We start from the raw sequence: 57,671 nt of genomic DNA, 5'->3' as shown, positions 1-57,671 counted from the left end.
CGCCATAAAGTAATTAAAATGTTGCGTGACATTTTAGATGACGAAGAATTTTTAGAAATTGAAACTCCAATTTTAAGTGCAGGAACAGATGAAGGAGCGCGAGAATTTATTGTTCCAACTCGTAAACAAGCAGGTTTCTTTTATACGCTACCACAAGCACCTCAGCAGTTTAAACAAATGCTAATGGTTAGTGGTTACGAAAAATACTTTCAAATTGCTCGTTGTTTTAGAGATGAAGATTCTCGTGGAGATCGTCAGCCAGAATTTACACAGTTAGATATTGAAATGGCATATGCAAGTATGCAACAGATTATAGATTTAAACACAAAAATGTTTAATGAAATAGTTAAAAAGATATATGGTAAAAAATGGGTTTTACATCCGTTTGAAATTATTACCTACAAAGAAGCTATGGATAAATATGGTTGCGACAGACCAGATTTACGTTATGGTTTACAAATGCAAGACATTACTGATATTGTAAAAGACACTACTTTCCAAGTTTTTAGCAAACCTATTGAAAATGGTGGAATTGTAAAATGTATCAAAGTTTCTGCTAAAGAACAAGGCAAAGACAGAATGTCCAAAGGTCAAATTGAAAACTTAACTGCAATTGCACAAGCAAATGGATTAGGTGGTTTGGCTTATATTATTGTGAATGAAAATGATTTACAATCGCCAATTATTAAGTTTTTAGGTGAAGAGATTGCCGCAGGAATTATTGCTGCAACAAATGCACAAGTTGGTGATATTGTCTTTTTCTCGGCTGCTGATTATGCTACTGCAAATAAAGCATTGGATGCTGTTCGTCAGGAAATGGGTAAAATTTTACGCTTAATTAATCCAAAAGAATTACGTCCGGCTTGGGTAATAGATTTCCCAATGTTTGAAAAAACAGATAACGGTAGATGGACATTTACCCACAACCCATTCTCAATGCCTGCTATTTACGATTTACAAAAGCATATGAATGGAAATGATGATGAAATTGGAACTATTATAGCGCAACAATACGATTTAATCTTAAACGGTTACGAAATTGGTGGTGGATCGGTTCGTGCACATAAAGCAGAAATTTTAGAGGCTACTTATAGAAATATGGGTTACAACAAAGAGGAAATGATGCGAAGTGTTGGAACTATGTACAAAGCCTTTCATTATGGGGCACCTCCACACGGTGGTATTGCCTGGGGAATTGATCGTTTAATGATGATTTTAGAGAAAAAAGCTTCTATTAGAGAGGTAATGGCATTCCCTAAAACAGGAACTAGTGAAGATTTATTATTTGGAGCGCCATCTCTTTTATCTGATAAAAAGGTAGAAGAAATGAATGTAAAGATTATTAGGAAATAGAAAATTAAAACGTTTTCGTCAACCTGAATTTATTTCAGGTTCTCATCATATTTAATTACAAGTTGTATGCGAACCTGAAATAAATTCAGGTTGACGTATTCTTGTCGAAATATAAACTTCGACAAATTCACTTTGACAAAAACAAATGTCATTTTGAATGACTGAAAGGAAATGAAGAATCTCATAGTTCTAAAATGATAACTCACTTTCGTTCAGTATTACAAAAAATATTGGGCCTGTCGAAATAGACTAAACTTCGACAAGCTCAGTTTGACAAGCTTTTCAACTACAAATTATACCCAATAGAAAACATTATAATTCTAGGTAAAATATAAGTTTTAGTATCTGAAATTATATAAGAAGAAAAACTATTTTGTTGTTTGTAATTTACATTGAATAAATTTTGAGCGTCAATTTTAAAACTCCAAGCACTATCTTCATTTTTATATGAAAGTGTTGAATTTGCTATTTGATATGTGTTTTTTTGGCTAGCTGTTTTATTCTCATAATTATAATTCTCATACTCAAAAGAATAAATAAATCCTTTTAAAAAATCGTAATCGATGGTAACATAAGGTTGGTTTGTAACAAATTTTGAAGTTTGATTGCTTGATGTATAATTACCAATACTTTGTTCAAAACCTACTTCAATTGTTGGAAAATTATCAAACAAGGTTTTCGCAGAAAGTGTATAATTATAACTATTACTTTTATTAGTTACAAAAGCACCATTTATATTTTGAAGGTATTTTGAAGTTAAAACTCGTGTATCCAAGCCATATTTAAACTGTTTTATTTTCTTGTTTACATTTAAATTATAGTTCCAACGTTCTTCCGGATTGTTCACAATAATTGGCGATACATAATAGTTTGTATTTTCAAATTGAACAGCATTTTGAATCCCTTTTACTTTTTTAGAGTAGTTAATACTTGCAAAAAACATTAAACCTTTATATAAACTTAACCTGCTATAATAAGCTCTTGCAGTATGAAATAATTCGTTTTCCAAATTTTCATTTCCTTTAAAAACTGAATTATACGATTGTAAATAAAACTGATTTGCTAATTTTGAAGCATTTGAAAAAGAACTCTTTAATTGATAATTTAATTTAATTTTTTTTGAATTGCTAAACTTTATTGTTCCTGAAAAATCTGGTAAAACCACAAGTTTATTTTTATCTATAGTAGTTTGTTGATTTAAACTCCAATTATAATTATGTAAAAAAGCACCTTGTTTAAATTCAAAAATCCCTGTTTTAAATTTATAATGTATGCCAACAAATAAATCGTTTAGTTTATAATCTAAATCATTACCAAATCCCCCAGAAGAGAAATTATGTGTAGTTCCGTTTTCTAATTGTTGACTTTCTTCTGTAAAAAAAGATTCATTGCTATATTTATTTCCAAGTGTTGTATAAATATGATTAAAATTATTTAACACCCAATAATGTTTAAAAATTGAATTAATTGTAGTGTTTTTAGTTTCTTTTAATTGATTTATAACATAAGTATCTTCTTCTTTAACAGGAATTAACCCTTGTAAAATTTGTTGATTCGTTTCCCAAAGTGTTGTTGGGTTGTTTTTATCAAAAGTAATATCCGTAGCAAAAGAAAACGTATGTTTATTAGTGACTTTTTTATGCCATTCTATGTTTTGGTTAAAATAAGTTGCATCCGCATTATTTTTTGATAATATGGATCTGTTTTCATTCTCAATATTAGAAATAATACTGTTATTTTTTAAGTTATCGGTTTTTTTAAATTGCGTTTTAAAATACCATTGGCTGTTTATAGTTGGAGCGTATTCAATATTAAATTTGGCAATTCCTAAAATATTTTTGCTATTTGTGTTATTTTCTTTTTTTTCTGTAAAAGCCTCATATTGATTTATACTTTCTAATAAAGTTTCATTTTTTGAATGTGAAAAAATAGCATATCCAGAAATATCTAATTTACTATTCACAACTTTAGTTATGTTTAAAGCACCAAATTTATTGGTGCTTTTTACCAAATCTTGCGTTTCTAAAAATTGAGAAAAATCGCTTGCAGCAACATTGTAAATAGAACCATTACCCTTTAAAATAGCACTCATACCTCCTTGAAAACTCATATAATCTTTAAACGTAAAAGTTTTTTCGCCTGTGTTGTTTAAATTTCCTATAAAATTTACATTGGTTTTTGGACTGTAATAAAATAAGTTACTATGTGTTCTGTAAAAATCTTTATTGCCTTTACCAACTTCAAGATCTCCAAAGGTAAATTGTTTTTTGTCTTCTTTTAAGAGAATGTTCATTGCCAATTCCTCGGAATCTGACACGTTTTTTAAAAAAGCAATTTCACTGTAATTATCTATTACCTGCACTTTGTCTATTGCATTTGCTGGGATATTTTCAACAGCCAATTTTGTTCCACCTCCAAAAAACTTTTTACCTTCTACCAATAATGTAGTTACTTTTTTTCCTTGTACTGTTACACCTCCATTTTTATCGACTTCAACACCTGGTAGTTTTTTAAGTACATTTTTCAATTTCCGCTCTTCCCCAGTAACAAATTTATTCGTGTTGTAGGTTATGGTATCTTCTTTAACGGTAACAGGCATTTCAATAATTACTTCTTGCAATTGATTTGGGGCATCTTTTAAAAAAATATTCTTTTGTGAATTTTCCAAAGCAACAAACTCAAAACTGGCCGTTAGATAGCCCATATAACTTACTGAAATAATGAATGTTTCATTTTTCTCAAGTTCTAATTTATAATAGCCATCATCATCTGTTATCGAAAATTGTAAATTTTTATTTACATCTAATGGTTTAGCAATAACATTGGCATAGGCTAATATGTTTTGTAATCTGTCTTTTACAGAGCCTTTTAAAATGGTTGTTTGGGCGTTTATAACAATGCATGAAAACAGTAAAATTAGGGTAGCAATTTTTTTCCTAAATATCATTATATTTAATTTATTCTGAAAAATAATAGTAATTTTTTTACTTTTTATAATTAAAATTTCCCCTTTTTCATTCTTTCAAAAAGACTTTTCCCAATTTCATTATATTCTTTTTCAGTTACCCTTTTTCCCTTGGCTGGCTTCATAATTTCCACCTTTCCCTTTGGGTTTAGCTCGAGTTTATTCATTGAATATATTGCTTCATTTTCAATACTTAACTCTATTATTAATCCTGGTAATCCTCCATAGCCAATCGGTCCAAAAGAAGCAGGGATTTCTGGACAATACCATGCCTCAACTTGCTTTTTAAAAATTTTATCGTTTTCAACAATTTTAACTGTTATAGCTTTATAACATAAAAAGTTTCCTATTAATTTTGTTTCATTTAATAGTTTCCACTTTATTTCATTAAAGCTTCGGGCTTTTAAAAATAACTGACCAAAAGATTCTACCTGATGTATACTTTCATTATTATCTAAATCTGAATAATAAACTCCCCTACCGCCAAACATTTTAGCCAGCCTCATCTCATAATCACTAAGATTTAGCTTATCTTCTAATTTAAAAATTGACTCATTTGTTATAAATTCCAATATAAATTGGAAATTATTATCCAAGGAATTTAACGTCGATTTAATCTCAGATTCATTTTGAGTTTGTCGATTCTTATCAAATTGAAAATTATTTTGCTTCAAATAATAAGCTCTTCCTTCTATTCCTTCTTGACAAAAACTAATGGAATAAACACTTAAAATTAAAAAAAATGTAATAATTATTTTCATGTTTTAAAATTTAAACAGCCATTATTATAATAATGGCTGTTTCATTAATAATTTAGTTTTGTCTACAATTAGCCATTACAATATCATATATTTCAAACACATCTTCTATAGATACCCCTGCATCATATGCTATATTTGCAATGTCTGAAGCAACCTGTTCACAAGTAGGTGGCATTTCATTTTCATTTATTTCAACATTCGAATTCGCATTCACCATTGTAATACTTGCAAAAACAAATACTACACCTAAAATTATTTTTTTCATTTTAATAAAATTTAAATTAGTTTATAGCGCATAATTGCGCTTTATATTTTTTTAATTCTACGAGGTGTATTACTTTTGCAACACTTTCCTCTGTTTGTATGTAGTAGCTATGTCATAATAGTTAGTGGTTTTAGGTTAAACATTTTATTAGCGTATTGTGTTCTTAAAATTTTACAAACAGAGGATTTTTTTGTTTTTAGATTATTAGTGTGGGATTCCTCCTGGAGTTTATCTTGAGCGAAGTCGAAAGACAGGAATGACAGGATAAAAGAGTATAATAGTTGATTACTACCTAAACAGGCATTACAGTAATTATAAGATAAATTAATGGAATTTACAGCAATTAATTGTCTCATATATAGGGTAAAAATCTTTTTCAGTATAAATGTATAAAAAAAAAAAAAAGGAATGTGCAATAAATAAGGTTATTTTATTTAATTAAACAGCTATACATCAATATATTATGGCTAATCATCATTAAAGTAAGGAAAAACCCTACTGTAACAAAGTTTGTGTCTATTTGTTAAATGCCTACTTTAGCAACACTTAAATATTAGAACATTATGTCACAATTCACATTACTTTTTGCAAGTATTTTAGGAGCTCTAGCTGTAATATTTGGAGCTTTTGGAGCGCACGCATTTAAAAAAATACTAAACGAAGAACAATTAAAAAGTTTTGAAACTGGTGTAAAGTACCAAATGTATCATGCTTTAGTTTTATTATTAATTGGGTTTAATTTTAACCTAGAAACAACTGTAGAAAAATATATGGTGTATAGTTTTATAATTGGCGTTATATTATTTTCATTTAGTATTTATGGTTTGGTAATTTCTTCTGCAAAAAATAAAAAACTAACATTTTTAGGTCCAATTACGCCTCTTGGTGGTTTGTTGTTAGTTTGTGGCTGGTGCCTGTTGTTTTATAATGTATTATATATCTAAATAATAAGAAACTCTATTTCACCTAAACTTTTCAAACTGATTAAAAGATTACCACAGTGTTACCTTTTTCGCTATGACTTATAGATAAATTTTTTATTAGATTTTTTTGTAGTTTTACAATTATTGTAATTAAAACTTAAATGAAAAAACACACTTTTAAAGTAATAATTTTATTATTACTAATAATAACTGTATTCAGTTGTAAAAAAAATAATTCCTCTGAAAATAAAACAACTAATTTCGTTCAAGAAAATTACGATAAAATAGAAACGTCTATTTCTATGCGTGATGGTGTTAAATTATTTACCTCAATTTACACTCCAAAAGATAAAAGTAAAACCTATCCAATTTTAATGCAACGTACTCCTTACAGCGCTAGACCGTATGGAGTAGATAAATATAAATCTAAAATTGCTCCAAACGAGCACTTAATGAATGAAGGTAATATTGTTGTTTATCAAGATGTTCGTGGACGTTGGATGAGTGAAGGAACCTATGACAATATGCGTGCTTACATTCCAAATAAAATAGATAGTACGTTTGTAGATGAAAGTTCTGATACTTATGACACAATAGATTGGTTGGTTAAAAATGTTGAAAATAACAATGGTAATGTGGGTACTTGGGGAATTTCGTATCCAGGTTTTTACAGCACATATTCAGCCATAGATGCACATCCTGCCTTAAAAGCTGCTTCACCACAAGCTTGTATTGGTGATTTCTTTTTTGATGATTTTCACCATAATGGGGCTTATTTATTAAGCTATTTTAGAGCTACTCCGCTTTTTGGCACTCCAAAAGACACGCCAACAGATTCATCTTGGTATAAAATTCCTGATATTAAAACCAAGGATCAATATCAGTTTTTTTTAGATGCTGGTCCGCTTAGTAATTTAGATCATTATTTTGAATATGAAAAATTAGACAATCCTGCATTGAAAAACAGCAATAATGCTAGTGATTTCTTTTGGGAAGAATTAAAAGAACATCCTAATTATGACGAGGTTTGGCAAAGCAAAGGAATTATTCAACATTTAAAAAATATAAAACCACATGTTGCAACTATGATTGTTGGTGGTGAATTTGATGCTGAAGATTTGTACGGACCGTTAGAAACTTATAAAACTATAGAGAAGTATAATCCAGAAAATTATAATACCATTGTTTTTGGACCTTGGAGTCACGGACAATGGGCTAGTACAAAACCAACAAATAGTGTTGGAAATTATTATTTTGGAGATTCTATTTCTATAAAATTTCAAGAACAAATTGAAACTAAATTTTTTAATCACTTCTTAAAAGGTACTGGTGATAAAAATACTGGATTACCAGAAGCTTATGTGTACGATTCTGGTAAAAAAGAATGGAATAGTTATAATTCCTGGCCTCCTAAAAATACTAAAAAAACAACGCTATTTTTATCAGACAACCAAAAATTAACGACTGATAAAGAAAAAGAAACTGGCTTAAAATTTATTAGTGATATTAAAAAACCTGTTCCATATTCTGAAGATATTAAATCGGTTTTTACTCCACGAAAATATATGACCGATGATCAGCGTTTTGCTGCAAGAAGAGGTGATGTTTTGGTTTTTGAAACCGATGTTTTAGAAAATGAATTCACTTTGGCCGGTGATATTTTTGCTAAATTACAAGTTGCAACTACAGGAACTGATGCCGATTGGATTGTAAAAGTAATTGATGTGCATCCTTCTGACGTAGAAGAAACCAATAAGAATATGCAAAAACATTTAAAATTAAGTAACTTTCATTTAATGGTTAGAAGCGAAGTAATGCGTGGAAAATTTAGAAATAGCTTTTCAAATCCTGAGCCATTTAAACCTAACAAAAAAACGGAAGTAACTATTAAATTACAAGATGTACACCATACATTTAAAAAAGGTCATAAACTTCAAATTCAAGTGCAAAGTACCTGGTTCCCTTTAATCGATTTGAATCCACAAACTTATGTGGATAACATATTTAAAGCAACAAAGGAAGATTTTAAAACACAAACACACACTGTTTTTACTTCTTCTAGAATTGAATTTACAACGTTAGAATAAAAATATTTTATTATGAAACATCTATATCTTTTACTTAGTTTTTTATCAATTCTAGTAGTTTCATGCAAAGAAAAACCAACAGAAAAAACAGCTTTACAAACTGAACAAGAAAAACCGTTCTCCTTTGAAGTTGAAACCATAGTTGAAGGATTAGAAGTTCCTTGGAGTATGACTTTTTTACCTAATGGTTCTATGTTAATTACAGAACAAAAGGGAGATTTAATACATTTTAAAAATGGAATAAAAACTACTATAAAAGATGTTCCAGAAGTTTATTTTCACGGACAGGGCGGATTGTTAGATATTGAACTAGACCCTAATTACGATAAAAATGGTTGGATATATATTTCTTATGCATCTAACATAGAAAATGATGGAAAAGGTGGAAACACCACAATTATGAGAGCTAAATTAAATGATTTCACTTTGGTTGAAAAAGAAGTCTTATACAAAGCCACACCCAATACAAAAAGAGGGGCACATTTTGGTTCACGCATTGAGTTTGACCGTGAAGGTTATTTATATTTTTCAATTGGAGATCGTTTCGATAGAGATGTAAATCCACAAGATATTACGAAAGATGCAGGAAAAATCTATCGAATAAATAGTGATGGAAGTATTCCAAAAGACAATCCTTTTATAAATTCTAAAAATGCAAAAAAAGCCATTTTTTCTTACGGACATAGAAATCCACAAGGTATGGCAATACATCCTACAACTGGTGAAATTTGGACGCATGAGCACGGTCCGCAAGGAGGCGATGAAATTAGCATTATTAAAGCAGGGAAAAATTATGGTTGGCCCAAAGCATCTTTTGGAATAAACTATAACGACACAAAATTTACCGATGATACCTCTTTGCCAGGAATGGAAGATTCAATTCATTATTGGGTTCCATCTATTGCGCCAAGCGGAATGGCTTTTATAACGAGTGATAAATATCCTGATTGGAATGGAAATGTTTTAGTTGGGTCTTTAAAATTTCAATATTTAAATAGATGTGTTTTAGAAAACAACAAAGTAATTAAAGAAGAAAAATTATTAGAAAATATTGGTCGTGTTCGTTGTGTTCGTCAAGCTCCGGACGGATTTATTTATGTTGCTGTTCAAAATAAAGGAATTGTTAGGTTAAAACCTACCAATTAGAAAAGTCTAATTTTAGACTAAATTATTACATAAACAAGCACTATAAACAACAAGGCATACATAAAAACTGATATTTTCCAAAAAATATGAGCTTTCCTCAACTCCATAAAATAGAAGGAAACTCCTAAAAATTTTACTACTGAAAGAATTAAAATTAGCAAAACCGTACTTGAATATAGTAACGTTGAATTAGCAATTAATGCAGTACAAATTGTCAATACAATTAATACAATCCAAACTTTTAAGAAGGATAAAATCCCCTCTTGAGAGGGGTAAGGGGTGTGTTTTTTTTTCATTCTAAAAAATTAAATAGATTATTGGAAATAACAACAACCAAATTAAATCGCACATGTGCCAAAAGGCTGCACTAGCTTCAAAATCCTCTAAATTTGTTTCCCCTTTTTTCTTTTTCAACCCAATAAAATTTACTGCTAGAACTACCAAACCAACAATCACATGAATTACGTGAAATAGTGTTAACATCCAATAAAAAGAGAAAAATGTATTATAACTTAACGTAAGTCCTCCCTGAATTTTACCATAATATTCAATGCTTTTTAAAACTAAAAATAACAACCCTCCTAACATTGTTAATTTTAAAAACAACGATGATTTTTCTACCTCTTTAAGTTTTAGATATTTTACAGATTGTGCCATAAAAAAACCACTGGTTAATAAAAACACAGTGTTTATAGCTCCATAAGTAGAGTTTAATAATAACCTTGAATTATGAAAAACTTCTGGTTCATCTTTGCTATTAATAACCATTGCTATTAAAGCCATTCCAAAAGTGAACAATTCTAAAAATATGATAATCCACATTAATATTCCTCCTGGCGGATAATAAATACTTTTAGAATTAAGTTGTTCTGTTTGCATAATATATTGTTAATCCCAGTCTAATAAACGTTTTTGTCCTTCTAATTTTTGAATATCTGTAATGTCCTGAGACATTTCAATTACTCCTTTATATTGCTTGTCGTTATCACGAATAGCAAAATATCTAATATGTATAATTCTTCCTTTAAAATTGAACCAGAATTCGGCAACATCTTTTGTTCCCGCTTTAAATTCAGCAACAATTCGTAATACCATATCCACACTTTTTGGCGGATGACAAAATTTCACTTCTCTTCCTATAATTCCTTTACTTCTTAGGAAAACTCTATCGTCTCCTCTATTGTAAAAAATCACTTTGTCATTTTCATCCACAAAAGTGATATCCACAGGTAAAAAGCGAAGTAACAGATTTACTTGTTCGGGTGTCATATACCCTTCGTCATAATGAAATGTATTATCTAATGAAAAGGATAAATCTCTTTTAGAAAAATCATCACTTGGATGCACATATGCAACTTCTTCAGCTCCTGGATAAGGAATTGGTTTTTCAATTAACATCCACCCTATTTCTTCATCTCCAATATAAAATTCTTTCCAATCATCTTCAGATAATAAACCCATAGATTTTGGAAACAACTTCATATCTTCAATACTTAACAAGCGTTTAATTCCTTCAATTAAATATGGAATATTATCTGTAATTTTTGATATGTTTTTTTCAGTATTGTATCCCTTTAACAATCTGATTTGATCTCTTAAATTATCATGAAACGACCACATTCCCTGACTTGGACCTTCCCAACCATATTTTTCTAAGTATGGAAACAACTGATTTTCTTTTCTTGAAAATCGTTTTTCAATAGTGGTTAATTGATTAAATATATTAAAATATTTTTGAAAATCTTCAAAGGGATTTACCTCATATAATTCTAATAATATATCTTGTATTAAAGCACTTTCCTGATAATAAACTTTTACTGGATGCCCAATTGGCAATTCTTCAGCAGTGGGTAAAAATAAATTCATTTTTTTAATTTTTGTTAGTTTAAATGCTTTTACTCTATTTCTTTAAGCACTTTTGGTATTAATACATTTTTTTCTAAATGCATATATTTTTGTACTTCATGATGAAACCCGTGTAGTTTTTCATATAAAAATCTATATGAATTACAAGCTTCTGCAGGAACGGAATAGTGGGACGATAACGCTGCAATTTCTTTTAAAGAATCTCCAATTAATTGTTGTGCTATTTCATTTCTTTTAATTGTTTTCTGTAAATTTTTCAACAATTCCAATGAAACCCCTTCTTTTTTGGCATTCAATGCTGCTATTTCATTAATTATGGGGTATAAACTCATAATTGAATTTTGAAACATTTCAGTTATCACAATGTCAACACCTTTAACTAATTTATTAATTTCAACTACCTCTGTATGTTCAAAACCATGAACTTCTGCAACTTTAGCTGCAAATGGTAAAATTTCAAAAATAGCATCGCTAATAGAAACGTGATAACCATCTTTTGCTTGCTCAATTATTGATGGTATATCTGCATCCTTTGTATTTGATAATCCAGAAATTTTATTGTTTATGGATTCAATTTCTGCTTTTAGCACTTCAAAATCCACTCCGCTTTCTTTACAAATTTTATCTAAAGTATCGCCACCTCCACAGCAAAAATCAATTTTATATTTGCTAAAAACATGATCTGACCCTAAGTTTTTTGACACTACGTCCGCTACTGTGTTTTCTTTTGTTATTTGCATTTTTAATATCTTATGATTGATGTTTTATTTTTTCGTACAATTGAACTAACGATTTTAATAATTCAACTGGAGTTGTTAATATTTGATAATGATTTTGCCCAAACATTTGTGGCAAATAATATTTTGCTTGTGCTTCAATGGCCAATGCATAGGAATTTATATTACGTTCATTTAATTCTCGGAGTGCTTGTTTAACGTCATTAACACCATGTTTTCCTTCATATTTATCATAATCATTCGGCTTCCCATCTGAGATTAAAATCACCCATTTATTTTTGGTGTCTCTTTTATCTAACATCGCTCCAGAATGACGTAAAGCTGCTCCAATTCTTGTATAACCACTTGGCTCAACTGCTCCAACTTTAAATTTGGCTTTGTTCCAATCTTCATCAAAATCTTTAATTGTTATGTATGAAGAATGATTTCTAGTTTTAGAGTAAAAACAGTCAATAGAAAAATCAATATTAAATTCTTCTAAAATTTCACCAAACAAAATAGAAACCTGTTTTTCAACATCAATAACTCTGTTTCCTGCAGCATAACCATCACTAGATAAACTAACATCTAACAGCAATAAAATGGATACATCTTTTTCTTTTTTTCTTTTTGATAAATAAATTTTTTCTGAAGGCGTATGTCCGGAATGTACATCAACATATAGATCTGTTATTGCATCAATGTCAAATTCTTCACCTTGTGTTTGTCTTCTTTGTTGTTGGTATTTATTATTAACTGATGATAACATTTTTCGCAAACCAACCAAAGTTGATCTGTTTTCATTCAATGTTTTTTTGTAATAATTAACATCGGTTTTTAACAATGTTTTTGGATAAACTTTACAAAAATTATCTTTATAAGTTCGTTTTGTATAATCCCACTCATCATATTTAATATGATAGCCTTTACTGTCCGTTTCAGCACTTTCGGAAACAGTTGTATTCTCAATAAAATCAGCCTGATAAACAGAATGTGCCGTATCATCAACACGCACTGTATATTTCATATTTATATCTTCCAAAGCATTTGAATGATCATCCAATTCATCTTCACCATCAAAATCTCTAAAATTGCCTGCAAATTCTTCGGCAGTTTCAACTTTTTCAAACTGATGTTGTAAAACTGCATCTTCCTGCTGTTTGATATCAACCTGAACCGAAATTATTTCTTCAACAGCATTGGATTTTAAAATTGTTTTCGGTTTCTCTTCTTCTGCTTTTTTAACTTTATCTGTAAAATTATTTAAGGTTTTTTTAGGCGTTTCTTCAGGAGTATTCCGCATCCATTTTCCATAGATAAATGAATAATCAACAGCCGTTTTTTTTGTATAATAGTGAAGAAATTTGTTGTAATATTTTTCAGTAATTGGAAATTGTTCAAATAAAGATTCTAAAACTAATTTTGAAGTTTCTTTCGCTTTTTTCTGAGATTCTTCTAACTCATGTTCTAAATTGTCTTCCCAATTTAAGTTTAAGCTTTTTTGAACTGATACATATAAAATTCGGAATAAATAGAATGCTATATTTTCATCTACTGAATTAAATTCTGAAAACTTTACAGGAAGAAAAAAGTTATTATTTTTAAATCCTCCTTCTCTTTCAGCCTCATAAATTTCAATTGCTTCTCCAGTAATTGCACGTGATAAAATAGTTAAACGCGGTTTTATATCAATTAACGAAACCGAATGTTCCATACTTTCATGCTTTTTTTTACTTCTATTTTTAAAGAAATAAGCAAGTTTGGTAAATATGTATTCGTCTGGTTCAAACATGTTTGTAAGCTGTTGGCTTTTAGCTTTTGGCTAATCGCTATTTATTATTAGTTTAAAGTATTCTTTTTTTACTTTTATGTTGATGAGATCCTGAATCAAGTTCAGGATGACGTAACGAGCTAATTAATTATGGCTTCGACTCTGCTCAGTTTGCTTTTTGCTTTTTGACTTTTTAACTTTAGACTCTTAAATCATTAGATTACACAAATCTTTTAAGGCTTCTACAACATCCAAATCATCGGTTAAAGGCTCAACAATTGCAACTTCAACTGATAATCTTTTTGGTAAACCGCTATGAATTAATTTAGCTGCATCAACCAATAAACGAGTTGAAACTGTTTCGGCTAAACCAAGCTCAGTTAAGTTTCTAATCTTCGTAGCAATATTTACTAGTTTTTTGGCAATATCTTTATCTACACCTGTTTCATTTACTAAAATATCTGCTTCAATTTTAGCATCAGGATATGCAAAAGCAGTTGCTATAAATCGTTGACGAGTTGAAGGTTTTAATTCTTTAAATCCTTTTTGATAACCAGGATTAAAAGAAGCTACTAGCATAAAATCTTCATGTGCTTTTACAGTTTCACCTAACTTATCTATAAATAATTCTCGTCTGTGATCCGTTAATGAATGAATTGCAACAATTACATCGGGTCTTGCTTCTGCAATTTCATCTAAATAAATAATTGCTCCTTCTTTAATTGCAGTAGTTAAGGGTCCATCAGACCAAATAGTTTCAGTTCCTTTAATAATATATCTTCCAACTAAATCTGTAGAAGAAGTTTCTTCATGGCAACTAATTGTAATCAACTTTTTATCTAATTTATGAGCCATATACTCAATAAATCTAGACTTCCCAGTACCTGTTGGACCTTTTAACAAAAAGGAGATTTTATTTTTATAGGCGTGTTCAAAAACCTCAATTTCTTTTCCTATTTGGTGATAATATGGTGCTTGATCTTGCATTTGATATAAAATTTGAAGTTTTAAATAAGAAAACCAGAGTTAGGATAGTTTTGTTAATAACAAACACACCTTTAACTCTAAAAATCAACTTAATAACTATATCTTGATTCTTATTCAATAAGTTTTGCTGCGGTTTTGAGTCTGTTGAAAATCTTATATTTAGATTTAAAAAACAAACATTTCAACAACACTCAAAAGCAACAAACTATTTTTTTTATTCATTAATTTCCAACGCCTCATCAGTTGGAGCTCCGTGTTTGTAAAAATCAATAATGTAAAGCACTATTCCTGTGGTAAACATTGTTGCACATAATAGTAATACTACAAAATGAATGCTTATCTCTTTTTGCACTTCCATAAAATCCATTCCAAATTTACGTTCTAAATAAACTTGAGCAACTCCAGCAACACCAAAGGCAACCGTCATTCCAATCATACCAATATTTGATAACCAAAATGCAGCTCTACCTCTTGTGCTTTCATAGAGTTTTCTTCCTGTCATATTTGGCAAACTATAACTAATAATTGCTAAAACGATCATTGCATATGCTCCCCAGAATGCTAAATGTCCGTGCATTGCAGTTACTAAAGTTCCGTGAGTATATAAGTTTGTTTGTGGTAAAGTATGCGCAAAACCTAATAATCCGGCACCCACAAATGAAACAATTGCAGAACCTAGAGTCCAGTATAGAGCTAATTTATTAGGATGTTTTTTCTCCCCTTTTCTGTACATATTAACAGCAAATAATGCCATTGCTAAAAATGCTAAAGGTTCTAATGCTGAGAATATTCCACCAACAACTAACCAAATTTTATTTACTCCTATATAATAATAGTGGTGCCCTGTTCCTAAAACACCTGATAAGAAAGTTAAACCAACAATTACATATAACCATTTTTCAATAACTTCTCTATCTACACCAGTTAATTTAATTAATAAGAAAGATAAAATACCTCCCATAATTAATTCCCAAACACCTTCTACCCATAAATGAACAACCCACCAACGGAAAAAAGAATCGGTTACCTGGCTATCGAATGGTAACATTCCTGGCAGATACAATAATGCAGCAAATAAAAGTCCCATTGAAAGAACTAGCGAGGTTGTAGTTTTTCGTTTTGCCTTAAAAAGTGTTGTTAAAATGAGTCCTAGAAATAAAAGTACATTTACAACAACAAGATAATCTAACGGTCTTGGAATTTCTAAAAATTTACGTCCTTCCCAAATATTAAAGTGAAAACCTACAACTGCAACAACACCAACAAGTGCTAAACTAATTAATTGTACATATGCCAACTTTACGCTTACCAATTCTCTTTGAGCTTCTTCAGGAATTATATAATAAGCAGCTCCCATAAAACCAGACAATAGCCAAACTACCAATAAGTTTGTATGCACCGCTCTTGCAGTATTAAAAGGAATAAAATCGTGTAAATTATCAAAGCCAATTCGGGCAAATCCCATGATAAATCCATAGGTAATTTGTAATACTAATAATAGCATCGAAAGTGCAAAAAACCAATATGCTACTTTTTGTGATTTATATTTCATAATGTTTTTCTTATTTATTAATTTTTTCTTTTGCTAAAGGAGATATTTTTCTGTCTACACCTACTACTTTTCCAAAACCATTTAAATCAATTTCTCCAATCCATTTAAAGAAAGCAACAACATCACTTGCTTCAGCTTCAGAAAACCCATAGGCCACCATTTTTCTACCATTTGGTTGCCAAGGCCCTTCAGACATTAAAATACTTTTGATAACTTCTTCTCCGTTACCATTGTATTTTAAATTTAATCGATCAACAACTTTTGTTAATTCTGGTGCATAGTAAGCACCTTCACCTAATATTGTATGGCATCCCATACAATTATTGGATTCCCAAATTTCTTTACCGCGAACAACTTCAGCTGTAATGTTTTCGTGGTTGGTTTGATCAACTTCTTTGGATAAAGAAAAAACCGTAAGTCCTATAAAAATAAGAAACGTTACGAGTGTTCCACCCAGAAAGAAAGCCCTTGCTTGTTTTTTAGATAACATGTTTAACTAGTTTAATGGTTAATTTTTCGTAATAAATATATTAAGACCTTTTTATCTCATATAGTGCAAATATATACTGAAAAATTGTTTATTAAAATGATAAATATCATAATTTGAGTATTGTTAAACTAGTTAAACTTCCGGGGAAATATCTTTAAGAGTCAATTTTCTTCCATTCGCAACTATTTCTTCAGATAATTCCATAATATTTTTATCACGAAATTTTTCGAAAATACTATTTTTAAATCGTTCAACTATAAAATGAACAGGACACGGGTTGGAACCATCACACTCATTTAAACCTAAAAAACATTCGTTAATTTTAATTAATCCATCAATATTCTCAATAATATCAAGAACACTCTTTTTTTGATTTTTTTTAGTTAAATAAAAACCACCATTTGGACCTTTTGTTGAAGAAATAATTTTTCCTTTTACTAACTGCTGAAATAATTTTGCTAAAAATGGACTAGGAACATCAATGCTTTCTGCAATAACTTTAACACTTATTTTTCTATTCTCATTTGCATGTTCTGCTAAATATAAAGTTGATAAAATTGCATACTTACTTGCGCGCGATAACATCATAATAACTTACTTTTCGATTTCATTTTTGGTGAAATTACTAAAAAAAGAGTAAAAAGTATTATATTTTTTCAAATTTAACTGTAAAATGTCTCATAATTGGAGCTTCATCTACAATTTTATACCCAGATTTTGCACCTTCTCGTGAATCATAAATATTTTTTAAAGTTGCCGCAATATAATCCATATGATTATTAGTATATGTTCTTCTTGGAATTGCTAACCTCACCAACTCTAAATCTGGATATCTATTTTTTCTTGTAAACGGATCACGATCTGCCAAAACAGTTCCAATTTCTACACCTCTAATTCCCCCTACTATATAAAGTTCAATAGCTAAGGCCTGTGCTCTATACTCTTCTCTTGGTATAGTAGGTACAAACTTATTGGCATCTAAAAATATTGCATGACCACCAAAAGGTTGCTGAACCGGAACACCATAATCAACTAATTTTTGTCCTAAATATGCAACTTGTTCCACTCTACTTTCTAAATAATTATATTCAGTTGACTCATTTAACCCTACTGCCAATGCACCCATATCGCGGCCATTCATACCACCATAAGTAATGAAACCTTCATACATAATATTAAAAACAGTTGCCTGCTTAAACACTTCTTTATTATTTAAGGCAATAAATCCACCCATATTTACCAAACCATCTTTTTTGGCACTCATTGTCATACCGTCTCCATAAGAAAATACTTCTTTCACAATTTCCTTAATAGTTTTATCTTGAAATCCTTTTTCTCTTTTTTTAATGAAATATGCATTTTCCGAAAATCTCGCAGCATCAAAATACAATGGAACTCCGTATTGTTTACATAATTTTGAAACCTCTTTAGTGTTTTTAACAGAAACGGGTTGGCCTCCCGCACTATTGCAGGTAATAGTTAAAATAACAAAGGGTATTTTTTCTTTTGGATAATTTTTAAAAACAGTTTCTAATTTTCTTAAATCTACATTTCCTTTGAAAGGGTGAATAACTGATGTATCAAATGCTTCATCAATTGTGCAATCCACAGCAGTTGCTTTTCTAAATTCTATATGCCCTTTTGTGGTATCAAAATGCGAATTACCAGGCACAATATCTCCTTCTTTCACCATTGCTGAAAACAACACATTCTCTGCTGCCCTACCCTGATGCGTTGGTAAAAAATATTTAAAACCAGTTATTTTTTTAACCTGTTTTTTTAATTTTAAAAATGAAGAAGAACCTGCATAGCTTTCGTCTCCAACCATCATTTCTGCCCATTGCTGATCACTCATCGCTCCTGTTCCTGAATCTGTTAACACATCTATAAATACATTTTCTGAAGATAAATTGAATAAATTGTAATGCGCTTTTTTAATCCATTCTAAACGTTGATCTTTTGTTGAACGCTTAATAGATTCAACCATTTTTATTTTATAAGGTTCTGCATATGGTAATTCCATAATAAATATGTTTTAAATTGAAAGTAAAAAGTAATATAAAGAAGTTTTAAAATAAAAATTAATCAATAAAGCATTCTGGACGCTTTACATTTAAGTAATTGTTAAAATTTATTTTAAATAAACTCAATCTTTTCATATATGGATATATTCTTACGAAGGTACAAAAATTTATAGTTTTTCATTAAACAAAGAAAATATTCTCCCATAATTTTAATGACAATAATCATCAATTGTGATAAAAGTTACACTTAAATTTGTATCTGTAAATTATAAGCAGATAAATGTCTTCAAAATACAAATTATAAAGTTGTATTTTGACAATTATCATTAGATTTGCAAAACATTTATTTTTAATAATAAAACAATTTAAATGAACAAAATTCTTTCACTTATTTACTCTACTCGTTTAATGGCTGTGCTATTTTTAGTTTTTGCTATTTCAATGGGTGTAGCAACGTTTATAGAAAATGACTATGGTACTGAAACTTCAAAAGCATTAGTTTATAACGCATGGTGGTTTGAAGCAATCATGATTTTATTTGCAATCAACTTTTTTGGAAATATATTTAAATATAAATTATATAGAAAAGAAAAATTAGTTGTACTCTCTTTTCATTTGGCTTTCTTTCTAATTTTAGTTGGAGCTGGTATTACAAGATACGTTAGTTACGAAGGTATTATGCCAATTAAAGAAGGTGCTGTTAGCAATACTTTTCTTTCTGAAAAAAATTATATAAGTGTCATTATTAATGATGGTAATGAACAAAAAACACCAATTCATCACCCTATTTTACTTTCTTCCTTAGGAAGTAATTCGTTTCATTATAAAACCGATTTTAAAGGAACCGATGTTTCTATAAAACTAACTGATTATATCCCAAATGCTACAAGTGTATTTGAAGAAAATGAAACTGGAGATGAATACTTACTTTTTGTTGAATCTGGTGGCAGTGGAAGACACAATCATTATATTAAAAGAGGTTCTTCAGAAGTTGTGCATGGAGTTTTAGTAGGTTTTGACTCTCCTGGTAAAAATACAATTGATTTTAAATTTAGTGAAAGTCAATTAAAAATACAAACTGCAGTAGAAGGACAATTTTTTAGAATGGCAGATAGTTTTGAAGGTACTATTGCAAAAGATTCTTTACAAGACTTCTCAATTTTAGCTGTACACTCAATTGCCGGTCTACAATTTGTTATTCCTAAGAACCCTATTAAAGGAAATTATAAAACAGTGGTTGGGGATAAAGAACAAAATTCTTTAGCTCAATTAGAATTTGATGTAACAACTGGTGGAGAAACAAAACATATTAAATTAAATGGAGCAAAATTTGCAATACAACCACCAACTCAATTTTCAGTTGGAAAACTCAATTTTAGAATGAGCTACGGGGCAATGCAAATGCAATTACCTTTTAGTATTAAATTAAATGATTTTCAATTAGATAATTACCCAGGATCACAAAGCGCTATGTCTTTTGCTAGTGAAATAACTGTTATTGATCCAAGTGAAACTTTTGATTTTAGAATATTTATGAACAACATTTTAAATTATAAGGGCTATAAATTTTTTCAATCTAGTTACAATATTACTGAACAATATGAAGAAACTCATTTATCTGTAAATCATGATTTTTGGGGCTCTACAGTTACATATATTGGTTACTTTTTATTGTATGCTGGTTTAATCCTAATTTTATTTTTTAAAAATACACGTTTCGATTTCTTAAGAAAAAGTCTTCAAAAAATTAGAATAAAAAAAGCAACGCTAACTACAATTGCGCTGCTACTAATTTCTTCTTTTGCATTTTCACAACAGCATAATCACATCTTATCTGAAAAACAAATTGACTCGGCACTCGTTGCTAATTATATTGATATAACACATGCAGAAAAATTTAGTAAAGTAATTATACAAGATGCTGGCGGTAGAATGAAACCAGTGCATACGTATTCTTCTCAATTATTACGTAAGGTAAGTAAGCATGATACTTATAAAGATATGAATGCTACACAGGTGTTTTTATCAATTCAACAAAATCCGAGATTGTGGTTTCAAATTCCAATTATTTATATTGAAAAAGGAAATACAAAATTAAGAGATATTATAGGTATTCCTCACGAGCAAAAATATGCACAACTTGCAAGTTTTTTCGATGATAAAGGAATGTATAAAATTTCTGAAATTCAACAGGAAGCTCAGAAAAGCAACATTAAAAGTAAATTCGAAAAAGACGTAATTAATGTTGATAGAAGAGTAAATTTATTTTATTCAGCAATTACTGGTGATATTTTGAGAATATTCCCTATTCCTAATGATAGTAATAATACATGGGTTTCACATAACAATATCGATCAAGGAAATTTTAAAGGTCAAGATTCTGTATTTGTACGTCAAATTTTACCAATTTACGTTCAAACTTTAAATGCTTCGGCTTTATCAAAAGATTATTCAAAATCGAATGAGATTCTTGATGGCATCATTAACTTTCAAAAAAGATATGGAAGTGCCGTTTATCCTTCTGAGAGTAAAATAGATTTAGAAATTTCATATAACAAATATGATATTTTTAAAAGTATCTATAGCTATTACATGTACATTGGAACATTAATGTTCTTCTTCGTAATTATACAAATATTTAAGAATAATAAAGCCTTAAATTATTTAATTAAAGGAAGTATTGCAATTATATTAGTATTATTTTTAATGCATACAGGAGGCTTAATAGCCCGTTGGATAGTAAGTGGAAATGCACCTTGGAGTAATGCTTATGAAAGTATGATTTATGTTGCTTGGGCAACGATGCTATTTGGATTGATATTTGGAAGGAAATCGTCCATGACGATTGCTGCCACTGCATTTTTAACAGCATTTATATTAATGGTAGCTCATTGGAACTGGATGGATCCAGAAATTGCCAATTTACAACCTGTACTAAATTCGTATTGGTTAATGATCCACGTTTCAATTATTGTAGCTAGTTATGGACCATTTGCATTAGGAATGATCTTAGGTTTAATTGCTTTAATATTAATGGCGTTAACTACAACCAAAAGCAAAGCCAAAATTGGTTTAATGATTAAAGAAATTACCATTATAAATGAAATGTCTATAACGGTTGGTTTAATAATGTTAACCATTGGTAACTTTTTAGGAGGTATGTGGGCAAACGAAAGTTGGGGACGCTACTGGGGATGGGATCCAAAAGAAACATGGGCATTAATAAGTATTATGATTTACGCGTTTGTATTGCACTTGCGTTTAGTTCCTGGTTTACGCAGTAGATTTACATTTAATTTATTTTCTGTAGCTGCTTTTGCATCTATTTTAATGACTTATTTTGGAGTAAACTTCTATCTATCTGGTTTACATTCTTATGCTAGTGGAGATAAAGCAATTACGCCAACTTTTGTGTATTATGCGGTTGCAATAGTTTCTGTTCTTTCAATATTTGCATATATTAAGTTCAAAAAACATTATAAAAAATAATTAAAATCGTTGCAAAAACGTAACTTTGCAAACTATTAAAAAAATTATCAATGTTTAATAAGTATATAAAATTAGTAATAGCGGGAGGAATTTTAGTTTGGGCAATATTTCAATTTGTTGATGGGAACATTATGAATGGGATTTCATTAATTTTATTAGCTGGAATTTTTGTTTTGTTCTATTTTAAAAATGAATTTATCTTATTAGCCTTTCTTCAATTAAGAAAACAAAACTTTGCTGGAGCAAGTAAATGGTTAACTTATATAAAAAACCCAAGTACTGCTTTAATTAAAAAACAACAAGGGTATTATAACTTTTTACAAGGAATAATGGTTTCGCAAACCAACCTAACACAAGCTGAAAAATTTTTTAAAAAAGCATTGAGTCTTGGTTTAAATATGAAACATGATATTGCGATGGCTAAATTACAATTGGGTGGAATTGCAATGTCTAAAAGACGTAAGCGTGAAGCAACAATGTTAATTAATGAAGCAAAAAAACTGGATACTCAAGGTGTTTTAAAAGATCAAATTAAAATGATGAAAGACCAGCTTAAGAAAATATAAGTTTAAAATAATTGAACATAAAAAAAGCGCAACAAATGTTGCGCTTTTTTTATGTTCAATTATTTTTTGTTATTCCAAAATTACAGGAATCAACTCTTTATTATATTGTACTAAATACACCCCATTATTTTCGAAACTTCCAAACATTTTTTTATTGTAGTTAAAATAGGCTGAAACTCTTTCTGATTTACCAGCTTTCAAACCTTCTTCTAAATCATTTTTACTTGCCAATCTTATTAATGCATCATAAGTAACATCAAAGCCTCTTATGGCATATTTTGAAGGAGCAGAATAGTTTTCAACTCTAAATTTTTTAAAGAAACGTTTTACATTTTTATTTTCCATATTTACAAAATCCGTAGTTGGATAAACAAAATTTAATTGTCCTAAAAAAGAATTGTCAATATGATCAAAATTCCTTCCTTTATTAATACTAAACAATGTAAGCTTATATTCCTCAATAAATACTTTTAAATTGTTAACGGCTGCTGCTGTTGTAACATTATCATCACTAATTAAAATTATCCAATTAGTAGAATCCTCTTTTAATTTTTCAGCAATTTTTTCATTATCAATAAATCCTTTTTGAGATTTAATTACAGAAATATTTTGAATTGAATCAAAGGTTTTTATTTCGTTAACAGCTTTCCATAATTTACTTTGAGAACCCTCATTTCCATCATTAATTATAATAATATTTTCTCCATTATAATTTTCTTTTAAATAAACTAAAAGCGTTTCTTCTAATGTGATATCAGAATTAGAATCTGATTTAATTAGATTTTTATCAGATAAATTATCTTGATCTTTAGAATACAATGGAGCAATAACAGGAGCATCAATTTGATTAGATAACCAATGTGCTTTTGAATAGAATAAAGGTCCTATAACAACATCCGTTTCACTAAAATCATTACGATCTACAATGGTTTGCAACTTATAGCTCGAATTTTGAGTATCAAAATAAGATACATTTACATGAATTCCTTTTCTTCTTAATGAGTCAATTGCCATGGAAGCCCCTTGATGGAAATCCGTTGCAATATTTAAAATAGAATTACCTTTTTCAAATGTTCTATCCGGAATAGAATCTGAATATTTGTTTAATTGATACGGAAGCATTATTGCTACATTAACTGTTTTATCAAAATTTAATGATTCTACAAATAAGCTTGTTTCGGTTTCTTCTTCAAAATCTTCAACTAATTCACCTTCTTCAACTGGTTTTATTTTTAAAACCATCCCAAGTTTTAAACCTTCGCTTAAATTTGGGTTAAGAGAAAACAAATCCTCTCTGGAAATATCATACTTTTTGGTTAAATTATAAACGGTATCATCTTTTATAACTGTATGTAACATAAATTTTTCCTCACCTTCTATTTCAGCATTTTTTGAACCTGGAATAATTAATTTCATACCAATTTTCACTCCATTTTCTAATTCTGGATTTGTAGCTTTTAAATCCTCAATTGTTATATTATGCTTTTTTGAAATTCCGTATAATGTTTCTTTTGGTTGAACAATATATAGTTTGTCATTTCCAGTTACAACCTCAGTAAGGCTTTTTCCATAATTCTTATTTGGAACAATTATAACCGTATTTGCTTTTGGTTTTCTACTTACATCAGGATTCAATTTACGCAAGTCTCTCGTAGAGATTTTGTAAGATCTAGCAATGCTTTTTAATGTTTCTCCTTTTTTTACTGTGTAAGAAACATATTTTTTTTGCTGAGCTTCTAATACGATTGTAAATCCTATTAAAAATGCTAGTAATAAAATTATTCTTTTCATAGAAAAATATTTATTTTAATATAGTTTTTATTCCCATTCAATTGTAGCTGGCGGTTTAGAACTGATGTCATAAACTACTCTATTAACGCCTTTTACACCATTTATTATCTTATTTGAGGTTTTTTGTAAAAACTCATAAGGTAAATTCACCCAATCAGCTGTCATTCCATCAGTAGATTCTACAGCTCTTAAAACTACCGCTTTCTCATAAGTTCTTTCATCTCCCATTACACCAACTGAATTAACAGGCAATAACATTGCACCTGCCTGCCAAACTTTATCATACAAACCATCATCTTTTAAACCTTGAACAAAAATATGATCAACTTCTTGTAACATTCTCACTTTTTCAGCTGTAATATCACCCAATATTCTTATTCCTAAACCTGGTCCTGGAAAAGGATGACGTCCTAATAATTCCTCATCAATTCCCATAGACCTTCCAACTCTCCTAACCTCATCTTTAAATAATGTATTTAAAGGCTCCACTATTTTCAATTTCATAAAATCAGGTAATCCTCCAACATTATGGTGCGATTTAATAGTTGCCGATGGTCCGCCTGTTGCTGAAACTGACTCAATAACATCTGGGTAAATTGTTCCCTGTGCTAACCAACTTACATCTTGAATTTCGTGCGCTTCATCATCAAAAACTTCAATAAAAACACGACCAATAATTTTGCGTTTTCCTTCTGGATCCGATTCTCCAGCCAATTCTTTCAAAAAACGTGCCGAAGCATCTACACCTTTTACATTTAATCCCATGTGTTTATATTGATCCAATACATTTTCAAACTCATTTTTTCGTAATAAACCATTATTTACAAAAATACAATACAAGTTTTTACCAATAGCTTTGCTAATTAAAGTTGCTGCCACAGTTGAATCTACTCCACCTGAAAGTCCTAAAACAACCTTATCATTTCCTAACTTTTCCTTTAACTCCGCAACAGTTGTTTCTACAAAAGAATCTGGTGTCCAAGTTTGAGCAACTCCAGCAATACTTACTAAGAAATTTTTCAAAATTGTTAAACCGTCTTTTGAATGATAAACTTCCGGGTGAAATTGAATTCCGTAGGAATTTTCGTCTTTTATTTTAAATGCCGCATTTTTCACATCATGCGTACTTCCTATCAACTCAAAACTTTCAGGTAAATCTAAAATGGTATCACTATGGCTCATCCAAACCTGACTCCCTAAATTAACTCCTTCAAAAAACAACTCATTTTCTTTTACATAAGAAAGGTTTGCCCTACCGTATTCACGCGTATTAGAAGAACCTACATCGCCTCCAAAATTATGAGCTAAATATTGAGCTCCATAGCAAACACCTAATAAAGGTATCTTACCTTTTATTTTAGATAAATCTGGATGAGGTGCGTCTTCAGATCTCACCGAAAAAGGGCTTCCTGAAAGAATTACAGCTTTGTAATCTTCAACCTTAAAATTTTTACTATTGTATGGAAATATTTCACAAAAAATGTTTAATTCCCTAACTCTTCGAGCAATCAACTGCGTGTATTGCGAACCGAAATCTAATATAAGTACCTGATGTTGCATCCGCAAAAATAATATTAATATAAATAGCACAAATACTTTATTCTATTTTTTTCAGTATCGTAATTTTTATCTCTTTATAATTCATATTAAACAAGATTATTTTCAAAATTTGATTTTTCCACAAAAATTATTTGAGAAAAGTTAATATTTAGACTGATTTTAGATTCAAAATAAAGCCGAATAAGCGCTTTTTTTATTTTTTTAGAAATAAGCAAAGAAAAAAAATCAAAAAATCAGGTTTTAACTAGTTTCAAATAGATTTAAGAGACTTTTTCAAAATCTGCAATTTGTTAATAACTTAGTTAGCTAAACACGCTATTTACACCATATAAAATATACTGAATAATTATATTTGTTTGTTATAGATTTTTATATAAAAAAAGATTTTTAAAGTATGAGTGACGAGATTAAAAAACACGATTATTCGGCCGATAGTATTCAGGCTTTGGAAGGAATGGAACATGTACGTATGCGTCCATCCATGTATATTGGAGATGTAGGTATTAGAGGATTACATCATTTGGTTTATGAGGTTGTTGATAACTCAATTGATGAGGCAATGGCAGGTCATTGTGATACAATTGATGTAATAATAAATGAAAATAATTCTGTATCTGTAAAAGATAACGGACGTGGTATTCCTGTTGGAATACATAAAAAAGAAGGCGTTTCTGCACTTGAAGTTGTAATGACAAAAATTGGTGCTGGTGGTAAATTTGATAAAGATTCTTACAAGGTTTCTGGAGGATTACACGGTGTTGGTGTTTCGGTTGTAAATGCACTTTCTGATCATTTAAGAGCAACTGTATATTTAGATGGTAAAGTTTGGGAACAAGAATATTCAAAAGGAAAAGCATTGTACCCAGCAAAAACGATTGGAGATTCTGATGATAAAGGTACTATGGTTACTTTTTTACCCGATATTTCCATTTTTACACAAACCATAGAGTTTAATTATGAAACATTAGCAACTAGATTGCGTGAGCTTTCATACTTAAACAAAGGAGTTACTTTAACATTAACAGATAAAAGAGAAACGGATGATGAAGGGAATTTTACCACTGAAACTTTTCATAGTGATGAAGGTTTACCTGAGTTTATCCAATATTTAGATGCAACACGTGAGCAATTAACCGCAAATGTGATTTCTATTGAAGGTGAAAAAAATGGTGTTCCTGTTGAAGTTGCAATGGTTTACAACACTTCATATTCTGAAAATTTACATTCTTACGTTAATAATATCAATACACACGAAGGAGGAACTCATTTAGCAGGTTTTAGACGTGGATTAACAGCTACCTTAAAAAAATACGCTGATGAATCTGGAATGCTTAAAAATCTAAAATTTGAAATTGCAGGAGATGATTTCCGTGAAGGATTAACGGCTATTATTTCTGTTAAAGTTGCAGAACCTCAGTTTGAAGGACAAACAAAAACTAAATTAGGTAACCGTGAAGTTACTTCAGCAGTGAGTCAGGCAGTTTCTGAAATGCTAACAGATTATTTAGAAGAAAATCCAAATGATGCTAAAATAATTGTTCAAAAAGTTATTTTAGCTGCAACAGCACGTCATGCAGCACGTAAAGCACGTGAAATGGTTCAACGTAAAACAGTAATGTCAATAGGTGGTTTACCTGGTAAATTAAGTGACTGTTCTGAAACTGATCCTGAAAAATGTGAAATTTTCTTAGTTGAGGGAGATTCTGCGGGTGGTACAGCAAAACAAGGACGAGACAGAGCTTTTCAAGCTATTTTACCATTAAGAGGTAAGATTTTGAATGTTGAAAAAGCGATGCAACATAAAGTTTTTGAAAACGAAGAAATCAAAAATATGTATACTGCTTTGGGTGTTTCAATTGGAACAGAAGAAGATCCAAGAGCTTTAAACTTATCTAAATTACGTTATAATAAAGTAGTTATTATGTGTGATGCCGATGTTGATGGTAGTCATATTGCTACATTAATTCTTACTTTCTTTTTTAGATATATGAAAGAATTAATTGAAAACGGACATATTTTTATTGCAACACCTCCTTTATATTTAGTTAAAAAAGGTCAGAAAAAGGAATATGCTTGGGACGATGATCAACGAGATTTAATTGCCTTAAACATGGGTGGTGGAGCCTCAATTCAACGATACAAAGGTCTTGGGGAAATGAATGCTATCCAACTTTGGGATACAACAATGAATCCTGAATTTAGAACACTTCGACAAATTACAATTGATAATTTAACAGAAGCAGATAGAGTATTTTCTATGCTAATGGGTGATGAAGTTCCTCCACGTAGAGCATTTATTGAAAAAAATGCAAAATATGCCAATATTGACGCATAACACAATTTTACATACCAATATAAAAAAAGCTGTTTTAATTAAAACAGCTTTTTTTTATGTATTAAATTTTTATTTTTACAACATAATTTAAACCCCACCCCATGAAAAAATTATCCTTACTCCTATTTGGAGTGTTATTTAGTACATCTGTAAAATCTCAAGAGTTTGAAATCTTATTATTAGCCAATAAAGATGCTACTATTTTATTTCAAAATTATATGGCCCCGGCAATGAACGGGATGCAATATAACTTAAACAATGGTTGGTATCAAACTGCAAAAACACATAAAAAATTAGGCTTTGATATTTCAATCCAAGCAAATGCCACAATTATTCCAAAAAATGCACAATCCTTTTTATTTAATGAAGGGGACTACAAATACTTATCACTTGAAAGCGGGAGTAATACTATTAATACGGTAATGGGAGAAAAAAACACTTCTGTAATTGCAGTGAGAATTCCGGAAGCTAATGATTATAAAGTAGCTTCATTCAAAATACCCAATGGGGTTGGCGATGAATCACCAATGAATTCAGTTCCATCTCCTATGATTCAGGCTAGTTTAGGAATTGCCTTAAATACAGATGTATCCGTTAGATATTTGCCAAACATAAACTCAAATGATATTAGCGGTAACTTAGTTGGATTTGGAATAAAACATAATTTAATGAAATATTTTGGTCCACTAGATAACCTACCTCTGAATGTTTCAATACTTGGCGGTTATACAAAACTGAATGTACTATACGATGTGCAAAATTCAAGTGGAATTCAGGGGAGTAATCAAGAAGCAGAATTTGATTTAAATACCTATACCATTCAAGCAATTGCCTCATTAGACTTTCCAATAATTTCAGTTTATGGAGGTATTGGATATAATAAAGGAACTTCAACATTAAAAATGAAGGGGATTTATGAATTGGAATATACATTTGAAAATTCAAATGAAACAATTACAGAATCCATAACAGACCCAATAAATATGGGGTTTGACACAACTGGAATGAATGGAACATTTGGGGCAAAAATAAATTTGGGGTTCTTTAAAATATTTGGTGATTTCACTATTAATGAGTATAACACTTTATCTGCAGGCATTGCGTTTAGCTTCAGATAATTAATACGAAATTTTACAAGTAATTTTCTGAATTAAAACTATCAATAACGATTTCGTAAATTAAGATATATGTCATAATTCACTAATATAAAAATTAGTATTTTTGTCTCAGTAAAAAATGAATAAATAAAAATATAGAAAAAATATGAAAGTAACAGTAGTAGGTGCTGGTGCGGTAGGTGCAAGTTGTGCTGAGTACATAGCCATGAAAGATTTCGCTTCAGAAGTTGTTTTAATTGATATTAAAGAAGGTTTTGCTGAGGGTAAAGCAATGGATTTAATGCAAACAGCTTCATTAATGAATTTTGACACCCAAATAACAGGTGTTACAAACGATTATTCAAAAACAGCAAATAGTGATGTTGCAGTAATTACAAGTGGTATTCCTAGAAAACCAGGAATGACTCGTGAAGAGTTAATTGGAATTAATGCAGGAATTGTAAAATCTGTTGCAACAAGTTTAATAGAACAGTCGCCAAATGTAATAATTATTGTAGTTAGTAACCCAATGGATACTATGGCTTATTTAGCTCACAAATCTATAGGAATTGCAAAAAACAGAATTATTGGTATGGGTGGAGCTTTAGATAGCGCTCGTTTTAAATTCCGTTTAGCAGAAGCCTTAGGTTGCCCTCAATCTGATGTTGATGGAATGGTAATTGCTGGTCACAGTGATACTGGAATGTTGCCTTTAACTCGTTTAGCTGTTAGAAATAGTGTTCCTGTAACGGCATTTTTATCTGAAGAACGTTTATCAGAAGTTGCTGAAGCTACTAAAGTTGGTGGAGCTACTTTAACTAAATTATTAGGAACAAGTGCTTGGTATGCTCCAGGTGCAGCAGTTTCTTCTATGGTTCAGGCAATTGCTTGTGACACTAAAAAAATGTTCCCTTGTTCAGCGTTATTAGATGGTGAATACGGATTAACTGATATTTCAATTGGTGTACCATGTATTATTGGTAAAAACGGAATTGAAAAAATTGTTGAACTTGAATTAACTGATGCAGAAAAAGCTAAATTTAAAGAAAGTGCTGCTGGAGTTAGAGCAGTAAATGAATTATTGTAATTCAGTTTTTAAACATTATATATTTAAAACTCCTCAAAGTAATTTTTGAGGAGTTTTATTTTTTTAATTAATTACTTTTAAGACAATCCTGAAATAACACCATTATTATCAATCGTCATATTTTCAGATGCTGGTGTTCCAGGTAATCCAGGCATTCTCATCATTTGTCCTAAAATAGGAATAATAAACTTTGCTCCTGCAGCAATTTCAATTTCTCGTACCGTAACAACAAAGTTTTTAGGTCGTCCAATTAAAAACTCATTATCTGTAAATGATTTTTGTGTTTTTGCCATGCAAATTGCAAAATCGTTAAAACCTAAACGGTCTATCCTTTTTAAATTTAATTTTGCCTTTTTATCAAAATCAACAGCATCTGCTCCATAAATTTCTTTGGCAATTTTTTCAATTTTTTCTTTTACCGGGGAATCCCAATTGTATAACGGTTTAAATTCTGATGCATTTTGCTCAACTACATTTACAACTGCTTTGGCTAAATTCTTTGTTCCATTTCCTCCTTTAGACCAACCATCTGATACAACTGCCTGCACACCAAGCTCAGTACATTTTTCAATTATTAAATTAATCTCTTCATAAGAATCATTTGTAAAAGTGTTAATTGCTACAACGGGTTCAATATGAAACTTGCGAATATTTTCAATATGTTTTTCTAAATTGCAAAATCCTTCTTTTACGTAAGATAAATTTGGCACGTTATATTCATCTTTTTTTGCACCACCATGATGTCTTAACGCTCTTATAGTTGCAACTAAAACCACGGCTTTAGGATTTAAACCTGCTGCCACACATTTAATATTTAAGAACTTTTCAGCCCCTAAATCTGCACCAAAACCTGCTTCTGTAACTACGTAATTAGACAAGGACAAACCCATTTTTGTTGCAATAATTGTGTTAGTTCCTTGTGCTATATTAGCAAATGGACCCCCATGAATTATAGCTGGATTTCCTTCTAATGTTTGCACCAAATTTGGCTTAATTGCATCTTTTAAAAGAATAGCCATCGCATTTTCAGCCTTTAAATCTCTTGCGAAAATTGGTTTTTTATCAAATGTAAATCCAATAAAAATATCACCTAAACGTTTTTTTAAATCTTCAAGATTTGTAGCCATACACAATATTGCCATCACTTCTGAAGCCGGTGTAATATTGAAACCATCCTCTCTTGGAACTCCATGAGCTGTCCCTCCCAACCCAATAGTTATATGACGTAATGATCTATCATTCATATCAATAACTCGCTTCCAAAGAATTGTTCTCGGATCAATATTTAAACTACAACAACTACTCTGTAAATTATTATCTATTAAAGCTGAAAGCAAATTATTAGCTTTTTCAATTGCATTAAAATCACCTGTAAAATGCAAATTAATATCTTCCATTGGTACTACCTGTGAATACCCACCTCCTGCAGCACCACCTTTAATACCAAACACTGGTCCTAATGAAGGTTCTCGTAAAACAACAGTTGCTTGCTTACCAATCAAGTTTAATCCTTCTATTAAACCAATTGAAACCGTGGTTTTACCTTCTCCAGCTGGTGTTGGAGTCATTGCGGTTACTAAAATTAAATTATTCCCTTTTATCTTTTCTTCATCAATAATACTTAGCGGTAATTTTGCTTTATACTTTCCAAAAAGCTCTAAATCGTCTTCATCAATTCCTAATTTAGCCGCAATTTTATTAATATGAACAAGTTTTTTATTTTGGGCAATCTCTATATCTGTTAAATGCTTCATTATCTAAATTTTTACTTAACAAATATATAAATTTCATAATTCAGAATAGCCATATTTAAATAAGTGGTAATTTAAGGGCATAAAAAGCTAAAAAAGTATTGTCAGTCTCTATTTGAAATTATATATTTGCACGTTTAAAACAAATGAAATTTATATCAAATTAATTTAAAATGCAAAACAAAGGACTTATAAAGTTATTCGCTATCCTGTTTGGGTTAGTAAGTTTATATCAGTTATCATTCACATGGTTTACAAATGGTGTAGAAGATAAAGCAAAAATTTATGCTGAATCTAAATCGGAAGATGGAAAAGAAATAGCAAGGTTGGAAAGGGTATATTTAGACTCGGTAGCCAACAAACCTGTTATTGATTTAGGTTTTGCACAGTTTAGCTATAATGATATTAGAGATAAAGAACTTAATTTAGGATTAGACCTTAAAGGTGGTATTAATGCTATTTTACAAGTATCTGTAAAAGATATCTTGATTGGTTTATCAAATGACTCAAAGAATCCAATTTTCAATAAAGCGATTGCAAATGCTTCTCTAGCTCAAAAAAGCAGTGATAGAACTTATTTAAACTTATTTTTTGAAGAGTTTGAAAAAGCAAGTGCTGGAACTGTTAAATTAAGTGACCCTAGCATTTTTGGAAACAAATCTTTAAGAGAGAAAATTAACTTCAAACTAACAGATAAAGAAGTTATGCCAATTATTGAAGCTGAAGTTACAGGTTCAGTAAACACCGCTTTTGAAGTATTAAGAAGTCGTATCGATAAATTTGGGGTTACACAACCAAACATTCAACGAATTGGTAATTCAGGACGTATCTTAATTGAATTACCTGGAGCAAAAGATATTGACCGTGTTAAAAAATTATTACAAAGTACGGCCGAATTACAATTTTGGGAAGTTTATACAAACCAAGAAACTGCTAATTTCTTTTTTCAAGCAAACTCAGTTATTGAAAACTTATTAAAAACAGAAGAAACTAAAACTGATACTACTGCTGTTAAAGATAATTTAGAAGATTTATTAGGTGAAGTTTCAGATTCAATTGCTGCAAAACCTGTTAATAATTTATTTTCAGTATTATCTCCAAGTATTCCTCAATCTGAAAATCAAATTTCATCTTTAATTGGAACTGCTAAAGTTGCAGATACAGCTAAAGTAAACTCATATTTAGCAATGAAGCAAGTAAGAGCATTGCTTACTAACGATATGAAATATGCTAAATTCTTATGGGATTCTAAAACATTTTCAAGTACAATATCTGCAACTGGAGAAAGTACAGAATTAATTTCTTTATATGCTATAAAATCTAATCGTGAAGATATTGCTCCAATAGAAGGTGATGTTATTGATGATGCAAGTCAAGAATTTGGACAAACAGGACAGCCAGAAGTTAGTATGACTATGAATGCTGTTGGTTCAAGATTATGGGGGAAAATGACTACTGAAAACGTAGGGCAATTTGTTGCTGTAGTTCTTGATGATTACGTTCATACTGCGCCACATGTTGGAACTCCAATTATGAATGGTAGAACTTCTATTTCTGGTGGTAGCATGACTGTTGAAGAAGCTCAAGATATTGCCAATGTATTAAAAGCCGGTAAACTACCAGCTGCTGCACATATTATTCAATCTGAAGTTGTTGGTCCATCATTAGGTCAACAAGCAATTGATAGTAGTATGAGTTCATTTGCTTTGGCATTATTATTAGTATTATTATGGATGATTTTCTATTACGGTAAAGCCGGTGCATTTGCAGATGTTGCTTTAGCTGTTAACATCTTATTTATTTTCGGAATTTTAACTGCATTTGGCGCTGTATTAACATTGCCAGGTATTGCTGGTATTATTTTAACTATAGGTATGTCTGTTGATGCAAACGTAATTATTTTTGAAAGAATCAAAGAAGAATTAAATAAAGGAAAAGGTTTAAAAGCATCAATTAGTCACGGATTTAGCTTTAAAGGAGCGCTATCTGCAATTATTGATGCCAACATTACCACAATGTTAACTGGGGTAATCTTATATGTATTTGGAACAGGGCCGGTTAAAGGTTTTGCTTATACATTAATGGTTGGTATTGTAACCTCATTATTTACTGCAATTTTTATTACTCGTTTATTAATTGACTGGTATGCTGCCAAAGGAAAATTATTCACCTTTAATACAAACATTACCAAAAACTGGTTTAAACGAATTGATATTGAATTCTTAAGAAAACGTAAAATAGCATACATAATCTCAGGAGGATTAATTATTGCAGGTTTAGCATCCTTAGTAACAAATGGATTGAATTATGGAGTTGATTTTGTTGGAGGTAGATCTTACGTTGTTAAATTTGATAAAACTACAAGTCCAACAGAAGTAGCAAATACGCTTAAAGACGCTTTTGGAAGTGCTCCTGAAGTTAAAACTTATGGTGAAGCTAGTCAATTAAAAGTGACAACAAAATATAAAATTGAAGAAGAAGGAAATCATATTGATGATGAGGTTCAAAATTTATTATTTAATGGTTTAAAACAATATTTACCTGAAGGTATAACTTTAGATCAATTTAAACCTGGTTATGAAGGAGAAGGTAAAGTTGGAATTATGAGTACAATAAAAGTTGAACCAACTATTGCAGATGATATTAAAACTGCTGCAGGATGGGCAATTATAGGATCATTATTAGTTGTATTCTTATACATTTTATTACGATTTAAAAAATATCAATATAGTTTAGGTGCTGTAGCTGCAGTTTTCCACGATGTTTTAATTGTATTAGCAATTTTCTCATTATTCCATAAAATTTTACCGTTCGATATGGAAATTGGTCAATCATTTATTGCCGCCATATTAACAGTTGTAGGTTATTCATTGAATGATACCGTGGTTATTTTTGATAGAATTCGTGAATTTGCAGGCATTCATACTACTTGGAAATTCTCAGAAGTTGTAGATAAAGCATTAAGCAGTACTTTAGGTAGAACTATTAATACATCTCTAACAACTTTAGTTGTTTTATTAGCAATTTTCCTTTTTGGAGGAGATTCTATTAAAGGATTTATGTTTGCTTTAATTATTGGTGTAGTTGTAGGTACCTATTCATCATTGTTTATCGCCTCTCCAATAATGTATGACACTGTTAAAAAATTGGACACTAAGAAAAAATAATATTTAGTCTAGTTAGGTTAAATTTAAACCGTTTTGAAATTTCAAAACGGTTTTTGTATTTCAAATTAGCAAATTTATCTATATTAAGACCTAATATTATACATTGATTATTAAATTTGTAACAAAGCCGAATAATGAGCATTATTAAATTACACAATAAATACTTTAAATCATATATTTCAGAAGAACAAATTGAAACTGCAATAGAATCTATTGTTGAACAAGTATATGATGATTGTAAAGATGAAACACCGATATTTATAGGTATTTTAAATGGCTGCTTTATGTTTGTTGCAGATTTTGTACGTAAATATTCGGGAAATTGTGAAGTTTCTTTTGTAAAACTCTCATCCTATGAAGGGACAAGCTCTACAGGAAACATAAAACAATTAGTTGGAATTAATGAAAATTTAGAAGGAAGAACTGTTGTTATTCTTGAAGATATAATTGATACTGGTAATACGCTTCAAGAGATCTATGGAATATTTAAGGATAAAAATTTAAAACAACTTAAAATTGCGACTTTATTTTTTAAACCAGATGTATTTAAAAAAGAATTACATATAGATTATATAGGAATCCCAATCCCCGATAAATTTATTGTTGGGTATGGATTAGATTATGATGGAATTGGAAGAAACTTTGCATCAATTTATCAACTAACATCACCCCCAACTATGAAAAATATCGTATTATTTGGACCTCCAGGTGCAGGAAAAGGAACTCAAGCTGATTTATTAAAAGAAAAATATGATCTTGTACATATTTCTACAGGTGAAGTTTTTAGATACAATATTAAAAACGAAACTGAATTAGGAGTGCTAGCAAAATCATATATGGATGATGGCAATTTGGTGCCAGATGAAGTAACCATTAAAATGTTAAAATCAGAAGTTGAAAAAAATGCTGATGCCAACGGTTTTATTTTTGATGGATTTCCAAGAACAGAATCACAAGCGGCAGCTTTGGACTCCTTTTTGGAAGAAAAAGGTGAATTAGTAAGCGGAATGGTAGCTCTTGAAGTTCCTGAAGACTTATTAGTTAATCGCTTATTGGAACGTGGTAAAACAAGCGGAAGACCTGATGACCAAGATGAAAATAAAATACGCCATCGTTTTAACGAATATCATAAAAAAACTGAGATTCTGAAAGACTATTACAAAGCTCAAAATAAATATTTTGGGGTAAATGGAGTTGGTGGAATTAATGAAATCACAGAACGTTTAAGTAACGTTTTTGACAAACTTTAAAACTTAATTTTGTTATATTTACAAAGCAAGGTAGCTAAGTAATCACAATAGAATAACAATAAAAGTAACTAACAAATAATACAGATTCCTGTCTTTTCAGGAAAACAAGAAAAAATGACTGAAGGAAATTTTGTTGACTACTTAAAGGTTTATGCCAGTTCTGGTAGCGGAGGTGGTGGATCTACACATTTACATAGAGAAAAATATATTACCAAAGGTGGTCCTGATGGTGGCGATGGTGGTCGTGGAGGTCACGTAATAGTTCGTGCTGATAATAATTTATGGACGTTGTTTCATTTAAAATTTAATAAACACTTTAGAGCTGAAAACGGTGGACACGGTAGTAAACAACGCAGCTCAGGTAAAGACGGTGAAGATATATATATCAATGTTCCATTTGGAACAATAATAAGAGATGGAGAAACTCAGGAAATTCTTTTTGAAATCACAAAAGAAAATACTGAGCAAATATTGCTTGAAGGTGGAATGGGCGGTCTTGGCAACTGGAATTTCAGGTCATCAACTAACCAAACACCAAGATATGCCCAACCTGGTATAGAAGGTAAAGATGGTTGGTTTCAATTTGAATTAAAATTATTAGCTGATGTTGGATTAGTTGGCTTCCCAAATGCTGGTAAATCTACGTTATTATCGGTATTAACTGCTGCAAAACCAAAAATTGCAGACTATGCTTTCACAACATTAAAACCTAATTTAGGAATTGTTCAATACAGAGATTTCCAAACATTTGTAATGGCAGATATTCCTGGAATTATAGAAGGTGCTGCTGAGGGGAAAGGATTGGGTCATCGTTTTTTACGTCATATTGAACGGAATTCAATTTTACTATTTTTAATTCCTGCAGATTCTGATAATATTGAAAAGGAGTATAAAATTTTATTAAACGAACTAAAACAACACAATCCAGAATTATTGGATAAAAATAGACTACTTGCTATTTCAAAATCTGATATGCTTGATGATGAACTTAAAGAAGAAATTAAAAAAGAACTACCAAAAGGAATTAAAACATTGTTTATTTCATCAGTTGCTCAACAAGGATTGGTTGAATTAAAAGATGAACTTTGGAAAATGCTTAATAATTAATTTAATTTTTTAAAATTATTGGTAACGTAAATTCTGTTGTTACCGGAATTCCCCGTTTTATTGCAGGTTTCATAATTGGTAAATTTAAAATACCAGCGACAATTAAACTATCCAGTTTTGGAATTTGTTGTTGAATAAAATCTGAAGATTGAAGTTTAACAAGTGAAACTTTACCATTATTATCAACATTTAATTTTACTAAAATAGTATCATTAACATTTTTTTTAACCATTATATTACTAGAGAGAAGAGATAAATAAATATGCTCAGATAATTTAATCTGTGAACATATTTTCTGTTTCTCAACTGAAGGTAAACTATCACATAATGGGAATAAAGGAAAAATATCTACTGAATTAAAATCTATTACCATATCAATAACTTTTTCTTGTGGCAATTCTTTTTTTTGAAAAAAACTACAAGAACTTAGAAAAATTAATAAGTAAGCAATTATATAAATTCGTTTATTCATACATCAAAATTGATACGTGAAAATACAATATTTTTTGTTTATGACCACTTGTTAAAAAAACTTCTATTTTAATTATAATTCCTGTTCCAAAAAAAATATTTTACTAATTATGCTAAAAAAGCATAATAAAACCAAAAAATAATATCAATTGACATTATTCGATTTATTTTTGACATTATTACACCAAATTTTTCAACTTGAATAAATTATATTTGTTAGATTTTAAATATAAGAGATGCTTTTTTCAACCTAAAAAATAATCCAAGTTTTAGTTTCACTAATTATATAAACTATTACTAAAAGTTATTTCAAGTAAAAAAGTATTAGACTAATTGTTAAAAATCAACAAAAACTTAAATACATAATATGAAATTTGGACATTTTGATGATACTAACAGAGAATATGTAATTACAGATCCTAAAACTCCATATCCTTGGATTAATTATTTAGGAAATGAAGATTTTTTCTCTTTGATATCTAACACGGCGGGAGGATATACTTTTTACAAGGACGCAAAATTTAGGAGATTAACAAGATATAGATATAATAACGTACCCACTGATGATGGCGGACGATATTTTTATATAAAAGATGGAGACACAACTTGGTCACCAAGTTGGAAACCTTGTAAAACAGACCTTGACAAATATGAATGTCGTCATGGAATGAATTACACCACAATTGAAGGTGTTAAAGATGGGGTTTCTGCAAAAGCGCTGTTTTTTGTACCCTTAAAAACTTGGGCTGAAGTTCAAAAATTGACATTAACAAATAACAGCAATGAAATTAAAAAACTAAAAGTATTTTCATTTGCTGAGTGGGCACTTTGGAACGCAGCTGCTGATATGGAAAACTTTCAACGTAATTTTTCCACTGGGGAAGTTGAGATTGAAGACTCTGTACTTTATCATAAAACAGAATATAAAGAGCGTAGAGATCATTACGCATATTATTCCGTAAACACACCTATTCAAGGTTATGATACTGATCGTGAAACATTTTTTGGATTGTACAATGGCTTTCACGAACCGCAAGTTGTAGAAGCTGGAAAACCAGGAATGAGCGTTGCTCACGGATGGTCTCCAATTGCCTCTCACTATATTGAGGTTGAATTACAACCAGGAGAATCAAAAGACTACGTTTTTGTTTTAGGATATGTTGAAAACAAGGAAGACGAAAAATGGGAATCTAAAAATATAATAAACAAAACTAAGGCAAAAGAAACAATTGCCAAATTTAATACTGTTGAAAAAGTAGATGCTGCTCTGGCAAAATTACGTACTTATTGGGATGATTTATTAAGTGTATACACTATTGATTCCGGTGAAGAAAAGCTGGATAGAATGGTAAACATTTGGAATCAATACCAATGTATGATTACTTTCTGTTTTTCACGTTCGGCTTCTTATTTTGAAAGTGGAATTGGACGAGGGATGGGATTCAGAGATTCTAATCAGGATTTAATTGGTTTTGTACATCAAATTCCTGAAAGAGCCAGAGAACGTATTATAGATATTGCATCAACACAATTTCCTGATGGTGGCTGCTACCATCAATATCAGCCTTTAACTAAAAAAGGTAATAACGATATTGGAGGTGGATTTAACGACGATCCAATGTGGTTAATTTTAGGAACAACCAGTTATATTAAAGAAACTGGAGATTTTAGTATTTTAGATGAACTAGTTCCTTTTGATAATGACATGAGCATTGCTCGTACTCTATTTGACCATTTATCTGTTTCTTTTGACCACGTAATTAACAATTTAGGCCCACACGGATTACCATTAATTGGACGAGCGGATTGGAATGATTGTTTAAACTTAAATTGTTTCTCTAATGATCCTAACGAATCATACCAAACAACTGAAAATCAATCTGAAGGGACAAAAGCTGAATCTTTAATGATTGCTGGTTTATTTGTTGTTTATGGTAATGATTTTATAAAATTATGTAAAAGAGTTGGAAATGAAACTGAAGCAGCACGTTGCCAAACACATGTAGATGCAATGGTTGAAGCCGTTAAAAAACACGGTTGGGATGGAGAATGGTTTTTACGTGCTTATGATTATTATGGAAATAAAATTGGAAGTGAAGAAAACGAAGAAGGAAAAATATTTATCGAATCTAACGGCTGGTGCTCAATGGCTGGAATTGGTAAAGAAGAAGGTTTAATTGAAAAAGCGTTGGATTCTGTAAAAGAACGACTTGATTGTGAACATGGTATTGTTTTAAATAATCCTGCTTTTACAAAATACTATATTGAATACGGTGAAATTTCGAGTTATCCTCCTGGGTACAAAGAAAATGCAGGTATATTTTGCCATAATAATCCTTGGATTATGATTGGTGAAACTGTAATTGGACGTGGAGATCAAGCTTGGGAATATTTCAAGAAAATTTGTCCGGCATATTTAGAAGATGTAAGTGAATTACACAGAACAGAACCTTACGTTTACTCTCAAATGATTGCTGGAAAAGATGCTTTTAAACCTGGTGAAGCTAAAAATTCTTGGTTAACAGGTACTGCATCTTGGAATTTTTATACAATTACACAATATATTTTAGGTATTCAACCAGATTATGATGGGTTAAAAATAGAGCCTTGCATTCCAAAAGATTGGAAAGGGTTTAATGTAACTCGTAAATTTAGAGGTGCTACCTACAAAATTAAAGTTATAAACGAAAACGCAGTTTGTAAAGGTGTTTCAAAAGTAATTATTGACGGAAAAGAACATAGTTCTAATATGCTGCCAATTTTTGCAGATGGAAAAACGCATACTGTGGAGGTTGTTATGTAATTAATACGATTGTATTAATTTAAAAAAAGCACCAATTTGGTGCTTTTTTTATTATTATCAATCTATAATTTCGCCTTTAAGAAACAACTCTTTTTTAAGTTCTTTTATGCGTCGCTTTACAAATTTCGTCATTTCAACATCTCTACTTTCAAATTGTTGAAAATATTTTTTATAATGATTATATGCAATTTTTTTATCTTTAAAATAGGTGTCTGAAGTTGTTGCAACTTCAAACAAAGCCTTATAATTATGATAATTATTTTGACGTGATTTTTCAAAGTTATTCAAAGCCATTTTTAAATCATTTTCTTCTTTAAAAATAGTTCCTAATAAAAAATACTGCTTGTCAATTTCAGGTTTAGCCGAAAAAATTGACATCATTAAATAATGCTTTGCTTTTTCTACATCCTTCTTTTCATAATATAAAGTTGCTAATCTATACAGAATTTTAGGGTTGTTCCTTTCTATTTTTAGTGCCTTTTTAAAACTGGTTTCTGCAAACTCAAAATCATTTAAATTGAAATAACACATTCCAAACATTTCATAGGTATTTACAGATCTAAAATCTAAACTATCCAATTTATTAAGATAGATAAGTGTTTCGTCAAAGTTTTTAGAAAAGTATAATTCGTTTACTTTAAGTTGCAAAAAATTAACATTTGTACTGTCTATTTTTAAGCCTTTATCTATAAACAACATTGTAGAATCTTTTCTTCTTAACTCTTTAAAAAATTTAGACAATTCATAAATACTTTTAATATGCAGTGTATCCAAATTATAGCTATCTAAGTAACTTTGCCCCATTTTAAATGGTTTATTTTGCTTGGATAAAGCTTCCGCTAGTTGGTAAGGATAATTTGGATTTAGAGCATCTTTTTTCTTTAAAAACCGAAACATTTTCTCAGCTTTTTTTGCTTTATTTTGACCTAAATATAATTTCCCTAAGCTATTTGCTACCAATAAATTTGAAGTATCTTTTTCAATTATTTCTTCATAAAGAGCAATGGCATTTGTAGTTAATCCGGCTGAATTATAAACAAGTCCTAATTTTACTTTTAATGCTTCATTTTTTTCAATATCTAATGCTTTATTATAAAATTCAATTGCCTTAGTATAATCTCCAATTGTTTGATAAATACTTGCCATTTTATCTAATACTTCAACTGTAATTGGCTCTTCTTTTTCTAACAAAACCAAAGCCTTTTGATAATCTCCTTTTAATAATAAATCATCTATAACTGTAAAAACCGAAGATTGCGCTTCGGTTTTTAAAACAACTATTAACATTAATAATATGCTTAAAATCTTTTTCATAGAAACTTATTATTTCTTAATAATAATTTCTACCACTCCATTTTTGCCTTTCTCACCATATTTTGTAGTTGCAGATTCATCTTTAAGTACATTTACACTTTTAATATTATCTGGATTTATTTTTTCCATATCTTCTTTGGAAATTTCTTTACCATCTAATATATAGAGTGGATTTCCATTTGAAACTTCCTTTTTAACCTTATTATCTTTCTTATCTTCAACTTTAAAAGCAATTGGCAAACTATATTTTACTCCTACATTTTCACCTAAATATTTTCCTGGTTCCATTTTAGGTAAACTTTGCACAACTCTTATTGCTTCCTCTTGTAAATCTTTATGAGGAGCTCTTGCTTGTACCTCAACTATATTTCCTTCTTTATCTATTTTAAACATTACAAATATTCGCTTAACTCCAGACCGTAACCCTAAACCATCAGCCATTTTTGCATTAAAATTAATATTAACATGTTGGGTTACTTCATTTTGTAAACACTGCCTTAATTCTTCTTCTGTACCTTCACAACCAGGAAAAACAGGTACATTTTCAACTTTAGCAAAAGGAACAGATTCACCTTCAATATATTCCCATTCTGATTTTAATCCAAGTCTTAAAGATTTTGGTCGAAACCAATTTACTCTTATATCATTTTCATCTAAAAGAACTACATGATCAAATAGTAATTCATCATTGCTATTAAATTTATCAGAAATCTCTTTTTCTTTTGCTGTGTACTCACTAATATCTAAATAACGCCCAATCATTAAACTGTTTCCAACAAACGTTTTACCTATTTCAAAATCGAAATATTGTCCTTTACTAAAATCTTTTTGATTATTTAAGACTGTTTCCATTTCGAACAGTTCATCGTTTACTTCATCAGTACAAGAGCTATAAATTAACATTGCAACTAATAAAGGAATTACTAACAAATATTTTAATTGTTTAATTTTTTGAGATTTTTCTTTTGCGATCATAACGATTCTTTTTTTAATTAATGATTGTTTAAAAAATTGATTTATAAATGAAATTTTTTCTACATTAAAAGTTTCGGAAAGTAACTTATTAAAATAAGTACTTTTATTTGTTTCTTTAACAACTTCGGCATCAGAAATGTATTCGTGTAATAAAGTAATTCGCTTTTGATACACATATACTAATGGATTAAACCATAGTACAATTTTTAGTAATTCAAAAACTAATAAATCTATTGTATGTTTCTGTTTACAATGAACCAGTTCGTGTCGAATTATTTCCAATTCTTCATTTTCTAAAAGTTGTTTATTTATAAATATGTAGTTGAAAAATGAAAAAGCAGATTGGCTCTTAGCTAGTAAAACTAGGTTGAAATTCTCTTTTTTAATAACTTCATTCGAGTAAATTAACTTTAAGATTTTAAACAATCTTGTTAAAAACAACAATGAAAAAATTGTCAAGCCAAAATAAAAAGCAATGCTTAAATAATCTATTGTAGAACTATTTGCTGTATTTTGCTCAATAATAGCTTGTGGATTTAAAAATACTGTGGGCAATTGAACAACAAATTCCTGTGGAATACTTTTCTGGATACTTTCAAAGCGTAACAAAGGAATGATAAAAGCTAAAAAAGGAGTAATTAATAAATAAATTCTGTTCCACTTAAAAAACGTTTCTTTTTGTAGAAAGAAATCATAAACGGTTAAAAACAATGCTTGAAAAAGCAATACTTGAATTATATAATTTATCATTTTTCGGTCTTTTTGTCATTAATACTCTCTAAAATTGTTTCCAATTCATTGATATCAACATCATTTTTTTTAACAAAAAACGATACCATACTTTTAAATGAACCTTCAAAATAACCATCAACTAACTTTTGCAAACTCTGATTGCTATAGTCTGTTTTTTTAATTATTGGAAAATAAATATGTCCTCTTCCTTTTGCTTTATGACCAACAAAATTTTTGGTCTCCAAAATCCTAATTATTGTAGAAACAGTATTATACGCTGGTTTAGGCTTAGGTAATTGTTCTATAATTTCTTTTACTGACGCCGCTTCTAAATCCCATAAAACTTGCATCAACTGCTCCTCTGCTTTTGTTAATTGTTTCTCCATTTTATCAACTAAGTTTTTAGTTCAACAATACAAATATAACTAAATATATAGTTTTAACTAATTTTTTAGTTCAAAATTTGCACGGTTATTGTTATTCAACATTTATATTATAAATTTGAAAACACAAATACACATATGGATATATTTCTTTTAATCTTAGGTTTTTTCTTTATCATCTTAGGAATTTTAGGTTCTTTTTTACCTGTTTTACCCGGTCCAATAACCAGTTGGATTGGACTTTTAATTTTACATTTAACCAAAGCGGTTCCAATGAACTGGACTTTTATAGCAATCACTTTTGGAGTGGCATTTATAATTTGGTTGATAGATTATTTTATTCCTGCAATGGGAACAAAAAGATTTGGCGGAACTCGGTATGGGGTTATTGGAACTATGGTAGGTTTAATACTTGGACTCCTATTCTTCCCTCCTTTTGGTATTATAATTGGCCCTTTTATAGGTGCTTTTGCAGGTGAAATGTTAAAGGATCGTAATGATTCCGGCAGAGCTTTAAAAGCTGCATTTGGGTCTTTTATCGGCTTTTTAACCTCAACCTTTTTAAAATTTATAGCAGCAATAGTTTATACGGGCTTGTTTTTTTCAATATTTTGGGAAAACAGAGAGGCTTTTCTGGCTGTTTTTAAGTAGAAAATAGTTCTTAAAAATAAAAAAAGCGTCCCGGTTTTTCGGGAAGCTTTCCATTGGTTTATAAAACCTATGACGCTTTTACACGTCAAAACAACACAACTTACCGCACCTAAATGCGATACGCAAATATATAAAATTTTATTTGATTTCAAATTCTACACACTTTTTCTTTCTAAATTACTGTTATTTCTTAATTGATTGTATCTTTGCGAACTGTTTATAAAAAGTAAATTTTAAAAAAAATAGCATGCAATTATCGCCACTTGAAATAGTTAGAAGAGAATCGTTACAAAAATTACGTGAATTAGGCATTAACCCTTATCCGGCTGAAGAATTTAAAACGACAGCAACTATAAAACAAATCATTTCAAATTTTGATGAATTTGAGGGCAAGGAAGTAATTTTAGCTGGTAGAATGATGAGCCGTAGAATCATGGGAAAAGCTTCTTTTGCTGAATTAAAAGATGCTAGTGGTAGAATGCAGATTTATATTAACAGAGATGAAATATCTTCTGAAGAAGACCCAACAATGTACAATACTGTATTCAAAAAATTATTGGATATGGGTGATATTATTGGTATTAGAGGTGAAGTTTTTAAAACTAAAGTAGGTGAAGAATCTGTTAATGTTAAAGAACTTACGGTACTTGCTAAAAGTTTACGTCCGTTACCTGTTGTTAAAACAGATGCAGATGGAAAAGTGCACGATGCTTTTTCTGATGCTGAACAGAGATACCGCCAACGTTATGTGGATTTAATTGTAAACGACCATGTAAAAGAAACTTTTATAAAACGAACAAAGATCACAAACTCAATGCGTGATTTTTTCAATAAAAAAGGATATTTAGAAGTTGAAACTCCTATACTACAGCCGATACCAGGAGGTGCAGCAGCTAGACCTTTTATGACACATCACAATGCTTTAGATATGCCTTTATATTTGCGTGTTGCAAATGAATTATACTTAAAAAGATTAATTGTTGGTGGTTTTGATGCTGTTTATGAGTTTGCCAAAGACTTTAGAAATGAAGGAATGGATAGAACTCACAATCCAGAATTTACGGTTATGGAATTGTATGTTGCATACAAAGATTATAACTGGATGATGAATATGACTGAAGAATTGTTAGAAAAAATAGCAATCGATACAAATGGAACATCAACAGTTCAAATTGGTAAAAATGAAGTTAGCTTCAAAGCGCCTTATCCTAGAGTTCCAATTTTAGAAGCAATTAAAATACACACAGGATATGATGTTGCCGGAATGAACGATGTTGAATTAAGAGAAGTTTGTACTAAAGTTGGTATTGAAGTTGATGAAACTATGGGTGTTGGAAAATTAATTGATGAATTGTTTGGCGAAAAATGTGAACACTTCTACATTCAACCAACATTTATTACGGACTATCCAAAAGAAATGAGTCCGCTAACAAAAGAACACCGCACAAATCCGGATTTAACGGAGCGTTTTGAATTAATGGTAAATGGTAAAGAATTAGCAAATGCATATTCTGAGCTAAATGACCCTATAGATCAGCGAGAGCGATTTGAAGACCAACTAAAATTATCTGCAAAAGGTGATGATGAGGCAATGTTTATTGATCAGGATTTTATTAGAGCTTTAGAATACGGAATGCCACCAACATCTGGTATTGGTATTGGTATTGATCGTTTGGTTATGTTTATGACTAACAATGCATCTATACAAGAAGTATTATTCTTTCCGCAAATGAAACCTGAGAAAAAAGCACCATCTGTAGAATTGAATGATGATGAAAAAGCTGTTTTAGCACTTCTTAAAAAAGTTGAGAAAGCACCATTAGCAGATTTAAAATCTCAAAGCGGTTTAACTAATAAAAAATGGGATAAAACCATTAAAGGCTTAACAAAACATAATTTAGCCAAAGTAAATAATACTGATGAAGGCTTATTTGTTGAGGCTATAGAATAAAAAAACTTGTCATTCCTGCCGAGGCAGGAATCGAAATATTAAAAAAGGAGCTACTTAATTGTAGTTCCTTTTTTTATTAAAATTCATCAAAACACTCAACTTATAATAGATTAAATTACCTCCTTCAAAAAAAATCATTTATAATATAATTTAGTTTACCTTCACTAAATTCATTATTCTATGTCTAGAAGTTCTATTTTCTAAAATAATTTGAACAAATCTTCACTTATATTAATAAAATGAAAATTCAATATTTACAAAAAACTAACTATCTAAATTATGCAAAAAAACAAATCAAACTTAAAATTGATTGCATTAGTGCTATCAATGGTATTATTACTGCAAAGCTGTAAAGCATATCAAAATAAAACAGTAACCACAGAAGACGCTTTGCTTACTTCCAAAGGAATTAAAGTTAAAACCTTTAACAATGAAACTTACCAATTTGAAAGTTTGCGAAAAGAAGACGGAAAACTTTATGGCATTGCTAAGAGAAAATCAGAAACCGCAAAAAAATTAATAGACCGCATTATAGTTGATAATCCTAGTAGTAAATTTGTAAAAATTCTACTCCCCGATGATTTTGTCAAAGAAATACATCTCCAACGTAAAGGAACAGCAGTTAAAATAATAACATATACAGGTGTAGGTATTCTTGCTGGAATAGGGGCGATTCTTATAGCATTTATGCTTGGGCAGTAAAAATATTTAATTTAATTGATAAAGGAAAGGAATTACTTAATTGTAGTTCCTTTTTTATTAAATGGTTTAAACCATAAAGTTTATCATTTTACAAACGGTCCAAATATTGTTATAAATTAATTTATAATATCTATTCTTTTATGAAAAAAAACTAATTTTACCAAATTAGAAATTAAAATAAATTTTAACTCTAAAAAATTTATAACAATTAAACTAAAATGGAGCAATCTATCATAATAGGGTTATTACAAAATGTAGCTATATTATTAAGTTTTTCAATGATTTATCAAAATTTTTGGATTAAAAATGAAGACTCTAATTCATATACTTCAAAAATTTTAACAGGAATTATTTTAGGAGGCATCAGCATTGTATTAATGTTTACACCCTGGACCTTGGCGCCTGGAATTTCTTTTGATACGCGTTCAGTAATGCTTGCAATCTCAGGTTTATTTTTTGGACCAATTCCAACAATAATTACTATAATAATTGCAAGTTTGGGTAGATTAATTATAGGCGGTGATGGACTATGGATGGGTTTAGCTGTAATTATTTCTTCAGGCCTAATTGGATTGTCCTGGAGAAAATTTAGACCCAACTGGAAAACCAACAACTACTACTTTGAATTATTGGCTTTGGGAATAATAGTACACATAACAATGTCTGTTTGTACAGTTTTCTTGCCAGTAGATAAAATACTTCCTACTTTAACAACTATTGCCATACCACTTATTTTTATTTATTCACCAGCAACAATGCTATTAGGTGTTGTAATGTTAAAACAATATAAAAACTTCCAAAATTCTTTAGCAAAATTAAAACTAAAAGAATCTGAAAGAAGATTTACACAAGTTCTGGAAAGTGGAAATATAGTTTCACTTTTGTTAAATAACGATGGAACTATTAACTTTTGTAATAATTATTTATTAGAAATTACAGGATATACAAAAGAGGAAATATTGGGAAAAAACTGGTTTGATATTTTTATTCAAAGTCCTTTAAAAGAAAGAATAAAAAAAGTGTTTTCTCAAGGTAGAAAAATAATTAATATTGCAACTAATTACGAAAATGAGATCCTAAAAAAAAATGGTGAGTTATTATTTATTTCGTGGTATAACATCACACTGAATTCAAGTTCTGATAAAGCATTCAGTATTGCCAGTATTGGAGTAAATATTACTGACATAAAGAATCACGAAAAAAAACTTAAGGAGAAAAATGAAGAATTAGTAAAGGCAAAAGAATTCGCGGAAGAAAACAATCGATTAAAATCAGCCTTTCTTGCAAATATTAGTCACGAAATACGCACACCCATGAATGCCATTCTTGGCTTTTCTGATTTACTGAAAAACCCTAAATTAACTGACGATAAGCAGAAAAAATTTATCAATATTATTGAAGATAGTGGAAAGCGGATGCTTAATTTGATTAGTGATATTATAAACATTTCAAAAATTGAATCAGGGATAATAGAAATGAATATTTCTGAAGTTAATATTAACGAGGAAATAGAAAATATTTATACCCTTTTTAAAGACGATGTTGAAAAAAATGGAAATAATTTTAGCTACAATAATGAATTACCTTTTAATGAAGCTCTCATTCTAACAGACAATATAAAAGTTTATGCAATTATAACGAATCTTATTAAAAATTCTATAAAATTTACAACTAATGGATGTATAGAATTTGGTTATACAATTAAAAATAAAACCCTTGAGTTTTACATAAAAGATTCTGGAATTGGAATCTCTACAGAACAGCAAAAACTCATTTTTGAAAGGTTTAGACAAGGCAGTGAATCACTTAACAGAAATTATGAAGGGTCTGGTTTAGGATTGGCAATTTCAAAAGCATATGTTGAAATGCTTGGTGGTAAAATTTGGGTTGAAAGTGAATTTTCTAAAGGAACAACTTTTTACTTTTCAATAGATTATAATACAAGTAATACTAAAATATAACTGGATAAAATATTAGATTTATTTTATAATCAGATTTAAAAAGGAATTACTTAATTGTAATTCCTTTTTTGATAATTGTAATACTATTAAACTTAATTCGGTATTCTAAATAAGTATTTAGTATTACAAATAGTTAATTAAAACAAATTTTGAATCCCCTTAAATTCATATCTTCGAAAAAATTAAAAAATTACATTCATGTTTCAAAGATTAAAAGGGTTTTCAAGGGCATTTTGGACAGCAAATATTGTTGAACTGTTAGAAAGAGGTGCCTATTATGGTGTTTTTATTGTAATTACACTTTATTTATCAAGAGTTTTAGGCTTTACAGATATTGAAGCTGCCTGGATATCAGGTGCTTTTTCTGGAGGTTTATACTTTTTACCAACTTTCTCAGGTGCTTTAGCCGATAAAATTGGATTTAAATATTCACTAATTATTGCCTTTTCACTACTAAGTTTAGGGTATTTTGGATTAGGGGTTTTACCTACAGTTTTAGAATCAGTTGGCTTAGTAGATTACTCAAATGGAATAGAATTTAAGGGGTTAATTGGATCTAATGAAAGATGGGCTATTGTTCCAATTATGATAATAATTATGATTGGAGGTTCCTTTATAAAATCAGTAATTACAGGTACAGTTGCAAAAGAAACTACTGCAGCAAATAGGGCTACAGGATTTTCTATTTTTTATATGATGGTAAATATTGGTGCCTTTTCCGGAAAAACTATCGTAAAACCTTTACGTGCTTCAATGGGAGATATGGGATTGGTTTATATCAATTATTTTTCAACTGCTATGACAGTTCTTGCCTTAATAATGATAATTTTCTTTTACAAAAGTGCAAAACACGAAGGTGAAGGCAAAACATTTAAAGATATCTGGAAAGGATTTATTGGAGTTATAACAAATATGAGATTAGTAACTCTTATCATTATAATAACTGGATTTTGGATGGTACAGCATCAGTTATATGCAACAATGCCAAAATATGTTTTGCGTATGGCAGGTGAAGGAGCTTCCCCATCTTGGTACGCAAATGTGAATCCACTGGTTGTATTTTTAACCGTTACATTTGTAACTCGAATGATGGCTAGTAAAACTCCATTATTCTCTATGACAGTGGGAATGTTTATTATGCCACTTTCTGCTATAGCAATGGCTACTGGAAATTGGTTTTCTGGAGGTGAAATTGATCTTGTTTTTATGACAATGCATCCTGTAGCATTTATGATGATTATTGGTATTGCTTTACAAGCTTTGGCAGAATCTTTTATATCTCCTCGCTTTTTGGAATTTTTCTCTTTTCAGGCGCCAAAAGGTGAAGAGGGTTTGTATCTTGGTTTTAGTCATTTACACTCATTTTTAGCATCCGTTATCGGATTTGGTTTATCCGGTTATTTATTATCAAAATATTGTCCAGATCCAAAATTATTTGACACTCATGCTGCCTGGGAATCAGCTGCTAGTAATGCGCATTACATCTGGTATTATTTTGCTGCAATTGCATTAACATCGGCTATTTCATTAATTATTTATGGGAAAGTAATTAAAAGGCTCGACGGAAAAACAAATTAATAAATTCTTATAGAAAAGATGAAAGGGAAATTCAACAGAGTTTCCCTTTTTCTTTATAATCAATCTAAACTATTTCGTTAACATTTTTTAACTAAAATATTAATTAAATTTGAGGTTATTCAATCAAATTCAAATAATATGAAATTTACAATTAAAGTACTATCAACTTTGTGCTGTTTAGCAATAATAAGTTGTAATCAACCAAAAGAAAAGGCCGATAATATGAACGAGAATCTACTACTACAAGAATGGACAGGCCCATATGGAGGTGTTCCTGCTTTTGATAAAATGAACCTTCAAGATTTAAAAGCTGCTCTTGAAAAAGGTATGGAATTAAATTTAAATGAAATTAACCAAATTACGTCTGATTCAGATGCTCCTACTTTTGAAAACACAATTGTACCAATGGAAAAGGCCGGTGAGGAACTGGAACGTGTTTTTAGTTATTATGGGATTTGGAGTTCAAATGTTTCTACACCTGAATTTAGAGAAATTCAAGGAGAAATGGCACCAATTCTATCTGATTTCCGTTCAAAAATTTCACAAAACTCAGAACTTTTTAAACGTATTAAATTTGTTTATGATAATTCTTTAGAAAACCCATTAGAAGAAGATCAACAGCGTGTTGTTCAACTAATTTATGAACGATTCGCAATGGATGGTGCTGAGTTAGATGACCAAAAAAAGTTAAGATATGCTGCTATAAACAAAGAACTTTCAACACTTTACACAAATTTCGCAAACAATGTTTTAGCTGATGAAGAAAATTATGTTGTATACCTTACAAAAGATCAGTTAGGCGGTTTGTCGGAATCTATGACTAAATCAATGGCAAAAATTGCGACAGATAAAGGGCAAGATGGAAAATATGCAATTCCAAATACACGCTCATACATGGATCCATTTTTAACTTATTCAACGGAAAGAGGGCTTCGTGAAAAAGTTTGGAATAATTATTATTCAAGAGGTGATAATGGTGATGAGTTTGATAATAATGATAACATTGCTAAAATACTTCAACTTAGAAAAGAACGCGTTGCGCTTTTAGGGTATGACAATTTTGGTGATTGGCGTTTGCAAAATAGAATGGCAAAAACACCAGAAAATGCAATGGAATTAATGAATGCAGTTTGGCCAGCAGCAATTGCCAGAGTTAAAGAGGAAGTTGCAGATATGCAAACATTGGCAAACACAAATAAGGACAACATTACTATAGAGCCTTGGGATTATAGATTTTATGCTGAAAAAGTAAGAAAACAAAAATACGATTTAGATTCTGATGAAGTAAAACAATATTTACAATTAGATAAATTAACACAAGCATTATTTTTTGTTGCCGGAGAATTATTCAATTATAATTTTACACCAGTTCCAGAAGGATCCGTACCAGTTTTTCAAGAAGATGTAAAAGTTTGGGAAGTAACCGATAAAACTAGTGGCAAACATATTGGTTTATGGTATTTAGACCCATTTGCAAGACCTGGAAAAAGATCTGGAGCTTGGGCTACAACCTATAGGAGTCATTCCACTTTTGATGGAGATAAAACAGTGTTAGCTTCAAACAATTCCAATTTTGTGAAGCCTGCACCCGGAGAAGCATTATTGGTTTCCTGGGATGATGCAACTACATTTTTACACGAATTTGGACATGCATTACATTTCTTTTCTTCAGAAGTAAAATACCCAACGTTAAATGGAGGTGTTAGAGATTATACAGAGTTTCAATCTCAAGTATTAGAGCGCTGGTTATCTACAGATAAAGTAATAAATCAGTTTTTAGTACATTATAAAACAGGTGAAGTAATTCCTCAAGAATTGGTTAAAAAAATTAAAAAAGCATCCACTTTTAATCAAGGATTTTCAACAACTGAATATTTGGCTTCTGCTATAATGGATATGAAACTACATATGGCTGATCCAACAAATATTGATATTGACGCTTTTGAAAAAGAAACATTGGCAGAATTAAATATGCCAAAAGAATTAGTAATGCGACATAGAACTCCTCAATTTGGACATGTGTTTTCTGGTGAAGGGTATGCAACTGCTTATTATGGATATATGTGGGCTGACGTTCTTACTGCCGATGCTGCTGAAGCTTTTGCTGAAGCTCCGGGAGGTTTTTATGATAAAGAATTAGCCGCTAAAATGGTGAAATATCTATTTGCTCCGCGCAACGCAATGGATCCTGCAGAGGCTTATAGAAAATTTCGTGGTAGAGATGCTAAGATTGACGCTTTAATGCGTGATCGAGGATTTCCAATTCCGAAAAAATAGTTAATTAAGAAAAGGAACTTCAATATTATGGTTCCTTTTCTTTTTTATATTTACTTAAAAATCATTAACTTGTAGAGTCAAATGATTTTGCTTTAATTTAAACTCGGGTATTATGAAAAATCAAATTTTACCACTTCAAATAAATAATATTTTAGCCTATTCTTTAATATTGTTAGCTTTTATTGGATTTCAAAATTCCATTTATTCCTCTAATAAAATAGTAAATGACACTATTGGATTCAATGAGTATAAAGGAATTGTTATTGATAGCAAATCCAAAAAAGCATTAATATTTGCCGCAATTACTGTTAACAATACTAATATAAGTTCAGTTACAAACACACAAGGAAAATTTATTTTAAAAATTCCAAAAAAATATACCAACAATAAAATAACTGTTTCTTTTTTAGGATATACAAGTAAGGTAGTTAACCTTTCAGATACTAGTACCGATGATATTGAAGTTAGGCTTGAAACACATATAGAGGAACTGTCTGAAATTAAAATTAATATAAAAGATGCTAAAACATTAATTAGCGAAATGCTAAGAAAAAAAGGAGATAATTATTTTGATTTCCCAACTTCTATGACAGCATTTTATAGAGAAACCATTAAAAAAAGAAGAAGTTACGTATCTCTTTCAGAAGCCGTTGTTGGAATAAACAAGCAATCGTACAATCTAGATAGAAAAGATATTTTGAAACTTTATAGAGCACGTAAAAGTACAGATTATAAAAAATTAGATACTATTACACTTAAACTAAGAGGAGGTCCCTATAGTACTGTACAAATTGATGCTATGAAAAATAGTGATGTTTTATTTAGTGAAGATGTTTTTGATTATTATGATTTTGTATTTGAAAATTCAACTAAAATTGATAATAAACCAATTTTTGTTGTTAGTTTTAAACAAAAACCTAGCATTTCAGATCCAATGTATTATGGTAAATTGTATATAGATGCAAACTCATATGCATTAACCATGGCTAAATTTTCACTTAATTTAGAAAATCCGAAAAAAGCTAGTAGGCTTTTTATTATAAAAAAACCAGCTAGAGCAACTGTTTTACCAATTGAAGCAAGTTACCAAATTGATTATAGAGAAAAAGATGGGAAATGGTATTTAGGTTATAGCCGTATTCAACTTGGATTTAAAATTGATTATGACAAACGTCTATTTAATTCCGTATATAATATAACAATGGAAATGGCAGTTACAGACTGGGAAAAAAGCACAGATGAAAACATTTTTAAAGCTAGGGAACGTTTAAGGTCTACTGCAATATTAAGTGACGAGGCTCAAGGTTTTTCTGATCCAGAATTTTGGGGAGAATTTAATGTAATTGAGCCTGAAAAACCAATTGAATCTGCAATTAAAAAAATTCAAAAACAACTAAGAAAAATTAAATAGACAATAACTCTTTTATATCATATCTTAATAAAATTTTGTTCAAAACCGATTAATTATTAATTAATCGGTTTTTATATGAAACATTCAAATTTTGACTTAAATTATTAAAAATAAAACAATAATTTAAGGTTCTTTAAAAAAAAATATTATATTCGTGAAGTATTTTGCCCCTCAAAATATAAAATAAAACCCCTTTTAAATTTACTAACTAACTAAATCATACGATCTATGAAAAAAATTTCATTGCTCATTGTATTTCTATGTATGAGTATTTCTACTTGTTTTTCTCAAAAAATTATGCGTTCCACTATTAGTTCAGTAGGAGCTTCTCATTCATTTACAACAAATGGAGAAAAGTATTTTGTTCAACAAAGTGTCGGTCAATTAAGTGTAATAGGTAATTTTCAGTCAAGTGAAATTATTTTAAGGCAAGGCTTCATTCAACCACCTTTAATTTTAACTAAAGTGATACTTGAAGAAACTACTATTGAAGCTATTATTTATCCAAATCCATTTGAAAGTTCTGTAAATATCAAATTTAGTGATATTATGAATGAATCTCTTTCAATTTTTATTTATGATATGTTAGGAAGAGTTGTGTATCAAAATGATAGAGATGCTTCCCAAAATGTAAACATTAATTTAGACACTTTAGCAAGTGCCCAATATGTACTTCATATCGCTTCAGGCAACAAACAATTTAAGGCAACCATTATAAAAAAATAACTATGAAAAAAATTACTTTACTATTTTTTCTTTTTTTAGGAATTACGACTTTCGGACAACAAATATATATTGAAACTGGTAAAACGGCTTCTTCTTTTGAATTTAAAGATTCACAAGGCACATCTTTAGAAAATATGCAAGCAACAACAAATAATCATTTGGCAGTTGGTTTTAAATCTCAAGTTTTTACTAAAAATCTAAACCTCTCATTAGGGCTAACTTACAATAGCTATGGATCCATTGCTAGCAATCAAGGGTTGGATAATTATTATGAATGGAATACCGATTATCTAGGTGTTAATCTAGGTTTTGATTACAATCTTTTCAATGTTAACAAATTTACTTTTTATTTAAAAGCAGCTACTTCTGTTGAATTTATAGTTCAAGGAAACCAAATTATTAATAATCAAATTTTTAATATTGTTGGGGTTCAAGAGTTTAATAGTGCCGCTATATTTTTAAAAGGTGGTGCAGGTATTTCTTATCCTGTTTCAGAAAAAAGCACCCTTTACTTAAGCTACATATATGGAAAAAGCCTTGCACTAAAAGATAATCTAAATTCAAATGAATCTGAACTTAAAATAAAATCAAATATGGTTGGATTAGGTATTTCAGTAAAGCTTTAATCTAATTATTACAACTATAAAATCTAACTAAATAAAATTTAAATTATGAAAAAACTATTACTTTTTGCAGTAATCTTGTTTGTTTCAACCAATTTGCTGGCGCAAACAGATGGTATGAGTTATCAGGCGGTTATCATAAACCCAAATGTTCAGGAACTTCCGGGAGAAAATGTTAGTGGCAACATTCTACCTAACAAAGCACTTTCGGTAAGATTTACCATTACTAATTCCAGTGGAAGTATCGATTATCAAGAAACCCATGCAACAAGCACAGATGCCTATGGAATGATTAATTTAATGATTGGACAAGGAAATCCATCTTCTGGGTCTTTTACTGAAATTGTTTGGGATGGTAATAGAAAAGATTTAAAAGTAGAAATTAATTTAGATGGAAACTACAACGAATTAAGTAATCAATCCCTTACTTTTATTCCATATGCATATCACAGAGATCTTATTGCTTCTGGAGATTTATCTATTGGAGGGAAAATTGATTTTGAAGGTGATTTAAATGTAGATGGAATCACAAATCTAAACAATACCTTATCTGTAAATAATAAAAGTGCTTCCGATTTAACAGGAACACTTAACGTTGGTGGAAAAACAACTTTAAATGAGTCGTTAACCGTTGCAAATGATAGTTCAACAAATTTAAGTGGTGAACTTACTGTTGACGGTGCTTCAATATTAAATAACACATTAAGTGTTTCTGGAGAAACTTCAATAGCCAATAACTTAAAAGTTACTGGTCAAAGCCAAACAGAATTAAGCGGAACCTTAACAGTTGATGGGGAAACCAATCTTAATAGTACTCTGAATGTAAATAATGGAAGTCCTGTAAATCTTTCAGGAGATTTAAAAATAGGCGGAGCACTCGTATTAGATAATGATCTTGTTGTAAATGGTAAAACCATTTTAAATGACGAGCTTAGTGTTAACAATCAAAGTCCAACTTTATTAACAGGAACACTTAATGTTGATGGAACTTCAATATTAAACAACAC

Annotated in this window: 43 protein-coding genes (1 of these 43 running past the window's edge); 23 read left to right on the top strand and 20 right to left on the bottom strand. The window is 30.0% G+C overall.

Annotated features, from left to right (window positions below):
* Positions 1–1,353 carry the final stretch of a bifunctional amidotransferase subunit GatB/aspartate--tRNA ligase AspS gene (gene gatB/aspS / locus CHB63_RS16410; protein ID WP_089379579.1) on the top strand. It extends 1,977 nt beyond the left edge of the window, so the window shows 1,353 of its 3,330 coding nt (coding positions 1,978–3,330); its start codon lies beyond the left edge, outside the window; the stop codon is at positions 1,351–1,353.
* A 286-nt stretch (positions 1,354–1,639) separates the two neighbouring features.
* On the opposite strand, the gene CHB63_RS16405 is transcribed toward gatB/aspS, so the two are convergent.
* The 3 genes from CHB63_RS16405 to CHB63_RS16395 are packed head-to-tail and all read right to left on the bottom strand — an operon-like array spanning position 1,640 to position 5,344.
* Positions 1,640–4,300, bottom strand: coding sequence for a carboxypeptidase-like regulatory domain-containing protein (locus CHB63_RS16405; RefSeq protein WP_089379578.1), 2,661 nt, complete (start codon positions 4,298–4,300; stop codon positions 1,640–1,642).
* A gap of 50 nt (positions 4,301–4,350) precedes the next feature.
* Positions 4,351–5,079 (bottom strand): GLPGLI family protein, encoded by a 729-nt coding sequence (locus CHB63_RS16400; RefSeq protein WP_089379577.1) that lies wholly within the window; start codon positions 5,077–5,079, stop codon positions 4,351–4,353.
* 52 nt (positions 5,080–5,131) lie between these two features.
* Positions 5,132–5,344 (bottom strand): hypothetical protein, encoded by a 213-nt coding sequence (locus CHB63_RS16395; protein WP_089379576.1) that lies wholly within the window; start codon positions 5,342–5,344, stop codon positions 5,132–5,134.
* Positions 5,345–5,907: 563 nt separating this feature from the next.
* Here CHB63_RS16395 and CHB63_RS16390 point away from each other — a divergent pair.
* From CHB63_RS16390 to CHB63_RS16380, 3 genes are all read left to right on the top strand, one after another.
* Complete coding sequence (locus tag CHB63_RS16390) at positions 5,908–6,288, top strand: DUF423 domain-containing protein (protein ID WP_089379575.1); 381 nt, start codon at positions 5,908–5,910, stop codon at positions 6,286–6,288.
* Positions 6,289–6,428: 140 nt separating this feature from the next.
* Positions 6,429–8,354 carry a CocE/NonD family hydrolase gene (locus tag CHB63_RS16385; RefSeq protein ID WP_089379574.1) on the top strand — a complete coding sequence of 642 codons (1,926 nt, stop codon included), beginning with the start codon at positions 6,429–6,431 and terminating at the stop codon, positions 8,352–8,354.
* Between the two features lie 12 nt (positions 8,355–8,366).
* A complete protein-coding gene (locus CHB63_RS16380; protein WP_089379573.1) occupies positions 8,367–9,500 on the top strand; it encodes a PQQ-dependent sugar dehydrogenase in 1,134 nt (377 codons plus the stop codon).
* 17 nt (positions 9,501–9,517) lie between these two features.
* Here CHB63_RS16380 and CHB63_RS16375 read toward each other — a convergent pair whose 3' ends face one another.
* The 10 genes from CHB63_RS16375 to CHB63_RS16330 form a co-directional block, all read right to left on the bottom strand.
* A complete protein-coding gene (locus tag CHB63_RS16375) occupies positions 9,518–9,796 on the bottom strand; it encodes a cytochrome C oxidase subunit IV family protein (RefSeq protein WP_089379572.1) in 279 nt (92 codons plus the stop codon).
* 1 nt (position 9,797) lies between these two features.
* Entirely contained in the window at positions 9,798–10,379 is a 582-nt protein-coding gene (locus CHB63_RS16370; RefSeq protein ID WP_089379571.1) for a cytochrome c oxidase subunit 3, read from the bottom strand.
* A 9-nt stretch (positions 10,380–10,388) separates the two neighbouring features.
* Positions 10,389–11,366, bottom strand: coding sequence for a DUF438 domain-containing protein (locus CHB63_RS16365; protein WP_089379570.1), 978 nt, complete (start codon positions 11,364–11,366; stop codon positions 10,389–10,391).
* Positions 11,367–11,395: 29 nt separating this feature from the next.
* Positions 11,396–12,106: a DUF542 domain-containing protein gene (locus tag CHB63_RS16360; RefSeq protein ID WP_089379569.1), complete on the bottom strand. Its 711-nt coding sequence runs from the start codon at positions 12,104–12,106 to the stop codon at positions 11,396–11,398.
* A 10-nt stretch (positions 12,107–12,116) separates the two neighbouring features.
* Complete coding sequence (locus CHB63_RS16355) at positions 12,117–13,874, bottom strand: nitric oxide reductase activation protein NorD (RefSeq protein WP_089379568.1); 1,758 nt, start codon at positions 13,872–13,874, stop codon at positions 12,117–12,119.
* Positions 13,875–14,060: 186 nt separating this feature from the next.
* Positions 14,061–14,840, bottom strand: coding sequence for a CbbQ/NirQ/NorQ/GpvN family protein (locus tag CHB63_RS16350; protein WP_089379567.1), 780 nt, complete (start codon positions 14,838–14,840; stop codon positions 14,061–14,063).
* 214 nt (positions 14,841–15,054) lie between these two features.
* The gene (locus CHB63_RS16345) at positions 15,055–16,392 is read right to left on the bottom strand and encodes a cbb3-type cytochrome c oxidase subunit I (protein WP_089379566.1); all 1,338 of its coding nucleotides are present in this window, start codon (positions 16,390–16,392) and stop codon (positions 15,055–15,057) included.
* A 10-nt stretch (positions 16,393–16,402) separates the two neighbouring features.
* Complete coding sequence (locus tag CHB63_RS16340; RefSeq protein WP_089379565.1) at positions 16,403–16,882, bottom strand: c-type cytochrome; 480 nt, start codon at positions 16,880–16,882, stop codon at positions 16,403–16,405.
* Between the two features lie 132 nt (positions 16,883–17,014).
* Positions 17,015–17,470, bottom strand: a complete 456-nt coding sequence (locus CHB63_RS16335; RefSeq protein ID WP_245857056.1) for an RrF2 family transcriptional regulator — start codon at positions 17,468–17,470, stop codon at positions 17,015–17,017.
* A gap of 58 nt (positions 17,471–17,528) precedes the next feature.
* Positions 17,529–18,905 (bottom strand): tryptophanase, encoded by a 1,377-nt coding sequence (locus CHB63_RS16330; protein WP_089379563.1) that lies wholly within the window; start codon positions 18,903–18,905, stop codon positions 17,529–17,531.
* Positions 18,906–19,275: 370 nt separating this feature from the next.
* On the opposite strand from CHB63_RS16330, the gene ccsA reads away from it, so the two are divergent.
* Entirely contained in the window at positions 19,276–22,395 is a 3,120-nt protein-coding gene (gene ccsA, locus CHB63_RS16325; RefSeq protein WP_089379562.1) for a cytochrome c biogenesis protein, read from the top strand.
* A gap of 50 nt (positions 22,396–22,445) precedes the next feature.
* Positions 22,446–22,961, top strand: coding sequence for a hypothetical protein (locus CHB63_RS16320; protein ID WP_089379561.1), 516 nt, complete (start codon positions 22,446–22,448; stop codon positions 22,959–22,961).
* A gap of 69 nt (positions 22,962–23,030) precedes the next feature.
* Here the strand turns inward: CHB63_RS16320 and CHB63_RS16315 are convergent, their stop codons facing one another.
* Positions 23,031–24,752, bottom strand: coding sequence for a PBP1 and LysM peptidoglycan-binding domain-containing protein (locus tag CHB63_RS16315; protein ID WP_089379560.1), 1,722 nt, complete (start codon positions 24,750–24,752; stop codon positions 23,031–23,033).
* 27 nt (positions 24,753–24,779) lie between these two features.
* A complete protein-coding gene (gene guaA, locus CHB63_RS16310; protein WP_089379559.1) occupies positions 24,780–26,312 on the bottom strand; it encodes a glutamine-hydrolyzing GMP synthase in 1,533 nt (510 codons plus the stop codon).
* Between the two features lie 394 nt (positions 26,313–26,706).
* Here guaA and gyrB point away from each other — a divergent pair, with 394 nt between their 5' ends.
* From gyrB to CHB63_RS16295, 3 genes are all read left to right on the top strand, one after another.
* Positions 26,707–28,647 carry a DNA topoisomerase (ATP-hydrolyzing) subunit B gene (gene gyrB, locus CHB63_RS16305; protein WP_089379558.1) on the top strand — a complete coding sequence of 647 codons (1,941 nt, stop codon included), beginning with the start codon at positions 26,707–26,709 and terminating at the stop codon, positions 28,645–28,647.
* Between the two features lie 101 nt (positions 28,648–28,748).
* Positions 28,749–29,765, top strand: a complete 1,017-nt coding sequence (locus tag CHB63_RS16300; protein WP_089379557.1) for a DUF6588 family protein — start codon at positions 28,749–28,751, stop codon at positions 29,763–29,765.
* Between the two features lie 145 nt (positions 29,766–29,910).
* Positions 29,911–30,831, top strand: a complete 921-nt coding sequence (locus tag CHB63_RS16295; RefSeq protein WP_089379556.1) for a malate dehydrogenase — start codon at positions 29,911–29,913, stop codon at positions 30,829–30,831.
* 77 nt (positions 30,832–30,908) lie between these two features.
* Here CHB63_RS16295 and CHB63_RS16290 read toward each other — a convergent pair whose 3' ends face one another.
* The gene (locus tag CHB63_RS16290; RefSeq protein ID WP_089379555.1) at positions 30,909–32,585 is read right to left on the bottom strand and encodes a formate--tetrahydrofolate ligase; all 1,677 of its coding nucleotides are present in this window, start codon (positions 32,583–32,585) and stop codon (positions 30,909–30,911) included.
* A gap of 170 nt (positions 32,586–32,755) precedes the next feature.
* Here CHB63_RS16290 and secDF point away from each other — a divergent pair, with 170 nt between their 5' ends.
* From secDF to obgE, 3 genes are all read left to right on the top strand, one after another.
* Positions 32,756–35,749: a protein translocase subunit SecDF gene (gene secDF, locus CHB63_RS16285; RefSeq protein WP_089379554.1), complete on the top strand. Its 2,994-nt coding sequence runs from the start codon at positions 32,756–32,758 to the stop codon at positions 35,747–35,749.
* Positions 35,750–35,883: 134 nt separating this feature from the next.
* Positions 35,884–36,999, top strand: a complete 1,116-nt coding sequence (locus CHB63_RS16280; RefSeq protein ID WP_089379553.1) for an adenylate kinase — start codon at positions 35,884–35,886, stop codon at positions 36,997–36,999.
* A gap of 114 nt (positions 37,000–37,113) precedes the next feature.
* The gene (obgE, locus tag CHB63_RS16275; protein ID WP_089379552.1) at positions 37,114–38,106 is read left to right on the top strand and encodes a GTPase ObgE; all 993 of its coding nucleotides are present in this window, start codon (positions 37,114–37,116) and stop codon (positions 38,104–38,106) included.
* Between the two features lies 1 nt (position 38,107).
* Here obgE and CHB63_RS16270 read toward each other — a convergent pair whose 3' ends face one another.
* A complete protein-coding gene (locus CHB63_RS16270) occupies positions 38,108–38,578 on the bottom strand; it encodes a hypothetical protein (RefSeq protein WP_089379551.1) in 471 nt (156 codons plus the stop codon).
* 366 nt (positions 38,579–38,944) lie between these two features.
* Here CHB63_RS16270 and CHB63_RS16265 point away from each other — a divergent pair, with 366 nt between their 5' ends.
* Entirely contained in the window at positions 38,945–41,380 is a 2,436-nt protein-coding gene (locus CHB63_RS16265; RefSeq protein ID WP_089379550.1) for a GH36-type glycosyl hydrolase domain-containing protein, read from the top strand.
* A 57-nt stretch (positions 41,381–41,437) separates the two neighbouring features.
* Here the strand turns inward: CHB63_RS16265 and CHB63_RS16260 are convergent, their stop codons facing one another.
* From CHB63_RS16260 to CHB63_RS16250, 3 genes are read right to left on the bottom strand one after another with little or no spacing between them, the layout of a single operon-like run.
* Complete coding sequence (locus CHB63_RS16260) at positions 41,438–42,694, bottom strand: tetratricopeptide repeat protein (RefSeq protein WP_089379549.1); 1,257 nt, start codon at positions 42,692–42,694, stop codon at positions 41,438–41,440.
* 9 nt (positions 42,695–42,703) lie between these two features.
* Positions 42,704–44,419 (bottom strand): M56 family metallopeptidase, encoded by a 1,716-nt coding sequence (locus CHB63_RS16255; RefSeq protein ID WP_089379548.1) that lies wholly within the window; start codon positions 44,417–44,419, stop codon positions 42,704–42,706.
* A complete protein-coding gene (locus CHB63_RS16250; RefSeq protein WP_089379547.1) occupies positions 44,416–44,787 on the bottom strand; it encodes a BlaI/MecI/CopY family transcriptional regulator in 372 nt (123 codons plus the stop codon). Before CHB63_RS16250 ends, CHB63_RS16255 begins: the two co-directional genes overlap by 4 nt.
* 135 nt (positions 44,788–44,922) lie before the next feature.
* Between CHB63_RS16250 and CHB63_RS16245 the strand changes: the two genes are divergently transcribed.
* From CHB63_RS16245 to CHB63_RS16200, 10 genes are all read left to right on the top strand, one after another.
* Positions 44,923–45,435 carry a DUF456 domain-containing protein gene (locus CHB63_RS16245; protein WP_089379546.1) on the top strand — a complete coding sequence of 171 codons (513 nt, stop codon included), beginning with the start codon at positions 44,923–44,925 and terminating at the stop codon, positions 45,433–45,435.
* A gap of 247 nt (positions 45,436–45,682) precedes the next feature.
* Positions 45,683–47,386 (top strand): lysine--tRNA ligase, encoded by a 1,704-nt coding sequence (lysS, locus tag CHB63_RS16240; protein WP_089379545.1) that lies wholly within the window; start codon positions 45,683–45,685, stop codon positions 47,384–47,386.
* A gap of 279 nt (positions 47,387–47,665) precedes the next feature.
* Positions 47,666–48,088 carry a hypothetical protein gene (locus CHB63_RS16235; protein WP_089379544.1) on the top strand — a complete coding sequence of 141 codons (423 nt, stop codon included), beginning with the start codon at positions 47,666–47,668 and terminating at the stop codon, positions 48,086–48,088.
* Between the two features lie 218 nt (positions 48,089–48,306).
* Positions 48,307–50,049: a LytS/YhcK type 5TM receptor domain-containing protein gene (locus CHB63_RS16230; protein ID WP_089379543.1), complete on the top strand. Its 1,743-nt coding sequence runs from the start codon at positions 48,307–48,309 to the stop codon at positions 50,047–50,049.
* Positions 50,050–50,247: 198 nt separating this feature from the next.
* Positions 50,248–51,627 carry an MFS transporter gene (locus tag CHB63_RS16225; protein ID WP_089379542.1) on the top strand — a complete coding sequence of 460 codons (1,380 nt, stop codon included), beginning with the start codon at positions 50,248–50,250 and terminating at the stop codon, positions 51,625–51,627.
* 138 nt (positions 51,628–51,765) lie between these two features.
* Complete coding sequence (locus CHB63_RS16220; protein WP_089379541.1) at positions 51,766–53,904, top strand: M3 family metallopeptidase; 2,139 nt, start codon at positions 51,766–51,768, stop codon at positions 53,902–53,904.
* 112 nt (positions 53,905–54,016) lie between these two features.
* A complete protein-coding gene (locus CHB63_RS16215) occupies positions 54,017–55,315 on the top strand; it encodes a carboxypeptidase-like regulatory domain-containing protein (protein WP_089379540.1) in 1,299 nt (432 codons plus the stop codon).
* Between the two features lie 228 nt (positions 55,316–55,543).
* Positions 55,544–56,041, top strand: coding sequence for a T9SS type A sorting domain-containing protein (locus tag CHB63_RS16210; RefSeq protein WP_089379539.1), 498 nt, complete (start codon positions 55,544–55,546; stop codon positions 56,039–56,041).
* Between the two features lie 2 nt (positions 56,042–56,043).
* A complete protein-coding gene (locus tag CHB63_RS16205) occupies positions 56,044–56,667 on the top strand; it encodes an outer membrane beta-barrel protein (RefSeq protein WP_089379538.1) in 624 nt (207 codons plus the stop codon).
* A 45-nt stretch (positions 56,668–56,712) separates the two neighbouring features.
* Positions 56,713–57,671 (top strand): hypothetical protein (locus tag CHB63_RS16200; protein WP_217898428.1); only part of this gene is annotated, 959 nt, incomplete at its 3' end.

It is taken from the genome of Lutibacter flavus, assembly GCF_900188355.1.
Classification (GTDB): domain Bacteria; phylum Bacteroidota; class Bacteroidia; order Flavobacteriales; family Flavobacteriaceae; genus Lutibacter; species Lutibacter flavus.
The sequence above is the reverse complement of the archived record's forward strand: the minus strand, read 5'-3'. Positions and strand labels throughout refer to the sequence as shown.

Bases quoted from the DNA above. Each gene is read 5' to 3' on its own strand.
- CHB63_RS16365 (WP_089379570.1), bottom strand. From the start codon at position 11,366: ATGAATTTATTTTTACCCACTGCTGAAGAATTGCCAATTGGGCATCCA.
- CHB63_RS16225 (WP_089379542.1), top strand. From the start codon at position 50,248: ATGTTTCAAAGATTAAAAGGGTTTTCAAGGGCATTTTGGACAGCAAAT.
- CHB63_RS16215 (WP_089379540.1), top strand. From the start codon at position 54,017: ATGAAAAATCAAATTTTACCACTTCAAATAAATAATATTTTAGCCTAT.
- CHB63_RS16355 (WP_089379568.1), bottom strand. From the start codon at position 13,874: ATGTTTGAACCAGACGAATACATATTTACCAAACTTGCTTATTTCTTT.
- CHB63_RS16220 (WP_089379541.1), top strand. From the start codon at position 51,766: ATGAAATTTACAATTAAAGTACTATCAACTTTGTGCTGTTTAGCAATA.
- CHB63_RS16330 (WP_089379563.1), bottom strand. From the start codon at position 18,905: ATGGAATTACCATATGCAGAACCTTATAAAATAAAAATGGTTGAATCT.
- CHB63_RS16380 (WP_089379573.1), top strand. From the start codon at position 8,367: ATGAAACATCTATATCTTTTACTTAGTTTTTTATCAATTCTAGTAGTT.
- CHB63_RS16335 (WP_245857056.1), bottom strand. From the start codon at position 17,470: ATGATGTTATCGCGCGCAAGTAAGTATGCAATTTTATCAACTTTATAT.
- secDF (WP_089379554.1), top strand. From the start codon at position 32,756: ATGCAAAACAAAGGACTTATAAAGTTATTCGCTATCCTGTTTGGGTTA.
- CHB63_RS16250 (WP_089379547.1), bottom strand. From the start codon at position 44,787: ATGGAGAAACAATTAACAAAAGCAGAGGAGCAGTTGATGCAAGTTTTA.
- CHB63_RS16255 (WP_089379548.1), bottom strand. From the start codon at position 44,419: ATGATAAATTATATAATTCAAGTATTGCTTTTTCAAGCATTGTTTTTA.
- CHB63_RS16390 (WP_089379575.1), top strand. From the start codon at position 5,908: ATGTCACAATTCACATTACTTTTTGCAAGTATTTTAGGAGCTCTAGCT.
- CHB63_RS16360 (WP_089379569.1), bottom strand. From the start codon at position 12,106: ATGCAAATAACAAAAGAAAACACAGTAGCGGACGTAGTGTCAAAAAAC.
- CHB63_RS16235 (WP_089379544.1), top strand. From the start codon at position 47,666: ATGCAAAAAAACAAATCAAACTTAAAATTGATTGCATTAGTGCTATCA.
- guaA (WP_089379559.1), bottom strand. From the start codon at position 26,312: ATGCAACATCAGGTACTTATATTAGATTTCGGTTCGCAATACACGCAG.
- CHB63_RS16265 (WP_089379550.1), top strand. From the start codon at position 38,945: ATGAAATTTGGACATTTTGATGATACTAACAGAGAATATGTAATTACA.
- CHB63_RS16300 (WP_089379557.1), top strand. From the start codon at position 28,749: ATGAAAAAATTATCCTTACTCCTATTTGGAGTGTTATTTAGTACATCT.
- CHB63_RS16230 (WP_089379543.1), top strand. From the start codon at position 48,307: ATGGAGCAATCTATCATAATAGGGTTATTACAAAATGTAGCTATATTA.
- gyrB (WP_089379558.1), top strand. From the start codon at position 26,707: ATGAGTGACGAGATTAAAAAACACGATTATTCGGCCGATAGTATTCAG.
- CHB63_RS16375 (WP_089379572.1), bottom strand. From the start codon at position 9,796: ATGAAAAAAAAACACACCCCTTACCCCTCTCAAGAGGGGATTTTATCC.
- CHB63_RS16350 (WP_089379567.1), bottom strand. From the start codon at position 14,840: ATGCAAGATCAAGCACCATATTATCACCAAATAGGAAAAGAAATTGAG.
- CHB63_RS16270 (WP_089379551.1), bottom strand. From the start codon at position 38,578: ATGAATAAACGAATTTATATAATTGCTTACTTATTAATTTTTCTAAGT.
- ccsA (WP_089379562.1), top strand. From the start codon at position 19,276: ATGAACAAAATTCTTTCACTTATTTACTCTACTCGTTTAATGGCTGTG.
- CHB63_RS16340 (WP_089379565.1), bottom strand. From the start codon at position 16,882: ATGTTATCTAAAAAACAAGCAAGGGCTTTCTTTCTGGGTGGAACACTC.
- CHB63_RS16400 (WP_089379577.1), bottom strand. From the start codon at position 5,079: ATGAAAATAATTATTACATTTTTTTTAATTTTAAGTGTTTATTCCATT.
- CHB63_RS16315 (WP_089379560.1), bottom strand. From the start codon at position 24,752: ATGAAAAGAATAATTTTATTACTAGCATTTTTAATAGGATTTACAATC.
- obgE (WP_089379552.1), top strand. From the start codon at position 37,114: ATGACTGAAGGAAATTTTGTTGACTACTTAAAGGTTTATGCCAGTTCT.
- CHB63_RS16290 (WP_089379555.1), bottom strand. From the start codon at position 32,585: ATGAAGCATTTAACAGATATAGAGATTGCCCAAAATAAAAAACTTGTT.
- CHB63_RS16280 (WP_089379553.1), top strand. From the start codon at position 35,884: ATGAGCATTATTAAATTACACAATAAATACTTTAAATCATATATTTCA.
- CHB63_RS16205 (WP_089379538.1), top strand. From the start codon at position 56,044: ATGAAAAAAATTACTTTACTATTTTTTCTTTTTTTAGGAATTACGACT.
- CHB63_RS16405 (WP_089379578.1), bottom strand. From the start codon at position 4,300: ATGATATTTAGGAAAAAAATTGCTACCCTAATTTTACTGTTTTCATGC.
- CHB63_RS16295 (WP_089379556.1), top strand. From the start codon at position 29,911: ATGAAAGTAACAGTAGTAGGTGCTGGTGCGGTAGGTGCAAGTTGTGCT.
- CHB63_RS16210 (WP_089379539.1), top strand. From the start codon at position 55,544: ATGAAAAAAATTTCATTGCTCATTGTATTTCTATGTATGAGTATTTCT.
- CHB63_RS16385 (WP_089379574.1), top strand. From the start codon at position 6,429: ATGAAAAAACACACTTTTAAAGTAATAATTTTATTATTACTAATAATA.
- CHB63_RS16345 (WP_089379566.1), bottom strand. From the start codon at position 16,392: ATGAAATATAAATCACAAAAAGTAGCATATTGGTTTTTTGCACTTTCG.
- lysS (WP_089379545.1), top strand. From the start codon at position 45,683: ATGCAATTATCGCCACTTGAAATAGTTAGAAGAGAATCGTTACAAAAA.
- CHB63_RS16260 (WP_089379549.1), bottom strand. From the start codon at position 42,694: ATGAAAAAGATTTTAAGCATATTATTAATGTTAATAGTTGTTTTAAAA.
- CHB63_RS16395 (WP_089379576.1), bottom strand. From the start codon at position 5,344: ATGAAAAAAATAATTTTAGGTGTAGTATTTGTTTTTGCAAGTATTACA.
- CHB63_RS16320 (WP_089379561.1), top strand. From the start codon at position 22,446: ATGTTTAATAAGTATATAAAATTAGTAATAGCGGGAGGAATTTTAGTT.
- CHB63_RS16245 (WP_089379546.1), top strand. From the start codon at position 44,923: ATGGATATATTTCTTTTAATCTTAGGTTTTTTCTTTATCATCTTAGGA.
- CHB63_RS16370 (WP_089379571.1), bottom strand. From the start codon at position 10,379: ATGCAAACAGAACAACTTAATTCTAAAAGTATTTATTATCCGCCAGGA.